56 protein-coding genes, 1 other RNA gene and 1 pseudogene (1 of these 58 only partly in view) are annotated in these 55614 nt (G+C 65.3%); 24 read left to right on the top strand and 34 right to left on the bottom strand.

Going from position 1 to position 55614, the window contains the following annotated elements; all coding sequences use genetic code 11:
• The 10 genes from DIZ22_RS00295 to mscL form a co-directional block, all read right to left on the bottom strand.
• Nucleotides 1-594: the 5' end (the start) of a hypothetical protein gene (locus tag DIZ22_RS00295; RefSeq protein WP_234415649.1), read on the bottom strand. It extends 1401 nt beyond the left edge of the window; only the first 594 of its 1995 coding nucleotides appear in the window; its start codon is at nt 592-594; its stop codon lies off the left edge, out of view.
• Nucleotides 595-649: 55 nt separating this feature from the next.
• Nucleotides 650-1035, bottom strand: an RNA gene (gene rnpB / locus DIZ22_RS00290) — RNase P RNA component class A.
• 29 nt (nt 1036-1064) lie between these two features.
• Nucleotides 1065-1763, bottom strand: coding sequence for an N-acetylmuramoyl-L-alanine amidase (locus DIZ22_RS00285; protein ID WP_010336705.1), 699 nt, complete (start codon nt 1761-1763; stop codon nt 1065-1067).
• A 137-nt stretch (nt 1764-1900) separates the two neighbouring features.
• On the bottom strand, nt 1901-2770 hold the full coding sequence (locus DIZ22_RS00280; RefSeq protein WP_170978445.1) for a protein-glutamate O-methyltransferase CheR: 870 nt from the start codon (nt 2768-2770) through the stop codon (nt 1901-1903).
• Nucleotides 2770-3864 carry a chemotaxis protein CheB gene (locus tag DIZ22_RS00275; protein ID WP_048938397.1) on the bottom strand — a complete coding sequence of 365 codons (1095 nt, stop codon included), beginning with the start codon at nt 3862-3864 and terminating at the stop codon, nt 2770-2772. Before DIZ22_RS00275 ends, DIZ22_RS00280 begins: the two co-directional genes overlap by 1 nt.
• 64 nt (nt 3865-3928) lie before the next feature.
• A complete protein-coding gene (locus DIZ22_RS00270) occupies nt 3929-4294 on the bottom strand; it encodes a response regulator (RefSeq protein WP_004210416.1) in 366 nt (121 codons plus the stop codon).
• Nucleotides 4295-4378: 84 nt separating this feature from the next.
• The gene (locus DIZ22_RS00265; protein ID WP_017500268.1) at nt 4379-4816 is read right to left on the bottom strand and encodes a chemotaxis protein CheW; all 438 of its coding nucleotides are present in this window, start codon (nt 4814-4816) and stop codon (nt 4379-4381) included.
• A gap of 11 nt (nt 4817-4827) precedes the next feature.
• Nucleotides 4828-7197: a chemotaxis protein CheA gene (locus tag DIZ22_RS00260; protein ID WP_122927850.1), complete on the bottom strand. Its 2370-nt coding sequence runs from the start codon at nt 7195-7197 to the stop codon at nt 4828-4830.
• Between the two features lie 136 nt (nt 7198-7333).
• Nucleotides 7334-7606, bottom strand: a complete 273-nt coding sequence (locus tag DIZ22_RS00255; protein ID WP_004210413.1) for a hypothetical protein — start codon at nt 7604-7606, stop codon at nt 7334-7336.
• Between the two features lie 143 nt (nt 7607-7749).
• Entirely contained in the window at nt 7750-8184 is a 435-nt protein-coding gene (gene mscL, locus DIZ22_RS00250; protein ID WP_004210412.1) for a large conductance mechanosensitive channel protein MscL, read from the bottom strand.
• A 101-nt stretch (nt 8185-8285) separates the two neighbouring features.
• On the opposite strand from mscL, the gene DIZ22_RS00245 reads away from it, so the two are divergent.
• From DIZ22_RS00245 to DIZ22_RS00230, 4 genes are read left to right on the top strand one after another with little or no spacing between them, the layout of a single operon-like run.
• Complete coding sequence (locus DIZ22_RS00245) at nt 8286-8888, top strand: LemA family protein (protein ID WP_004210411.1); 603 nt, start codon at nt 8286-8288, stop codon at nt 8886-8888.
• A gap of 10 nt (nt 8889-8898) precedes the next feature.
• Nucleotides 8899-9699, top strand: coding sequence for a TPM domain-containing protein (locus DIZ22_RS00240; RefSeq protein WP_048938400.1), 801 nt, complete (start codon nt 8899-8901; stop codon nt 9697-9699).
• A gap of 50 nt (nt 9700-9749) precedes the next feature.
• The gene (locus tag DIZ22_RS00235) at nt 9750-10376 is read left to right on the top strand and encodes a membrane protein (protein WP_048938408.1); all 627 of its coding nucleotides are present in this window, start codon (nt 9750-9752) and stop codon (nt 10374-10376) included.
• Nucleotides 10373-10915, top strand: coding sequence for an NUDIX hydrolase (locus DIZ22_RS00230; protein WP_048938401.1), 543 nt, complete (start codon nt 10373-10375; stop codon nt 10913-10915). Before DIZ22_RS00235 ends, DIZ22_RS00230 begins: the two co-directional genes overlap by 4 nt.
• Nucleotides 10916-11027: 112 nt before the next feature.
• Here the strand turns inward: DIZ22_RS00230 and DIZ22_RS00225 are convergent, their stop codons facing one another.
• The gene (locus tag DIZ22_RS00225; protein WP_048938402.1) at nt 11028-11486 is read right to left on the bottom strand and encodes a DUF6456 domain-containing protein; all 459 of its coding nucleotides are present in this window, start codon (nt 11484-11486) and stop codon (nt 11028-11030) included.
• Between the two features lie 100 nt (nt 11487-11586).
• Here DIZ22_RS00225 and DIZ22_RS00220 point away from each other — a divergent pair, with 100 nt between their 5' ends.
• Nucleotides 11587-12150, top strand: a complete 564-nt coding sequence (locus DIZ22_RS00220) for a helix-turn-helix transcriptional regulator (RefSeq protein ID WP_048938403.1) — start codon at nt 11587-11589, stop codon at nt 12148-12150.
• 57 nt (nt 12151-12207) lie between these two features.
• Nucleotides 12208-13377: a glycosyltransferase gene (locus DIZ22_RS00215; RefSeq protein ID WP_048938404.1), complete on the top strand. Its 1170-nt coding sequence runs from the start codon at nt 12208-12210 to the stop codon at nt 13375-13377.
• Between the two features lie 779 nt (nt 13378-14156).
• Here DIZ22_RS00215 and DIZ22_RS00205 read toward each other — a convergent pair.
• Nucleotides 14157-15794, bottom strand: a complete 1638-nt coding sequence (locus DIZ22_RS00205; protein ID WP_048936432.1) for a molybdopterin-dependent oxidoreductase — start codon at nt 15792-15794, stop codon at nt 14157-14159.
• Nucleotides 15795-15937: 143 nt separating this feature from the next.
• Here DIZ22_RS00205 and modA point away from each other — a divergent pair, with 143 nt between their 5' ends.
• Nucleotides 15938-16723, top strand: a complete 786-nt coding sequence (modA, locus tag DIZ22_RS00200) for a molybdate ABC transporter substrate-binding protein (RefSeq protein ID WP_122927848.1) — start codon at nt 15938-15940, stop codon at nt 16721-16723.
• 39 nt (nt 16724-16762) lie between these two features.
• On the opposite strand, the gene DIZ22_RS00195 is transcribed toward modA, so the two are convergent.
• From DIZ22_RS00195 to DIZ22_RS00155, 9 genes are all read right to left on the bottom strand, one after another.
• Nucleotides 16763-17410 carry an ATP-binding cassette domain-containing protein gene (locus DIZ22_RS00195; protein WP_048936430.1) on the bottom strand — a complete coding sequence of 216 codons (648 nt, stop codon included), beginning with the start codon at nt 17408-17410 and terminating at the stop codon, nt 16763-16765.
• Entirely contained in the window at nt 17400-18101 is a 702-nt protein-coding gene (modB, locus tag DIZ22_RS00190) for a molybdate ABC transporter permease subunit (RefSeq protein ID WP_037506164.1), read from the bottom strand. Before modB ends, DIZ22_RS00195 begins: the two co-directional genes overlap by 11 nt.
• A 70-nt stretch (nt 18102-18171) precedes the next feature.
• Nucleotides 18172-19458, bottom strand: coding sequence for a capsular biosynthesis protein (locus DIZ22_RS00185; protein ID WP_048936429.1), 1287 nt, complete (start codon nt 19456-19458; stop codon nt 18172-18174).
• Nucleotides 19451-21136, bottom strand: coding sequence for a beta-3-deoxy-D-manno-oct-2-ulosonic acid transferase (locus DIZ22_RS00180; protein WP_164488840.1), 1686 nt, complete (start codon nt 21134-21136; stop codon nt 19451-19453). The genes DIZ22_RS00185 and DIZ22_RS00180 overlap by 8 nt, the downstream gene beginning before the upstream one ends.
• 93 nt (nt 21137-21229) lie before the next feature.
• Nucleotides 21230-22525, bottom strand: a complete 1296-nt coding sequence (locus tag DIZ22_RS00175) for a glycosyltransferase family 1 protein (protein WP_048936428.1) — start codon at nt 22523-22525, stop codon at nt 21230-21232.
• A 1-nt stretch (nt 22526) separates the two neighbouring features.
• Nucleotides 22527-22967, bottom strand: a complete 441-nt coding sequence (locus tag DIZ22_RS00170) for an HIT family protein (protein ID WP_004210376.1) — start codon at nt 22965-22967, stop codon at nt 22527-22529.
• 9 nt (nt 22968-22976) lie between these two features.
• Nucleotides 22977-23612 (bottom strand): CoA transferase subunit B, encoded by a 636-nt coding sequence (locus DIZ22_RS00165; RefSeq protein ID WP_048936427.1) that lies wholly within the window; start codon nt 23610-23612, stop codon nt 22977-22979.
• A 2-nt stretch (nt 23613-23614) separates the two neighbouring features.
• Nucleotides 23615-24511 (bottom strand): HAD family acid phosphatase, encoded by an 897-nt coding sequence (locus DIZ22_RS00160; protein ID WP_048936426.1) that lies wholly within the window; start codon nt 24509-24511, stop codon nt 23615-23617.
• Entirely contained in the window at nt 24511-25221 is a 711-nt protein-coding gene (locus DIZ22_RS00155; protein ID WP_048936425.1) for a CoA transferase subunit A, read from the bottom strand. Before DIZ22_RS00155 ends, DIZ22_RS00160 begins: the two co-directional genes overlap by 1 nt.
• Nucleotides 25222-25309: 88 nt before the next feature.
• Here DIZ22_RS00155 and DIZ22_RS00150 point away from each other — a divergent pair, with 88 nt between their 5' ends.
• Complete coding sequence (locus DIZ22_RS00150; RefSeq protein WP_048936424.1) at nt 25310-26194, top strand: LysR family transcriptional regulator; 885 nt, start codon at nt 25310-25312, stop codon at nt 26192-26194.
• A 463-nt stretch (nt 26195-26657) separates the two neighbouring features.
• Here DIZ22_RS00150 and thiS read toward each other — a convergent pair whose 3' ends face one another.
• Nucleotides 26658-27659, bottom strand: coding sequence for a sulfur carrier protein ThiS (thiS, locus tag DIZ22_RS00145; protein ID WP_122927846.1), 1002 nt, complete (start codon nt 27657-27659; stop codon nt 26658-26660).
• A gap of 131 nt (nt 27660-27790) precedes the next feature.
• Between thiS and aroQ the strand changes: the two genes are divergently transcribed.
• The 5 genes from aroQ to DIZ22_RS00120 all read left to right on the top strand — a co-directional run bounded on the left by aroQ (nt 27791) and on the right by DIZ22_RS00120 (nt 31430).
• Nucleotides 27791-28231 (top strand): type II 3-dehydroquinate dehydratase, encoded by a 441-nt coding sequence (aroQ, locus tag DIZ22_RS00140; protein WP_004210356.1) that lies wholly within the window; start codon nt 27791-27793, stop codon nt 28229-28231.
• Nucleotides 28232-28314: 83 nt separating this feature from the next.
• Nucleotides 28315-28803 carry an acetyl-CoA carboxylase biotin carboxyl carrier protein gene (gene accB, locus DIZ22_RS00135; RefSeq protein WP_004210355.1) on the top strand — a complete coding sequence of 163 codons (489 nt, stop codon included), beginning with the start codon at nt 28315-28317 and terminating at the stop codon, nt 28801-28803.
• A 12-nt stretch (nt 28804-28815) separates the two neighbouring features.
• On the top strand, nt 28816-30168 hold the full coding sequence (gene accC / locus DIZ22_RS00130) for an acetyl-CoA carboxylase biotin carboxylase subunit (RefSeq protein WP_004210354.1): 1353 nt from the start codon (nt 28816-28818) through the stop codon (nt 30166-30168).
• A complete protein-coding gene (locus DIZ22_RS00125) occupies nt 30165-30509 on the top strand; it encodes an arsenate reductase family protein (RefSeq protein WP_048936423.1) in 345 nt (114 codons plus the stop codon). Before accC ends, DIZ22_RS00125 begins: the two co-directional genes overlap by 4 nt.
• Before the next feature lie 84 nt (nt 30510-30593).
• Nucleotides 30594-31430, top strand: a complete 837-nt coding sequence (locus DIZ22_RS00120; RefSeq protein WP_240626788.1) for a ParA family protein — start codon at nt 30594-30596, stop codon at nt 31428-31430.
• Here DIZ22_RS00120 and DIZ22_RS00115 read toward each other — a convergent pair.
• Together DIZ22_RS00115 and DIZ22_RS00110 are read right to left on the bottom strand one after the other, a co-directional pair.
• Complete coding sequence (locus tag DIZ22_RS00115) at nt 31352-33655, bottom strand: EAL domain-containing protein (protein ID WP_122927845.1); 2304 nt, start codon at nt 33653-33655, stop codon at nt 31352-31354. The two genes, DIZ22_RS00120 and DIZ22_RS00115, sit on opposite strands and share 79 nt — an antisense overlap.
• 108 nt (nt 33656-33763) lie before the next feature.
• Entirely contained in the window at nt 33764-35524 is a 1761-nt protein-coding gene (locus tag DIZ22_RS00110) for a fatty acyl-AMP ligase (protein ID WP_048936421.1), read from the bottom strand.
• Between the two features lie 163 nt (nt 35525-35687).
• Between DIZ22_RS00110 and DIZ22_RS00105 the strand changes: the two genes are divergently transcribed.
• The 4 genes and pseudogenes from DIZ22_RS00105 to DIZ22_RS22425 form a co-directional block, all read left to right on the top strand.
• Nucleotides 35688-36212, top strand: a complete 525-nt coding sequence (locus DIZ22_RS00105; protein WP_048936466.1) for a RecX family transcriptional regulator — start codon at nt 35688-35690, stop codon at nt 36210-36212.
• 48 nt (nt 36213-36260) lie between these two features.
• The gene (locus DIZ22_RS00100; protein WP_048936420.1) at nt 36261-36806 is read left to right on the top strand and encodes a DUF192 domain-containing protein; all 546 of its coding nucleotides are present in this window, start codon (nt 36261-36263) and stop codon (nt 36804-36806) included.
• A 50-nt stretch (nt 36807-36856) separates the two neighbouring features.
• On the top strand, nt 36857-37255 hold the full coding sequence (locus tag DIZ22_RS00095) for an NADH:ubiquinone oxidoreductase subunit NDUFA12 (protein ID WP_048936419.1): 399 nt from the start codon (nt 36857-36859) through the stop codon (nt 37253-37255).
• Nucleotides 37234-37668 (top strand): annotated as a pseudogene (locus DIZ22_RS22425) (DUF2155 domain-containing protein); the annotation flags it as partial. The gene DIZ22_RS00095 and the pseudogene DIZ22_RS22425, both read left to right, overlap by 22 nt.
• Nucleotides 37669-37703: 35 nt before the next feature.
• On the opposite strand, the gene aat reads toward DIZ22_RS22425, so the two are convergent.
• Nucleotides 37704-38456, bottom strand: coding sequence for a leucyl/phenylalanyl-tRNA--protein transferase (aat, locus tag DIZ22_RS22090; protein WP_048936417.1), 753 nt, complete (start codon nt 38454-38456; stop codon nt 37704-37706).
• 81 nt (nt 38457-38537) lie between these two features.
• Here aat and DIZ22_RS00080 point away from each other — a divergent pair, with 81 nt between their 5' ends.
• Nucleotides 38538-39839 (top strand): dipeptidase, encoded by a 1302-nt coding sequence (locus DIZ22_RS00080; RefSeq protein WP_048936416.1) that lies wholly within the window; start codon nt 38538-38540, stop codon nt 39837-39839.
• 58 nt (nt 39840-39897) lie between these two features.
• Here DIZ22_RS00080 and DIZ22_RS00075 read toward each other — a convergent pair whose 3' ends face one another.
• Together DIZ22_RS00075 and DIZ22_RS00070 are read right to left on the bottom strand one after the other, a co-directional pair.
• Entirely contained in the window at nt 39898-40935 is a 1038-nt protein-coding gene (locus DIZ22_RS00075) for an LD-carboxypeptidase (protein WP_170978398.1), read from the bottom strand.
• On the bottom strand, nt 40932-41378 hold the full coding sequence (locus DIZ22_RS00070) for a cupin domain-containing protein (RefSeq protein WP_048936415.1): 447 nt from the start codon (nt 41376-41378) through the stop codon (nt 40932-40934). The genes DIZ22_RS00075 and DIZ22_RS00070 overlap by 4 nt, the downstream gene beginning before the upstream one ends.
• Nucleotides 41379-41431: 53 nt before the next feature.
• Here DIZ22_RS00070 and dapE point away from each other — a divergent pair, with 53 nt between their 5' ends.
• Nucleotides 41432-42574, top strand: a complete 1143-nt coding sequence (gene dapE / locus DIZ22_RS00065; protein WP_048936414.1) for a succinyl-diaminopimelate desuccinylase — start codon at nt 41432-41434, stop codon at nt 42572-42574.
• 442 nt (nt 42575-43016) lie between these two features.
• Here the strand turns inward: dapE and DIZ22_RS00060 are convergent, their stop codons facing one another.
• Nucleotides 43017-44258 (bottom strand): cation:dicarboxylase symporter family transporter, encoded by a 1242-nt coding sequence (locus DIZ22_RS00060; protein WP_048936413.1) that lies wholly within the window; start codon nt 44256-44258, stop codon nt 43017-43019.
• A 136-nt stretch (nt 44259-44394) separates the two neighbouring features.
• Nucleotides 44395-45042 (bottom strand): DUF4136 domain-containing protein, encoded by a 648-nt coding sequence (locus DIZ22_RS00055; RefSeq protein WP_004210337.1) that lies wholly within the window; start codon nt 45040-45042, stop codon nt 44395-44397.
• 195 nt (nt 45043-45237) lie between these two features.
• Here DIZ22_RS00055 and DIZ22_RS00050 point away from each other — a divergent pair, with 195 nt between their 5' ends.
• Entirely contained in the window at nt 45238-45825 is a 588-nt protein-coding gene (locus tag DIZ22_RS00050) for an energy transducer TonB (RefSeq protein ID WP_159078649.1), read from the top strand.
• 33 nt (nt 45826-45858) lie between these two features.
• On the opposite strand, the gene trpS is transcribed toward DIZ22_RS00050, so the two are convergent.
• The 3 genes from trpS to secB form a co-directional block, all read right to left on the bottom strand.
• Complete coding sequence (gene trpS / locus DIZ22_RS00045; protein ID WP_122927844.1) at nt 45859-46863, bottom strand: tryptophan--tRNA ligase; 1005 nt, start codon at nt 46861-46863, stop codon at nt 45859-45861.
• Between the two features lie 21 nt (nt 46864-46884).
• Nucleotides 46885-48459: a murein biosynthesis integral membrane protein MurJ gene (murJ, locus tag DIZ22_RS00040; protein ID WP_048936463.1), complete on the bottom strand. Its 1575-nt coding sequence runs from the start codon at nt 48457-48459 to the stop codon at nt 46885-46887.
• A gap of 69 nt (nt 48460-48528) precedes the next feature.
• Nucleotides 48529-49032, bottom strand: a complete 504-nt coding sequence (secB, locus tag DIZ22_RS00035; protein ID WP_048936411.1) for a protein-export chaperone SecB — start codon at nt 49030-49032, stop codon at nt 48529-48531.
• Between the two features lie 221 nt (nt 49033-49253).
• On the opposite strand from secB, the gene DIZ22_RS00030 reads away from it, so the two are divergent.
• The 4 genes from DIZ22_RS00030 (at nt 49254) to DIZ22_RS00015 (ending at nt 53512) form a co-directional block, all read left to right on the top strand.
• Nucleotides 49254-49910 (top strand): Tim44/TimA family putative adaptor protein, encoded by a 657-nt coding sequence (locus DIZ22_RS00030; RefSeq protein WP_048936462.1) that lies wholly within the window; start codon nt 49254-49256, stop codon nt 49908-49910.
• Nucleotides 49907-51172, top strand: a complete 1266-nt coding sequence (locus DIZ22_RS00025) for a murein transglycosylase A (protein WP_048936410.1) — start codon at nt 49907-49909, stop codon at nt 51170-51172. The genes DIZ22_RS00030 and DIZ22_RS00025 overlap by 4 nt, the downstream gene beginning before the upstream one ends.
• Nucleotides 51173-51181: 9 nt before the next feature.
• Complete coding sequence (locus tag DIZ22_RS00020; protein WP_048936409.1) at nt 51182-51715, top strand: Smr/MutS family protein; 534 nt, start codon at nt 51182-51184, stop codon at nt 51713-51715.
• A gap of 102 nt (nt 51716-51817) precedes the next feature.
• Nucleotides 51818-53512, top strand: coding sequence for an EAL domain-containing protein (locus DIZ22_RS00015; protein ID WP_048936408.1), 1695 nt, complete (start codon nt 51818-51820; stop codon nt 53510-53512).
• A 10-nt stretch (nt 53513-53522) separates the two neighbouring features.
• Here the strand turns inward: DIZ22_RS00015 and DIZ22_RS00010 are convergent, their stop codons facing one another.
• On the bottom strand, nt 53523-54128 hold the full coding sequence (locus DIZ22_RS00010; protein WP_048936407.1) for a peptidylprolyl isomerase: 606 nt from the start codon (nt 54126-54128) through the stop codon (nt 53523-53525).
• A 67-nt stretch (nt 54129-54195) separates the two neighbouring features.
• Complete coding sequence (gene dnaA, locus DIZ22_RS00005; protein WP_004210320.1) at nt 54196-55614, bottom strand: chromosomal replication initiator protein DnaA; 1419 nt, start codon at nt 55612-55614, stop codon at nt 54196-54198.

Below are 55614 nucleotides of genomic sequence, written 5' to 3'. Positions count from 1 at the left end.
CGCCAGCGACGCCTTGTCGAACATCTTGGGGTCCGCCACCGCAATGGCATTGGCCGCTTCGGCGGCCTTCACCGCTTCGGCCGGATCGACGAACGTACCGGCCTGCGCCTGCCCCAGCAGCGCCTGGATGCGCGCCGCCGGCCCCTCCGCTTCGGCCAGCGCCGCGCTGAAATGGGCCAGCGCGCCGACATAGTCGAGGTCGCCCATCGACACGCGCCCCAGCGTGTAGGCGGCACGATAGCGGTCGGTCGACAGGCTGGTATCATCCCTGGGCAGGGCCGGCGCCGCCTGGTTCAGCAGGTCGCGCGCCTCGGCCCAGCGCGACAGTTCCGCCAGTACCATCGCCTTGCGCACCCGCACGATCGCCAGGCTGCGCGGATTGCGCACCACCCGACCTTCGAGCGCGGTGAGGATTTCAAGCGCGCGGGGATAATCCGCCGCCTCGGTGGCTTGCGTCGATTGCTCGAACAATTGCTGGATCGTGCCAGTTGCGGGCGCGGGGGCAGGCGCTGCCGGCGCCGCATCCTGCATCGCATGGCCGATAGCGGGCATGGCGGCCATCGCCATCAGCAAGGCCAAATATCTGTTACGCAAACCGAATCCCCCCAAGACCGCGGACCGGTTATTGCGATAACCTCGCAACAGGGGAAATGCCAGAGGGCCTGTAAGCCGGGTTCTGTCCACCCCCAAAGGGGGATAGGCGACCATTCCTCTAGGGGACGGATTGCTCCGTCCCTCAAGCAACCAACCCGAGCGGTCTCAGTCGAAACAGACCTAGCAGTCAAGCTGCGCGCCGCCCCTATTCGGTCTTGCTCCCGGTGGGGTTTACCGTGCCGTCTTGCGTTGCCGCAGACGCGGTGCGCTCTTACCGCACCCTTTCAATTTCACTGGGCCGAAGCCTTAGTGACCTGCTTTCTGTTGCACTGTCCCTTGGATCACTCCAGCCGGCCGTTAGCCGGCACCGTCATTTCGTGGAGCCCGGACTTTCCTCGCCGTGGAAGTTACCCGCCACGCCGCGGCCGCCCGGCCCTCTGGCACAGGCGCCTATAGGCGCAAAAATCGGGTCAGTCATCCCCTGTCGGCTTGGGTAGCAGCAGGGCGAGCAAAATCGCCCGGCATTCGCCATCGATGATGCCGTCGATCAGTTCGGGGCGAAAGCGCCGCTGGAAGGCGACGACCGCCGGCTCAGGCTCGGCAATGTCATAGCCGAAACGTTCGAGCGCCAGCATGAAGCCGCTGTCGGTCCAGTGCGGGTCCATCAGATTCTTGGTCGGTCGCGGCAGCGCCAGCCGCAACCGCGCCAGTTGCCCCCAGGGGAAAAGCTCGCCGGGATCCTGCTTGCGCGCGGGCGCGATGTCGCTGTGCCCGACGATATTGCCGCGCGTGATCCGGTGGCGCTGGACGATGTCATGCACCAGCGGGATCAGCGATCCCATCTGCGCCTCGGGGAAAGGCCGATAGCCCCATTCATGCCCCGGATTGACGATCTCGATGCCGATGCTGGCGCTGTTCACATCGTCGATGCCGCGCCAGTGCGACCGGCCGGCATGCCAGGCGCGCTTGTCCTCGGCCACCATGCGGATGATCTGGCCATCCTCGGTCACGACATAATGGGCCGACACCTTGGATTCGGCATTGGCCAGCCAGTTGATGGCGCTCGCCGCGTCCGGCATGCCGGTATAATGGAGCACCAGCATGGTGATCGGCAGGCTGCGCTCGTCATAATTGGGCGACGGCGTTTCGATCATGGGGATGTCGGTCATCGCAAAGGGCCCGTCACCACGAAAAGTCCAGTCTCACGCCCTGTTCCGCCCTGCGTCGCGCCGCGTCATGCAGCCACAGGCGGAATCATGGCCGAGACCGGCGCGGCAATCAAGCGTGGTAAATGGTCTCCGGGCGATTAGCTCGCGCGCCGCGCCGAATTGCCGGCATCGGCCGATGCCCCCCGCCGCGCATAGCTGCCGCGAAATTCGGGATGCGGCACAAATTCCTCGCTCTGGCCGATCACCGTCTCGCCCGCGCCCAGCAGCAGCACCGACCGGTCATGGCTGTGCCGGGCCAGCAGGTCGAACACGCTCTGGCGCCGTTCGGGCGAGAAATAGAGCAGCACATTGCGGCAGAGCAGCAGGTCATAGGCACCGCTCGGCACCCGCGCGGCGAACAGATTATCCTGACGGAAATCGATCATCCGCCGCAGTTCCGGGTTCGCCCGCCAGTCATCGCCCGCCGGCTCGAACCATTTGATCAGATCGCCGATCGGCAGGCCGCGCTGTACGTCCATCTGCGAAAAAATGCCGCTGCGCGCCTGGTCGATCGCCGCGCTCGAAATATCGGTCGCCAATATCTCGATCCGCCAGCCCGCCCAGCGCGCCGCCTCGTTGCAGAAGCGGATCGCCAGCGAATAGGCTTCCTGCCCGGTCGAACAGCCCGCGCTCCAGATCCGCAGCACCCGGTCGCCCCGCGCCTCCTGGATACGCGGCAATATCTGCCGGTGAATGAGGTCGAAAATCTGCAGATCGCGGAAGAAGCTGCTTTCGTTGTTCAGCAGTGCGTTCACCACATCCTCGTCCAGCCGCGGATTGCGGCTGCGCAGCAGCTTGCCGGCCAGTTCGTCGATATCCTGCAGACCATGGTCGCGCAGCACAGGCTTCAGCGCCGTCTCCATGCGCCAGGCCCGCCCCTCGGACAGAACCTGGCCGGTCCGCGCTTCCAGCAGACCTGTCAAAATCCGGGCAGCGCCCGATCCCATCCTGGAAGGGGGCAAGGCCATCAGTCGTTCATCTTTCCGCGTCGTGCGACAAAATCCATGATCGCATGGGGTTCCATCAGGGCGCAGGTCAGCCCTGCCCCCGCGACCGATCCCGGCATCCCCCATACCACGCTACTCGTTTCATCCTGGGCGACGATCCAGCCGCCCGCTGCCACGATATCCCGCGCCCCGGCCGTGCCGTCGCGGCCCATGCCGGTCAGCACGATCCCCGCCGCGCCCGCGCCATAGACATCGGCCATGGCGGTGAACATCGGGTCGACACCCGGCAGATTGCCCGACGGCGTCCGTTCCGGGTCCAGCACCACGCTCACTCGGCCATGCAGCCCGCGCCGCAGCAGCAGGTTGGCGTCGCCCGGCGCGACATAGACGGTGTCGGGCGCCAGCAGGTCGCCGGCCTCCGCCACCTTGACCCGCAGGCTGGTCATGCGCGCCAGTTGCTGCGCAAAATAGACGGTGAAGCTGACCGGCAGATGCTGGGTCAGCAGGATCGGCACGCCCAGCGGCGCGGTCAGGCCGCCGAACAACTGGCTGAGCGCATGGATGCCCCCGGTCGACGCCCCGATGCCCAGGCAGGCCAGGGGTTCGACCGCTGCGCTGGTCGCATGGGCGGACGGAACCAAGGTCGACCGCTGCGCCGGTGCCGTCGGCGCTTCGCCGCCGAACAGCCGGCCGAGCCGATCGATCAATGCCTGGGGAAATTGCTCGCCAAAGCTGCCACTGCCCGGCTTGGACAGGATATCGCTCGCGCCCAGCGCCAGTGCCTCGACCGCCGCCGCACTGCCCTCCTCGCAGCGGCCCGAGAGGATCGCCACCTTGCCCTGCGGGTTCGATCGCAGGATCGCGGGCAGCGCCGCCAGGCCGCTCTGCCCCGGCAGTTCGATGTCGAGCAGCACCAGGTCGACGCTATGTTCGGCCAGATAGCGCAGCGCATTTTCCGCGCTGTTGGTCTTGTGGACGACGGTAAAGCCGGGATCGGCGTTCAGGATGCGCTCGATCACCGTGCGCACCACCACCGAATCGTCAACCACCAGCGTGCGCACCGCGGGAGCGGTGTGGCTGTCGAGGCTGACCATGGTCGGCACGAAGACGGTCATTGACGGGCTTTCAGAACGAAGAGGCTGGGAAAGACGGCGATATCCTCGAAGGGAGGGACCGGGCCTAGATGACCCCGACGATCGCCAGCTTGCTCTCCAGCGTCTCGCGGTCGAACGGCTTCATCACATATTCGTCGGCACCGGCCTCGACCGCCGCCTTGATATGGCTGATGCCGTTTTCGGTGGTGCAGAAGATGATCTTGGGCCGGGCCTCCATCTTGGTGGCCGACAGCGCCTGCAGAAATTCCATCCCGCTCATCACCGGCATGTTCCAGTCGAGCAGCACCACGTCGGGCAGGCTGGCCTCGCACTGGGTCAGGGCATCCTGCCCGTCCACCGCTTCGGTCACGGTCAGGTCCAGCGATTCCAATATGTGGCGTGCCACTTTGCGGATGACCTTGGAATCATCGACGACCAGGCAGTTCTTCATGAAGCGTCCCTTTGATTTTTACGTGCCGGGAGGAGAGGCGTAAACGCGAAAGGCGAGGAAATGGTAAACGACGCGGCCAAGCGATCAGGCCGCCTGTGCCTGGGCACCGGCCTCGATGAAGCCGGCCAGCGACACCAGCAGATGGGGCACGCCCTCATGCTCCACCACGCCGCGCGCAAAGGGCATCCAGGCCGGGTCGAGCTGTCCGCGCAACGGCAATTCGCCCTCGGGCACGCGGCAGATATCCGACACGCCATCGACCATCAGGCCATAGCTATGGCCGCTGATATTGGCGATGATCGCCAGGTCGCGCTGGTCGGCCGGGGTCGCGCGCCCATGGATCAGCGCGGCGACATCGATGATCGTCAGCACCCGGCTGCGCAGCGCGGAAAGACCCGCGACATGCACGCCCATGCCGGGCACGGGCGATATCTCGGTCAGCTTGACCACCGCCTCGACCTCGCTGGCATCGACCGCGATGCGGGCACCGGCCAGCGTCGCCAACAGATAGAGTTGCTCCATCGCTCTTCCCCTTACCCGCGTGCGCCGGACAGCGCCGCCATCAGCGCGTCCTGGTCATAGCGGTAGATGCTGGCATCCATTGGCCCGGTGGCCCGTGGCGTGGCGCGCAGATGCACCACCCGGCATCCCATGATTTCGGCCACCTGGCCGACATCGCCGGCCGAATAGAGCACGATATCCTGCGCATCGACGGCGTCGCCCGGCAGCCCCAGCACCACCTCATGCCCGGCCTGGCGCAGCAGCGGCGCCAATATCTCGCGGGTCCAGCCATCCTCCGCATCGGCCAGCAGGCAACGGCCCCGGCTGTGCGGCGCAATCGGTTCCTGCGGCAGCGCGGCGAACAGGGCGAAGGGGTTGATGACCTCCAGATGCTCGCCATCGACCACCGCGACACCGCTCAGCATGCCGTGCATCGCCACCATGTCCGGCACCAGCGGCATCTGGACGATGTCCAGCACCGCCGCGACCGGGTAACAGGCTTCCAGGCTGCCATCGCGCAGGCGCAGCGCGCAGACCTTGTCCTCGGCAAAGGCATGGCGGCCGTTCACCACCGGCACCAGCCGCTCGTCCAGCCGGACGAAGGCCTGGCCGCCGGACCGGCCGAACAGGCTGGCGTCGATATCCTCGACCCGCTCGATCAGCGACAGGCGCAGCAGGCGCCGTTCGCCCGACAATTCCTCGAAGCGCAGCGCCGCCACCATTTCGACGCCGGGCTCCTGCGCGGCGGCATCCGCCACTGCGCCATGGGCGCGATCGTCGATCAGGTTCGGCAGGCGCGCCGCATTGGCCAAGCCCGCCGCATCCAGCAGCAGCATCGGCTTGCCATTGTCGGGCAAGGTCATGCCGGCATAGACGCCGCTCGCCATCACCAGCGGCGATGCGGGACGGATCACCAGTTCCTCATGATTCTCGACTGCGGACACGCCCATGGCAAAGGGCACGCCGGTCGCCGATCGCACCACCATCACGGCGCGCGGTCCGATCTGCTGTGGCTTGTCCATGCCCAGCACATCTTCCAGGTCGATCATCGAATGGCGGATCGACCGGATCGTCGCGATCTTGGCACCGCCGACATCGGCAATCTGCATCATCTCGTTATTGTCGTGCAGTATCTCGACCACCGCCGCGCGCGGGATCGCGAAATGCAGGCCGCCGGCGCGCACGATCAGGCCCGGAATGATGGTCAGCGTCAGCGGCACGCGCAGCGTGATGCGCAGCCCCTGCCCCGGATGATTGTCCAGCGCGATGACGCCGCCGATCCGTTCAATATTGGCGCGCACCACGTCCATGCCGACACCGCGCCCCGACACCGCCGTCACCTTGGCGGCCGTCGTCAGCCCCGGCTGGAAGATCAGGTCCAGCTTGTCCTGCTCGGTCATCCGCGCTGCCGCATCGGGCGTCAGCCGCCCGGCGGCGATCGCCTTTTCCACCAGCCGCGCGGTGTTGATGCCGGCGCCGTCATCGCTGATCTCGATCACGATCTGGTTGCCCGACTGGCGCGCCTCCAGCCGCAACCGGCCGGCCTCCGGCTTGCCCGCCGCACGCCGCCGCTCGGGCGTCTCGATGCCATGGTCGATGCTGTTGCGCACGATATGGGTGAGCGGGTCGACGACCATCTCCACCATCTCGCGGTCCATCTCGACGTCGCCGCCTTCCAGGCTCAGCTCGATCCGCTTGTCGAGATCGCGGCTCAGGTCGCGCACCATGCGCGGCATCGCCGCGAACAGGCGCTCGACCCGCTGCATGCGGGTCTTGGAAATCACGTCGCGCATGTCCGCGACACAGGTGGACAGCCGCTCGAACGCGCTGTCCAGTTCAGGATCGGCCGACCGGTCGCGCAGCTTGCGCGACAATTCATTGCGCGCCAGCACCATGTCCGACACGCCGTTCATCAACTGGTCGATCAGCGACAGCGGCAGGCGAATGGTGCGCAGCGCCTGGCCCTGGCGCACCGCCGCGACCGGGGCCGCCGGCTCTTCGGGTTCCGCTTCCTCGGCGGGCGCGGCCGGCGCCTCCACCTGCGTCAGCGCGCCGATCAGATATTCGTCATTCTCGTTGGGCAATGCCGCGCCGCGCGCCACCGCCTCGGCCAGTTCGCCGATCCGGTCCATGATCGCCAGCACCGCGCTGACGGTCGCGGGATCGGGCTTGCGGTTGCCGGCGCGAATCTCCGACAACACGTCCTCGGCCGCATGGCTCAATTTCTCGAAACGCGGCAGATTGAGGAAGCCGCAGCTGCCCTTCACCGTATGGAAGAAGCGGAAAATGGCGTCCAGCCGCTGGCTATCGCCCGGATTGGCCTCCCAGGCGACGACTTCGCCCGCCAGAGCCTCCAGCGTTTCCTGCGTTTCGGATATGAATTCCTGAAGTAACTCGTCCATTCCCACGACCTTTGGATGCGCGCGAGGGCACCATGGCCGGCCGTGGTTAAGGGGCCGTTAAAGGCGAGAGCCGGCAAAGAAAAAGGGCGCCGCAAGCGCGACGCCCCTTTGGCCCGATGCTCGGTGCCGCAGCAGATCAGTGCTGCTTCTTCTCCACCGCGTCGGCGGCAGCCTCGCCCGCCTCGCGGGTGGCGTCGGCCTTGTTCTCCAGCGCGTCGGCCGCATTTTCGGCTGCATTTTCGGCGTTGCCCGACAGGTTGTCGGCCATCGCTTCCATGTTCGCGGCCTGGTTGTCGAGAGCGTCCGCCTGATTCTCGTAGGCATTCTCGACCTTGTTTTCCTGCTTGGAATCGCACGCGGCGAGCGAGACCATGCTGGCAAGGCCAAGGATTGCGACGAAGCTTTTCACAGCGTTTTCTCCTGTTGCGCCCCCTCAGGGCTGACATGTTCGACACGAGGTTCGGGACGGTCCTTGCCATCCCGAACCCTGACGCCGATCAACCGGCCGCGTCCCCAATGGTTCCCATCAGGGCCTCGGTTTGTCGCAATCGCTTATTTTTTCAGCGAGTCGCGAATCTCGCGCAGCAGCACGATATCCTCGGGCGTGACGGCCGGTGCCGGCGCTTCCTCCGGCTTGGCCAGAACCTTGTTCACCAGCTTCACCAGCAGGAAGATGATGAAGGCCAGGATGATGAAATTGACCAGCACGGTCAGGAACTGGCCCCAGCCGAACATGGCGACACCGGCCGCCTTCAGGTCGGCATAGCTGTTGGGGTTGCCCTTGAACCCCTCGGGCAGGTCGCCCAGGCGCAGGAAGTAGCCCGAAAAGTCAGCGCCACCGAAAAGATAGCCGACCACCGGCATGATCAGGTCATCGGTCAGCGACTTGGTGATGGTGGCGAACGCGCCACCGATGATGACACCAACCGCCAGGTCCATGACATTGCCGCGATTGATGAACGTCTTGAATTCCGAAATCAGCCCCATGATGAACCTCTTGTCTCGCCTTCGATAAACTCTGCATGGCCCGTTGCACGCCATCCGACAACGCCCTATTTCCGTCAGCGAAACAGAGCCGAGGATGTTCCATGCTTTTCCCGCGTCGCCTCTCCCGCCTTTTGCTGCCGGTCATGGGCGCGCTTGCGCTGTCCGCCTGCGGCATCAACAGCGTCCCCACTGCCGAGGAAAATGCCAAGGCCAAATGGGCTGACGTCCAGGCGCAATATCAGCGCCGCGCCAACCTGACCGGCAACCTCGTCGCCACGGTCAAGGCGGCGGGCAAGCAGGAACAGGCGACGCTGACCGCCGTGACCGAGGCCCGCGCCAAGGCGACGTCGATCCAGATCAACGCCGCCGACCTGTCCGATCCGGCCAAGGTCGCGCAATATCAGGCCGCCCAGGCACAGCTGAGCCAGGGCCTTGGCCGCCTGCTCGCCTCGGTCGAGGCCTATCCCGACCTCAAGACCAACGAGAATTTCCTGCAGCTCCAGTCGCAGCTGGAGGGCACGGAAAACCGCATCGCCGTCTCGATCCGCGATTATAATGAAGCGGTCCAGGCCTATAATACCCGCATCCGCACCTTCCCCGACGCGATCGGCGCCAAGCTGATCCATGGCGCAAAGCCCATGGCCCCGTTCCAGGCGGTCACGCCCGGCGCGGAAGAAGCGCCCAAGGTCGACTTCGGCAACTGAGCCGATAACGATGATGCGGCGCCTGCTACTGGTCCTTGCGCTGCTGGTCTTCATACCGGCGGCGCAGGCACAGACATTCCCCAAGCTGACCGGCCAGGTGGTCGATGCCGCCAACCTGCTCTCGCCGCAGCAGGAGCAGGCGCTGACCGCCAAGCTGGCCGCGCTCGACAAGCAGAGTGGGCGACAGGTGGTGGTCGCCACCGTCCCCGACCTCCAGGGCTACGAGATTGGCGACTATGCCTATCAGCTCGGCCGCAGCTGGGGTATCGGCAGCAAGGAAAAGGACGACGGCACGATCCTGCTGGTCGCCCCGAACGAGCGCAAAGTGTGGATCGCCACCGGCTATGGTGTCGAGGGTATCGTCACCGACGCGCTCGCCTCGCGCATCTATCGCACCGCCATCATCCCGCGCTTCAAGGCGGGCGACTTTCCCGGCGGCATCGACGCTGGCGTCAACGAACTCGCCACCCTGCTGACCCTGCCGCCCGAGGAGGCAAAGGCGCGCGCCGCCGCAGCCGAGGCGGAAGAGCGCAAGGGCGACAATGGCGGCGGCGCCGTGATGCTGGTCTTCTGGGTCATCGTGATCGTCATCGTCGGCATATCGATGTTCGCCAGCCGCGGCGGTCGCGGTCGCCGCTATCGCGGCGGTGCCGGCCCGGTCATCATCTGGGGCCCGTCCGACAGCGGCTGGGGCAGCGGCGGTGGTTCGGGCTGGGGCAGTGGCGGCGGTGGCTGGGGCGGCGGCGATGGCGGCGGCTTTTCCGGCGGTGGCGGCAGCTTCGGCGGCGGCGGTGCGGGAGGCAGCTGGTGAAGCCGGTACAGTTCAGCGAACGCGATCATGACCTTGTCTCGGCCGCCGTGATGGAGGCCGAAAAGCAGACATCGGGCGAGATCGTGCCGATCGTCGCGCGCCGGTCCGACGCCTATCATGATGTCGGCCTGCACTGGGCGATCGGCACCGTGTTCGTCGCCCTCGCCTTTTTCGCCTTCTTCCCGGACTATCTGCGCGACCTGGCCGGCCGGCTGCTGGGCGATTGGGACCATCAGGTCGCCGACTGGAAGATGTTGACCATCCTGCTGGGCGACCTGATCCTCGACTTCCTGGTGGTGCGCTACCTCCTCGCGATCATGCCACTGCGCATGGCGCTCACCCCGCGCGCGACCAAGGCCCGCCGGGTGCGCCGCCGCGCCATATTGCTGTTCCGCGCCGCTGCCGAGGCCCGCACCGCCGGCCGCACCGGCGTGCTCATCTATCTCTCGCTCGACGAGCATCGCGCCGAAATCGTCGCCGACAAGGCGATCAACGATCGCGTCACGCCGGAAGCCTGGGGCGAGGCGATGGCGCTGCTGATCGACGCGGTGCGCGACGACCGGCCGGGCGAAGGCCTTGCCCTCGCCATCGGCCGGGTCGGCGCGATTCTGGCGCCGCACTTCCCCCGCGCCGCCGACGACATCAACGAACTGCCGGACAGACTGATCGAATTATGAGCGATAATGACTGGAATGCGCCCGAGGAAACCATGTGGACCGGGCGCTTCATCACCGCCAAGAAGCGCGGCAAATGGGAATATGTCGGCCGCGCCCGCGGCATCCGCGCCGCCGTCATCCTGGCGATCGACGAGGACGCCGACGGCCGCCATGTCCTGCTGGTCGACCAGTATCGCGTGCCGCTTGGCAAGCGCTGCATCGAACTGCCCGCCGGCCTCGTCGGCGATCATGACGCCGGCGAGGACGCCAGCCTCGCCGCCAGCCGCGAACTGGAGGAAGAGACCGGCTATCTCCCCGGTCGCCTCGAATCGCTCGGCGAATTTTTCAGCTCCCCCGGCATGGTCTCGGAAAGCTTCACCCTGTTCCGCGCCCATGATCTGGTGAAGACCGGCGAGGGCGGCGGCGTCGACAGCGAGGATATCCGCGTCCACCGCGTCCCCCTCGCCACCCTGCCGGACCAGATCGCCGCCTGGCGCGACCAGGGCTTCGCCATGGACGTGAAGCTGCTCCTGCTCCTCGGCGCAGGATTCATGGTCTGAATATCAATATATCTCGCCCCTCCCTTCCAGGGAGGGGTTGGGGTGGGTAGCGAGCGCAGCGAGCTTCTGCCCCATCGACGTAGACCGCCGCTTGCGCGGCACACCCAACCCCTCACCCCACCCGATACCAGTCCGCCACCCGGTCGAGCGCCAGTCCCAGCACCAGCTTGCCCGCGCGACTGGGCCAGCCCAGCGCCCGTTCCGCCGGCCCCAGCCCCTCGCCCGCGCACACCACCCGCCACAATATGTCGGCCAGCCCCGGCCCCGCCGCCCGCACCGCACCATCGAACCGCTCGCGCGCCGAGAATTGCGCGGCGCTCGGATCGGGCATCGCCGCTGCGCCGCCCCGTCGCCGCTCCGCCGGCGCCCCGTCCCAGCGCATCGTCACCCGCGCGCCCAGTCCCGCCTGCTCCCAGTCGCGGCGCAGCCGCTCGCCTGCCGCCAGCTGCCGGTCGCTCACATGACCCCGCGCATGCAGCCAGCCGATCGGAGATTCCCCCAGATGCAGCTTCACCGCCTGCATCTTTCCGGCAGGGTCTTCGATCATACGGTCGACAAACTGGGCGGCCATGGCGGCATCTCCTGACAGGGTGGGATAGGCCAGGGGCTTGCCACGGCGGATAATCTGTAGGAAAGAGAAAACCAAATAGGTTATCAACCCGAGGACAGCCATGATCACCCGCATCCGCGAGGTCCGCAAGGCCAAGGGCCTGACGCTCGAACAGGTGGGCTTGCTCTGCGTGCCGCCGACCACCGCCCAGACCATCGGCCGGCTCGAAACCGGCACCCGCACCGTCTCGGTCAAATGGCTGAACCGCATCGCCGACGCGCTCGGCGTCACCAGCGCGGAACTGGTCGCCCTGCCCGGCCAGAGCGAAGTGCCCGTCGCCGCCCTGCTCGGGCCGGAGGGCGCGCGCGCACCGGTCCGCGCCCTGTCCTTCCCGCCGCCCGTGCCCGCCGACGGCATGATCGGCATCCAGGTCAATGCCAGCATAGGCGACTATCGCAGCGGCGACGCCATCTGGTGCCGCCGCATCGCCCCGGCCGATTTCGCCAGCGCCTTGAACCGCGACGTCCTCTTTCCCCGCCCCGCTGGCCGCTTCCTGTTCGGCCGCCTCATCGGCCGCGAGGGCGACCGGCTCCAGATATTGCCGCTCGGCCATGGCGCCCGGCAACAGGTACTGACCGACCCACCCTGGGGCGCAGTGGCGGTGCAACTCGTCCGACGGCTATAGCCAAGCGCCCCCGCCACGCCTAAGCCTCGCTTAACCGACATGCAGTAGGGAGGGCCCATGACACTCAACGTCCTCACGCTTTCCACGCTCTTCCCGGACATGAGCCGGCCCAATTTCGGCGTTTTCGTGGAGCGACAGGCGCGCGAACTGGCGAGCCGCCCCGACGTCAGCGTCACCGTCGTCGCCCCGATCGGCATGCCGCCCTGGCCGCTCTCGCGCGCCGGCCGCTATGCCCCGCTGCGCGCCCTGCCACCCAAGGAAAGGTGGAAGGATCTGACCGTCTATCGGCCGACCTTCCCGATCATCCCGAAATTCGGCGGCCGCACCAATGTCCTCACCATGACCCGCGCCATCCTGCCGCTGGTCAAGCGGCTGCACGCCCAGACCCCGTTCGACGTGATCGACGCCAGCTTCTTCTTCCCCGACGGCCCGGTGGCCCAGCGTCTGTCGAAGGCGCTCGGCATCCCCTATTCGGTCAAGGCGCGCGGCGCCGACATTCATCATTGGGGCACCCAGCGCGGCACGAAGAAGATGGTGAAGCGCGCCGCCGACGGCGCCGCCGGCCTGCTCGCCGTCTCGGCCGCGATGCGGCGCTCCATGGGCCGAATGGGCATCGATGCCGACAAGATTCGGGTCCATTATACCGGGGTCGACCTTGATCGCTTCGAAATCGCCGACCGCGATCAGGCCAAGGCCGCGCTCGGCTTCGAAGGGCCGCTGATCCTCTGCGTCGGCGCGCTCATCCCGCGCAAGGGGCAGGATATTCTGGTCCGCGCCCTGCCCCAGCTGCCCGGCACCACCCTGCTGCTCGCGGGTCAGGGCCAGTATCGCCGGATGCTCGAAAATCTCGCGCAGGAACTGGGCGTCGAACGGCGCATCGGCTTCCTCGGCTCGGTGCCGCACGATCGCTTGCCGCGCCTCTATGCCGCTGCCGACGTGATGGCGCTGCCATCGGAATCCGAAGGGCTGGCCAATGCCTGGGTGGAATCGCTCGCCTGCGGTACGCCGATCGTCATCACCGACGTCGGCGGCGCCCGCGAACTGCTCGATCGCCCCGAAGCCGGCAGGATCGTCGATCGCGAACCCGAAGCCCTGGCCGAAGCCATCGCCGACATATTGGCCGACCCGCCCGAGCGCGACGCCGTCCGCGCCGCCGCCCTGCGCTTCACCTGGACCGCCAATGGCGACGCCCTGCTCGATCATCTCACGGGCATAACGCGAGGCTGAACCGGTCTAGAATATACCCCGGCCCTCCGCTGGGGTGGCAAAGTTGGGTGGTTGGCGGAAAGTCCGCTTATGGACGCGATCTGTGCAAAGCTGCCCGCATTGATCTACGTATCAAGCGCATAAGAAATATGGGCCAAGTGAGCGCACTCACGCCCCAGACGGCCATGAATGGATACACCAATATGGGCGCATTCATGGAATGACCGAATTGAAGCATCGCAAAACAGCACGCGGCAAACGTCGTAGCTGAAACAGCGAGCCACATCGCGAGTGCTTTGATCCCCATGGGGACCGCTTGTGGGTGACAGACCATATCCAGTCAACTTCCGCCTTTGGTCGTTTTCAGACCATCCTCCCCTGCAAGGGGAGGTGGCTGGCCGAAGGCCAGACGGAGGGGTATCTCCCTCTCGATAGGGCGACACCCCTCCACCACTTCGTGGTCCCCCTCCCCTTGCAGGGGAGGATTTTACAGCCGCATTTGGTCGGTAGCAGCCCCATCGCTTTCCTACTCTCGCCCTTTCTGTTCCACATGCTTCGATGGAACGCCGCGCCCTTTCCCGCCTCCACTGCCGCCGCCCACGCGACACTGTCGCGTCGCTGTCCTTTCCCTGTCGCCTCGCTGTCGCGTCGCAGGCGCGGCAACGGCGCCTGATCGTCGCGCGGCCATCCCCCCGCACCGACCTGGCGCAAATCCGCCAAAAGCCGCGCCACCATAGGCCGCACAACGGTGTGAACTTTCTACTGTCGCGTCGGCGCCCCATCGCCCGGCGATCTACCGCCTAGGACAGGGGCAGCAGGCGGGCCTTGCCGTCCGGTGTCGGGAACCTCCCCTCGTCGAACGGCAGTTCGCCCCAGCGCCAGGGGGTCAGCTCGTCATAGGCGGGGTTGGAAATCGGGGCATGACGGCGCAGGTTGAGCAGCCGCGCGCCGTCATTGCCATAGGCGGTCAGGCGCACATGCTCGCGGTAGATTTCCGCCGCCCATTCATAATGAAAGGCCGCCTGCCAGCCCATGGCGCGGGCGACCTGGGTGACGATCCACCAGTCGGGCTTCGCATCGCCGGGCAGCGGGAACAGCCGGCGCTGGCGGCTGATCAGCCGGTCCGCCCCGGTCAGCGTGCCGTCCTTCTCGACCCAGCTCGCCGATGGCAGCAGGATGCCGCGCCCGTCCCGCTCGGGATCGGCCCAGGGGGTGGAGCGGATCGCCAGCGGCACCGTGTCCAGCGCTGCGCGCAGCCAGGCCGGATCGATGCCGTCGCCGCTTATGCTCCACAGCGCGCGGATGCGCCCGCTCCGCACCGCGTCGGCTAGTTCCGCGCCGTCCAGTCCCGGCCCTGTTGCCATCGCCTCGGCCGACCAGAAACGGGCTATTTCTGCCATAGCCGATGCCGTGAAGCCACGATGCGCCGCAAGCCCCGTCGCATTGCAGCCGACCTCGCGCCCGCCCATGCCATTGGCCGCGGCCGTCATGGCAAAGGGCGCCGCCCCCGGCCTGCCGATCCGCCCCGTCGCCAGATGGAAATCGATCACCGCCCGCGCCAGCCCCTCGTCCGCGCCGCCAAACAGCGTCACGATCCGCGGCACGGCGGCGATCCGGTCATAGAGCGCACGCAGCTCCACCGGCGACAGGCCGCAACTGCGCGCCACCGACCACAGATCATGGCGGGTCCGCAGTTGCGCCCAGAAATCGTCGGGCACGCTGACACTGCGCGCCAGATAGTCGCCATCGGTCGCGCCGACATCATGACAATGGCGCAGCAGTCCGGCGATCCAGGACGCCATGCCGTCGCGCGGCATTTCGATGCGCAGGTCGGCCTCGATGCTCGTCCCCTCGCCCGGCGCCGCCAGCAACAGCAGTTCGACGCCCTGCTCGGCCCGCGCCGCCGCGATCCGCGCGTTCAGCACCGGATGATCCTGCGCCAGATCCGCGCCGACCATCAGGATCAGTTCGGCCCGCTCGATATCCTCATAGGCGGCGGGCATCACATCCTCGCCATAGGCCGCGCGCTGCGCCAGCGCCGCGCCATCATTGGCGGCCCAGCCCGCATCGACATGGGCCGAACCGATGAAGCCCTTCATCAGCTTGTTGGCGACATAATAATCCTCGGTCAGCAGGCCGCCGCCGACATGCAGCGCCACGCTGTCCGGGCCATGCTGGGCGATCACCGCCGACAGCCGCCGCGCGACCTGTGCGATCGCCTTCTCCCAGCGTTGCGGCCGACCGTCTATCATCGGCTGGAGCAATCGCCCGTCCAGCCCGACCTCTTCCGCGATCTCCAGCCCGCGGATGCACAGCCGCCCGGCATTGGCCGGATGCATCCGGTCGCCCTCGACCATCAGGTCGCGATCCTCGCCGGTGATGGCGCGCAGGCCACAGCCGACGCCGCACCGGCCGCAAAGCGTGCGTATCACTGCCATGTCAAAGGGCTGCGCGGGTCCGGCCGGAACGGACGAAGGGGGGAAGGATCGGCGTCACCAGCGCCTGCTTAGCGGATCGGGCGCGGCGACAAAAGCATGTGCCGACAATTGCATGGCCCCGGCGCCGGGCGCACAAGGCGGTCATGCGCTTCTTCTCTCCGATTCCGCTCCTGCTGCGCGCGCTCGCGCTGCTGTCGCTTTTGCTGTCGCCATCCTGGGCCGCCGCGCAGGACAGGCGCGGGCCGCTGGTGCTTGCCGCCGCCAGCCTGCAGGAATCGATGAATGCCGCCGCCGATGCCTGGGCGCGGCAGGGCCATGCCCGCCCGGTCCTGTCCTTCGCCGCCTCCTCGGCGCTGGCCCGGCAGATCAAGGCCGGTTCCCCCGCCGACATGTTCGCCTCCGCCGACGAGGATTGGATGGACGATATCCAGAAGGCCGGCTTCGTCGCGCGCGGCAGCCGCGCCGACATGGCCGGCAACCGGCTGGTGCTGGTCGCCCCGGCCGGCAAGCCGGTGCGGCTGCGCATCGGCCGCAACATGCCTCTCGCCGCAGCGTTGAACGGCGGCCGCCTCGCCATGGCCGATCCCGACGCCGTGCCGGCGGGCAAATATGGCAAGGCGGCGCTCACCGCGCTCAATGTCTGGCCCTCGGTCGCGGACAAGGTCGCGCGCAGCGACAGCGTGCGCGCCGCCCTCGCCCTGGTCGAACGCGGCGCCACCACGTTCGGCATCGTCTATGCGACCGATGCCCGCGCCTCGAAATCGGTGCAGACGGTCGGCACCTTCCCGGCGAACAGCCATCCGCCGATCCGCTATCCGGTGGCGCGACTGACCGCCAGCCGCCACCGCGACGCGGAAGGCTTCCGCCGTTTCCTGCTGTCGGCGCAGGGCCGGGCGATCCTTGGCCGTTACGGCTTCAGCGCGCCCTGATCGCCGATTGTTTTTCTACGGATCGCGCACACCATCATCTCAAAGCCCCGCCCCATCTCCGGTTTTCAACGGACGGATCGAGACAAGGTCGGCTCCCAGCGCCTCCAATTCTGCACGATCGTGACTGACATAAAGAATCGGGATCGATGTGGCCGCGTGCAACTTGCGTATAAGCTCCAGTATCTGGTCCTTCAGGCCCTGGTCCAAGCCCGTCAATGGCTCATCCATCAACAAAAAATGAGGATTGGCTAGCAAGGCACGCCCAATCGCCACACGCTGCGCCTCCCCCCCGGAGAGAGAATGTGGCCGGCGCTCAAGCAGATCGCCGATGCCTAACATGTCGACGATAGCTGGCATATCAAGTGCGCTGCCCCTACTATGCCTTCGGCCATAAATAAGGTTCCGGCGCACGCTCATGTGCGGAAAGAGGCGCAGATCCTGAAAAATATAGCCGCAATGCCTCTGCGCGATGGGCAGGTCTACGCCGACGGCGCTGTCAAACAACGTGCCCCCGGCAATCGCGACACGACCTTCATCGGGACGTAATAGACCGGCCACCATGTTGAGCAGGCTGCTCTTGCCTGCCCCAGATGGACCAAATAGGCCGACGATCGCACTGGAACTGGCGATGTCTATGGCCAGATGATTGGCCCCCAGTCGGCGACGGACATGGATGTCAAAGGACATGGTCGCCCCTGCCCATGCGTCTCGCGAGCCATTCGGATGCCATCAGCGCGCCGAGCGACAGCGCAATCGAAATCAGTGCCAGCCGCAATACCGCATTTTCGCTGTCCGGCAGTTGCAGCGCGGAATAGATGGCGATCGGCAGTGTTCGGGTCTCCCCTGGTATATCGGATACAAAGGTAATGGTGGCGCCAAATTCCCCGATCGATCGAGCAAAACCCAGGATCATGCCAGCCAATATGCCCGGAACCGCGAGTGGCAACGAGATGGTGCAGAAGACCCGGATACGGCCGGCTCCGAGCGTCTGGGCGACAGCCTCCAATCGTCGATCGATTGTCTCAATAGACAGCCGGATAGCGCGCACCATCAGCGGCATCGCCATGATTGCTGCCGCGAGCGTTGCGCCCGTCCAGCGAAACAACAGACTGATGCCAAACCAGCTTTCCAGCCAATAACCAAAAACACCCTGCCGACCAAACAGAAGCAGCAGTAGCCAGCCGGTGACCACCGGTGGCACCACCAACGGCAAATGCACCAGTGCATCAAGCATCAGTTTGCCAGGAAAACGATAGCGCGCGAGCAACCATGCCAAGGCAAAAGCTATCGGCAGCATCGCGAAGACCGCTGTCAGACTGACCCGGAGCGAAAGCCCGATGATCGCCCATTCTTCAGCACTGATCGATGACAATAGCATGTAGTCACCGATTCACTTCGGCAAGATTGCGCATTCGCCGATCAATGGCGATGGTCACCAAAATTGTCCTTTAGCGTACTCCACGTAACGCCGTGCCCTTTTGCATTGTCCATCGTGGTGCGCGGCCTCGGTCTGGCCGGATAATCTGCGCAGGCGCCCGCAACAGCCGATCAACCGCGTTGCTGACGAGCATCTGCAGCCCTTCCTCGCTCAGAAGCCCTCCGCGAATGAGGCAGCGATCGACCAGAACTCGCCGAAACGCTGAATAGAGCGTCATGTCGGGCTGGCGCGGCGCCGACCAGAAATCATCAAGGCTCGACTGATGCACCACTCCTGGCACCTTGTAGACTGCGTGCCCCAGAACCACGACAGGCTTGCCGGCATTGAGCGCCAGCGTGCCTACAGTGCTGTTCACCGTCACCACGCCCAACGACTTGCCCACCACTTCGGCAATGTCCCAATCGGCCAGATAGACGACACGGTCCTTTACGCCATAATGAGCGGCCAGCCGGCGAGTCAGTCGGTCCCAGGCGACAAGACCGGGGTCCAGCGGATGGCGTTTCACCACAAGAGAGACATGATCAGGCGCATGCTGCGCAAAGCTCTTGATAGCGAAACGCAGCGCAGCGCGCATGTTGCCGAAGGGCGAATGAACGCGAATCTGATAGTCGGAGTTGAGTTGCAACGGGAGCGCGAAATAGGGCTTATCCTTGACCGTATCCCACGCCTTGAAAGACCGGCGCCCGTCACCGCGACGCATGACCAGCTTGCGACACCAGGCGACCGATTCCATCAGGAAACTATGCGGCCGGTGGGTTCGGTAGAATGGGAAATAGGGCCGCATGAATGCAGCGGCGAGGCCATTGCGCATCGTGTTGCGCGCACGGGCATTGAAGGTCGAGGGCACGGGCGGCAGATTATCGATATAGTCCGGCAGGCCCCGGACTAGGTCCAGGTACCATTGCGGGTCCAGCGGCAGAGTCGAATTGCCATTCACGCCATCATCTTGCAAGGTCAGGAAATCGGGGCGAATATACCCTTCCTCAACGACATGAACATGCACGTTGCGCAGCCGTGCCATGCCATGTGCCGAGGTATGGTAGGGACGGCAATCACCATAGAGAATCAGGTCCGTAACGCCATGATTGACGATAAAATCGTCAAAGAAGAGCGGCCAGTTACGAAATGTTCCACGATAATCGGTGGCCTCTCCTAGCCAATCGACCTTGTCGCCACCATTAATATTGATCCGCAGAGCAGAATGCCCGCGCTTGCGCAACGCATCCGCAAGCATCGAGAAATAGGGACCATGCGGCCCCTGCAGGAACAAGAATGTTTTGGACGTGGGTTCAGCCATGAAGGAACTCAGCGGACAATGTCATAAATCTTCGTAGCTTCCCCTGTAGCGCCCGCAACCGAATGAGCCATGTCATCGGCGGCGTCGATCCACTCGCCAGGCGGTCCACCATCAGTTCGGGACCACAAGGCAAGCGCGTCACGGGATCAATATAGCGAGGATAGAGAATGAGCGCGGCCGCGACAAGTCGATCCACGTCGAGTTGACGCCCTCTTCGCGGAGAGGATTTGGCCAGATCCCGAGTCACCCCCCAACCGGCATAGAAGGGCATGCCGTGAACCGTAACGGAGCAGCCCCGCATCAACGCCTCGAAGCCGGTCAGCGAAGACAGGACATGCACCTCGTCCACCGCCTGCACCAGTTCCATCAGGGGCGCGCCGCTGTCGATCGCGTCAGCATGTTCCAGCACGGCGGCGTCGCTCAAATGCCCCTTGCGATGTCCGGCCTGCACATCGGGATGGGGACGATAGATGATCCAGCCGTCCGGTTCTGCGCGGCGCACTCGCGCCAGAAAATCGAGATTACCATCGATCCCGGCCCCGCCCAGTTGCACCGACATGTCGTCATCGACCTGCCCCACCGCCAGCACCGTGCGCCGCCCCGGCGGCAGGTCGATCATCTGCCCCGCCTCGGCGCCATATTTGGTAACGCCGGCATCGCAGACGCGCGCGCGCAACTGCCGGGCGCGTTCGACCAGGTCCGGCGAAAATTCATGCGTGGCGAGCAAGCCTTCCAGATCGCTTGCGGCGCGCGCGTTATAATAGATGCCGCATCGATCGATCACCACCGATCCGGGCGGATGCAGCGCCGCGCCCAGCCCTCGTGAACGCAGGAATCCATCCTCTACCCGAGCCAGGGTAACACCAACGGCAGCCGCATCCGCTGTAATGGTCACGGGCACGCGCGATGGCCAGATCGCCAGCGCGCCCGCTTCCCGCCGTGCCCGCGCCAAGCCGCGTGCGGGTGGCAGGAAGGGCGGTGTGCGGACTCCATCCCACAGGAAATGACGCATCGCTTCCCGCTTCCAGAATGCCATGCCGCTTGCCGCCGCAATCCCTCTGTTGCCGTCCACATGCCGTCGCCAATCGGCCAGTTGCCCAATTGCATGGGCGGCATCGACCATCTCGCCACTGAAGCAATCGCGATAGCGGGCGCTGGCCAGCCGATAACGGGCAGCTTCCTTCAACTGCTCTGCAGAGAACGCCGCACCATCCGGCCCCAAGACCGCAATGCCCAACAAGCCGGCAACGATGGCCAGGTCATCGTCCACCTCGGCATGGACGGTCCGCGCGTCGGCCAGCAATACCCAGGGATCGCAGACCGAAGGCAGCCAATGCCCGATTGCTGGCGCTGCCCCACGCTTCGCGCTGACATCAGCGGGCATAATGCCAATCTGCCCAGCAACAAGACCGACACAGATGGAGGGATCGATGCGCACGCCTTCGCGCGCGACCAGCAGCAGACCTTTTGGCCGATGTCCCCAGAAATCGCCACCCACCCGTGCTAGCAGCAACGCATCCAGCAACGCGTCGGATATGGGCGCTAAGACGCTCTCCTGTTCCGCATAGCTGATGGCTGCAACCGCCGGATCGATGCCGGGGAAAGGCGGCGACCGCAGGAACGGAACACGGTCTGCGCGACGGCAGGCTCCGCCTCCCGCGTCGGCCATTTCCGCCATGTCCATATACCCCCGACGACGCCCTCCAAGCCGGCCAGCGTCAAGGAGGGGAATTGCATTCAACCCATTCCATGATCGCCTGAAAATTCCAGGTCAAGGAACAGTAGCAGTCACATCTTCCAATAGTTCCGCCACTATGTCGAAATAGTCACGCCAGGTCGGCGCATGCCATCCGCCGATCCGTGCAAGCTGCGCCGCCCGCTGCGGCGAATCCGCTGCGGCATAGGCGTGGATCATCCGCATCCAGCCCATACCATCGAGCGGATCGATATAATCGGGCGCATCGCCGCCGACTTCACGATGCGCCGAAATGTCGCTGCAGATCACCGGGACGCCAGCGCACAGCGCTTCGACCACCGGCATGCCGAACCCTTCGGCAAAGGACGGCATCAGCATCGCCCGCGCGCCCGCGACCAGATCCTGCATCTGGTTGTCGGGCAGCTCGCCCGCCTCGACCACATGGCCGCGCAGCGCCTCGCCCCGCTCCAGCATGTCGATGACATTCTCATTTTCCCAGCCGCGCCGGCCGATCAGCACCAGCATCGGCGCCGCATCGCCCAGTTCGTCCACCATCCGCCGCCAGATATTGAGCAGCAGCAGATGATTCTTCCGCGGCTCGATGGTCGACAGATAGACGAAATAGGGCCGCTCAGGGAGCGCCGTGCCCGACCCGCCAAACACATCGGGCGGATCGGCGCCGAAATGGGCGACGCATGTCTGGCGATCGGCCAGGCCGTTCGACAGATGCGGTTCCAGCGCGTCCAGCGTCGCCTGGCTGTTGCCGATGATCCCGGCGGCATAAAGGTCGATGCTGCGCAGCCGACGACGATGCTCGTCCGCGCCCTGCGGCCGGGCGAACTCGGGATGGCTCAGCGGAATGACGTCATGCACCAGCGTGACGAACTTCGCGCCCTCCGCGCGCAAAATCGCCCCTACCTGCGCCGCATCGTCCAGATGATGGGGCGACGCCTGCAGATAGATGCGCGGCCCCTTGGCCCTCGGCACCGGGCGCGGGCGGGTCGCGAACATGTGGCGGATCACCGCCGCCCGCTCCTTGCGCTCGTCGGGCGAATCCACATTACGCCATTTCGCCGCGGTGAAGGCCAGGAACTGGCGCACGGCAGCGTGATTCAAGCGCCCATAATAGCCGCCCGCCGGATGAACGGCGGCAAAGGCCAACCGATCGGGCATCCGCTCCAGCAATTCGCGGGCATAGACATATTCGACCCGGTCGATGCCGGTCGGCGTCGGGTGGAAAGCACGCGAGAGCAGCCGCGAGATGTCGAGGATCACCTCGGCCCCGCCCCGATCGCCGGTCAGATAGCTGTTCGCCGCCTTGGACCGCAGCGCCAGCCGCGCGCCCGGCGCCTTGAAGGGTTTGAGTGCCACGTCAGAACTGCGCGCGAATCTCTTCGGCCAGCGCCGCCAGCGCATCCTTGTCCGCCTGCGCACCGGCGCCATGGGCGGTGAAACCCTTGGGATCGCCCTCCCAGCGCGGCAGGATATGGACGTGCAGGTGGAAGATGGTCTGGCCCGCCGGCGCGCCGTTGAACTGGGCGATCTGGATGCCGTCGGGGTTCAGCGCCTTGCGGATGGCGGTGGCGACCTTCTTGGTGGTCGCCATCACCTCACCCAGCGCCTCATCCTCCATCTCCAGCAGGTTGCGCGCCTTGGACCATTTGGAAATGACCAGCGCATGGCCCCGCGTCTGCGGCATGATGTCGAGGAAGGCGAAGGTCTTCTCGTCCTCGTACAGCTTGGTCGACGGGATCTTGCCCTGCAGGATCAGGGCAAAGATATTGGCTTCGTCATAGGTGCCGTCGAGGCTCATGAAACGCCCTTAGCTGATATAATGGGCGGTCGTCTTAGCAGCGACTTCTTCGGCGGTCACGCCCGGCGCCAGTTCAACCAGCTTGAACGGGCTGTCATGGTCGAGACGCTGGAACACGCACAGGTCGGTGACGATCATGTCGACCACATTCTTGCCGGTCAGCGGCAGGGTGCAGGCCGGGATGAACTTGGGATCGCCATTTTTGGACGTATGCTCCATCACCACGATGATCTTCTTGACGCCCGCGACCAGGTCCATCGCGCCGCCCATGCCCTTGATCATCTTGCCGGGGATCATCCAGTTGGCGATGTCGCCATTCTCGGCCACTTCCATCGCGCCAAGGACGGTCAGGTCGATATGCCCGCCGCGGATCATCGCGAAACTGTCGGACGAACTGAAATAGGCCGATTGCGGCAGCTCGCTGATCGTCTGCTTGCCGGCATTGATCAGGTCCGCATCCTCATCCCCCTCATAGGGGAAGGGACCGATGCCCAGCATGCCATTTTCCGACTGCAGCGTCACTTCGACGCCATCGGGAATATGGTTCGCCACCAGCGTCGGGATGCCGATGCCCAGATTCACATAGAAGCCGTCCTCCAGCTCCTTCGCCGCACGCGCGGCCATCTCGTCACGGGTCCAGGCCATTATCACTTCTCCCCTTGGGCGGGCGGCGCCCATCTTTTGTCGGCAGGAAAAACATCGTCGAAGCCGCCCTTGAGGCCGCTGCCATAAACCGGGTTGGGCAGGACGAACCAGCCCGCGCCCCAGAGTTGCGCGATTGCCGGGCCTTGCGTCGCGGCGCGCCGCGCCGGCACGCTCTGCCCGACATTGAACAGGTCCGTGAAATCGCCAAGCTGATCGCCGCCCAGTGCAATCACGCAATAGCTGCGCGAAATCGTCCAGCGCCGGCCATCCTTGCGCGATCCCATCGTATCGTCGCCGGCCAGATACAGCGTCTGGCCATGCACCGCCTCGCCCAGCCCCGCCGCCTTGATCGCGCGCGCGGTCGCGTCGGCATTGGCGGCCGAACGGTTGGTGTTGAAGATCACCGTCACGCCCATCGCCCGCAGCGCGTTGAGGCCGCTGTCAGCGCCCGGCACCGGGCCGACCGCGCCTTCGCCGGTCTTTTCCCACGCGTCCCAGTCGGCGGCATCATAGCCCTTGCCGGTCTTCGCATCATGATATTCGAAGCCGGTGTTCAGCATCACCGTCTCATCGACGTCGAACACGGCGGCGAAGGGCCGGTTGCCGCACGGCACATATTTGGGCGCATCCAGGCTCGCGCCTTCCGCCAGCACGACAGAATCTGCCGGCCGCGCCTTCACGACGGTCGCGGCATGGGCGACCAGCGCGGTCCAGGCCTGGCGCGACAAGGCTGCCGCCTCGCCCGATCCATAAAGATATTGCATGCCCGCCGGCGGCACCGCTGGTCCGGTCGGCGTCACCGGCGCCGGGCCGGTCGCGCTCGTCGTCTCGGTCGTCGTTGCACAGGCCGCCAGCGGCGCCAGCAACAGCGCCGGCGCAAGCCGCATCATCGTCGCCATCAGGCCGCGTCCCTCTGGCGCACGGTGCGGAACTCGATCTTCTTGTCATAGGGCGCGCCGACGATCATCCGCTTGACGTAGATGCCGGGCAGATGGATCGCATCGGGGTCCAGGCTGCCGACCGGCACCACTTCCTCCACCTCGGCGATACAGATCTTCGCCGCGGTCGCCATCGGCGCGTTGAAATTGCGCGCGGTCTTGCGGAAGATCAGGTTGCCGCTCTCGTCCGCCTTCCAGCCCTTGATGATCGCGACATCGGCAAAGATGCCGCGTTCAAGGATATAGTCCTGGCCGTCGAAATTCTTGACTTCCTTGCCCTCGGCCACCGCGGTGCCGACGCCGGTCTTGGTGTAGAAGCCGGGAATGCCCGCCCCGCCCGCGCGGCAGCGCTCGGCCAGCGTCCCCTGCGGGCAGAATTCCACCTCCAGCTCACCGGCCAAATATTGCCGCTCGAACTCCTTGTTCTCGCCGACATAGGAGGAGATCATCTTCTTGACCTGGCGCGTGCGCAGCAGCTTGCCCAGCCCTTCGCCGTCGATGCCGGCATTGTTGCTGGCGATGGTCAGGTCCTTCACCCCCGAATCGCGGATCGCGTCGATCAGCCGCTCGGGGATGCCGCACAGGCCAAAGCCGCCCGCGCACAGATGCATGCCGTCGAACAGCAGCCCTTCCAGCGCGGCGGCGGCATCGGGGTAGAGCTTCTTGGCCATCGGCATCCATCCTTTTGAAATTTCGGCGCAGACTAGGCAGGCAAACCGATCAATACCAATGATTTGTTTTTTCGGTTAAACCCAAACAATGTCTATCAATCGCATCGCCTTCTACCATCTCGAAACCCTGCTGTGGATCGCGCGGCTGGGCACCTTCGCGGCGGCGGCGGCGCGCCTCAACACCACCCAACCGGCGATTTCCGCGCGGGTGCGCGAACTGGAAAGCCATCTGGGGACTGCCCTCTTCCGGCGCGAGGGGCGGACGATGGCGCTCACCCCCGCCGGGCGCGAGCTGGTGCGGGAGAGCGAGCCGCTCTGGGCGCGCTTCCAGGGCGTGCTGATGGGGTGCAGCGACATATCCGGCGCGACCGGCATCGTGCGCATCGGCGCGGGCGAGATCGCGGCGGCCAGCTGCCTGCCCGGCTTCGTCGCCCAGCTCGGCCGCGACCTGCCCCATGTCAGCCTGGAGGTCGACATCGCGCTCACCGCCGACCTCATCCAGCAGCTCGCCTCGGGCCATGCCGACCTCGCCTTCGCCGCCGGCCGCATCGCCCATCCGATGCTGCGCACCGCGCCGATCGGCAGCGTCGACCTGCTCTGGCTCGCCAGTCCCGCAACCGTCGCGACGATGGCAGACGTCCGCCCGCCGATCTGGTCGCTCACCAACCTGTCGCCGCTCTACCGCATCATGAAGGATGCGATCGCCGCGTCGGACCTGGCCGACTGCCCGCTCAACCTGTGCAACAATGTCCGCACCATGATCGACATCGTGCTGGAAGGCGGCGGCATCGGCATCTTTCCCCGGCCGATGGCGCGCCAGCAACTGGCCGAAGGGCGCCTGGTCCCGGTGCCCGGCGCCCCGCTCATGCCCCCGGTCGATTTCCACGTCGCCGTCCGCGCCGCCGAAGCCGACCCGCTGGTGCTCGCAATCTTCGACCGGGCCAGCCGGCTGGAGTTACGGGGTGAAGAGTGAAGAACGAGGGATAGGATTACGGTCAACCTGATCGGTTAAATGATGGGCTTCCGGCCCGCCCTCACAACGTCATGCTGAACTTGTTTCAGCATCCATCCAGCCCAGTAGTCCATTGGCCTGCTGGGACAAATGGACCCTGAAACAAGTTCAGGGTGACGATGCTGTTAGCGACAGCTTCCGCCCCTCAACCGCGCTGTCCTACACGCGCCTCTTCTGATTTACTTGGGGGATGGGACATCCGCCCCCAAGCAACCGCCCACCTGCAACACAGGCGTCGCTTCCCTGTCGCCCCAGTGTCGCCTCCGTGTCGCGTCGAACGCGCGCGATCGTGCCCCGATTGTCGCGCGATTGTCGCTTCGCTGTCGCGTCGCGGGCGCGTTCCCGGCGCATTGGCCCGGAATCACCCCCACGACACTGTGAACTTCGGCTGTCGCGTCGAATCTCGCGCCGCGACGCCCTGGAATCAGATCAGGCCAGCGAGCGGACTCGACGGGTCGGCATACATGCGCTTGCCCATGCGGCCGGCGCGATAGGCCATGCGGCCGGCCTCGACGCCCGCCTTCATCGCCGCCGCCATCAGCACCGGGTCCTTCGCCTCGGCAATGGCAGTGTTCATCAGCACGCCGGTGCAGCCCAGCTCCATCGCCTGCGCCGCTTCCGACGCGGTGCCCACGCCCGCATCGACCAGCACGGGCAGCTTGGTGCCTTCCACGATCAGGCGGATCGTCACCTTGTTCTGGATGCCCAGACCCGACCCGATCGGCGCGCCCAGCGGCATGATCGCGACCGCGCCGGCATCCTCCAGCCGCTTGGCCGCGATCGGATCGTCGACGCAATAGACCATCGGCTTGAAGCCTTCCTTGGCCAGCACCTCGGTCGCGCGCAGCGTTTCGACCATATCCGGGTAGAGCGTCCGCGCCTCGCCCAGCACTTCCAGCTTCACCAGTTCCCAGCCGCCCGCCTCGCGCGCCAGGCGCAGGGTACGGATCGCCTCCTCGCCGGTAAAGCAGCCGGCGGTGTTGGGCAGATAGGTGACCTTCTTCGGGTCGATATAGTCGGTCAGCATCGGGGCGTTCGGATCGGACACATTGACGCGGCGCACGGCCACGGTGACGATCTCAGCGCCCGACGCGACCAGCGCGGCGGCATTCTGCTCGAAATTCTTGTACTTGCCGGTGCCCACGATCAGGCGCGAGCGGAAGGTCTTGCCCGCTACCGTCCAGCTATCGTCATCCACCGGGGACATATCGCCGCCGCCAACGAAATGCACGATCTCCAGTTCGTCGCCATCCTCGACCTTCACATCGGCCAGGGTCGAACGCGGCACCACTTCCAGATTGCGCTCCACCGCCACCTTCTCCGGCGCGAAGCCCAGCTCGCTCGCCAGCTCGGCCAGGGTCAGGCCGTCGCGGATGCGGCGATGCTCGCCATTGATATGGATGGAGATGGTGCCGTCGATGCTCACTACATTATCCCGTTCGTGGCTGGAAACGTGTCTCGACTTGGCGCGACACGAAGGGCTAAAGATCAGCGCGCATATAGGGGCGGCGACGCCGCGCCCGCAACAGACAAGTCTCGACCGAATGGGGGATCGCCATGGCGGACACACGCAAAATCTATGTTCTTAACGGCCCGAACCTCAACATGCTCGGCACCCGCGAACCGGAAATCTACGGCTATGACACGCTGGACGACATTGCCGAGCGGATGGAGGACGCCGCCCACCGCGCCCATGTCGAGATCGATTTCCGCCAGTCCAATCATGAAGGCCACCTGGTCGACTGGGTGCAGGAGGCGCATCGCGAGGGCGCCCATGCCATCATCATGAATCCCGGCGCCTATACCCACACCTCCATCGCGCTGCATGATGCGATCAAGAGCATCACCGTGCCGGTGATCGAGATCCACCTGTCCAACCCGCACACGCGCGAGGCCTTCCGCCACAAATCCTATGTCGGCATGGCCGCCAAGGGCACGATCGCAGGCTTTGGCGCCATGTCCTACATGCTGGCGCTCGAAGCAGCCCTGGAACTGTAGAACGCACAAAAGTTGCGCTTTGGCGCAAATGAGCATAGGCGCTGGCCGCCAGAACGCATTTTGAAAGACGACAAGGGTCAAGCATGAACGACAAGCATGACAAGGGCGCGATGCAGGTGGACGTCACCCTGGTGCGCGAACTGGCAGCTTTGCTGGACGACACCAACCTGACCGAGATCGAGGTTGAAGACGGCGACCGCAAGATTCGCGTGGCGCGCAAGATCGGTGGCGGCGCCCCCATCTTCGCAGCGCCCGCTGCCGTAGCGGCACCCGTCGCTGCCCCGGCTGCGGCACCGGCCGCTGCTCCCGCCGCGGCGGCCGAGCCTGCCCTGCCCGCCGGCAATGTGGTGAAGTCGCCGATCGTCGGCACCGCCTATCTCTCGGCCGAGCCGGGCGCCGCGCCCTTCGCGCGCGTCGGTGCACAGGTAAAGGCCGGCGAAACCGTGCTGATCGTCGAGGCCATGAAGGTGATGAACGCGATTACCGCGCCCGTCGCCGGCACCGTCAAGGCCGTGCTGGTCGATAACGGCCAGCCGGTCGAATATGACCAGCCGCTGATCGTCATCGAATAAGGCCGCGATCCCATGGCCATCGAAAAACTGCTGATCGCCAACCGGGGCGAAATCGCGCTGCGCATCCACCGCGCCTGCCATGAAATGGGTATCAAGACGGTGGCGGTCCATTCGACCGCCGACGCCGACGCCATGCATGTGCGCCTCGCCGACGAGGCGATCTGCATCGGGCCGCCCGCCGCCAAGGACAGCTATCTCAACATCGCCGCGATCATCTCTGCGGCCGAGATCAGCGGCGCCGACGCGATCCATCCGGGCTATGGCTTCCTCAGCGAAAACGCCAAGTTCGCCGAAATCGTCGAGGCTCATGGTCTCGCCTTTGTCGGTCCCAAGCCCGAACATATCCGCACCATGGGCGACAAGATTGAGGCGAAGCGTACCGCTGGCGCGCTCGGCCTGCCGCTGGTGCCGGGTTCGGACGGCGCGGTCAGCGATGTCGAGGAAGCGCGCGCGATTGCCGATGCTGCCGGCTATCCGGTGATCATCAAGGCCGCGTCTGGCGGCGGCGGTCGCGGCATGAAGGTCTGCACCTCGCCCGACCAGCTCGAAACGCTGATGCAGCAGGCCGGTTCGGAAGCGAAGGCCGCGTTCGGCGACGCCACCGTCTATATCGAGAAATATCTCGGCAATCCGCGCCACATCGAAATCCAGGTGTTCGGCGACGGCAATGGCAATGCCATCCATCTGGGCGAACGCGATTGCTCGCTGCAGCGTCGCCACCAGAAGGTGCTGGAAGAAGCGCCCTCGCCCGTCCTGAGCCAGGCCGAGCGTGAACGGATCGGCGGCATCTGTGCCAAGGCGATGGCCGACATGGGCTATCGCGGCGCGGGCACCATCGAGTTCCTGTGGGAAAATGGCGAATTCTACTTCATCGAGATGAACACCCGCCTGCAGGTGGAGCATCCGGTGACCGAGATGATCACCGGCCTCGACCTGGTGCGCGAACAGATCCGCGTTGCCGAAGGCAAGCCGCTGTCGGTGAACCAGGAAGATATCCGCTTCACCGGCCATGCGATCGAATGCCGCATCAACGCGGAAGATCCCAAGACCTTCGCGCCCTCGCCGGGCACCGTCACCAGCTATCATGTTCCGGGCGGCATGCATGTCCGCGTCGATAGCGGCCTGTATCAGGGTTATAAGGTGCCGCCTTACTACGACTCCATGATCGGCAAGCTGATCGTCTATGGCCGCACCCGCGAGGGCGCGATCATGCGTCTGCGCCGCGCGCTGGAGGAATATGTGATCGAAGGGATGAAGACCACCATCCCGCTGCACCAGGCGCTGCTGAAGGATCCCGAATTCCTCAACGGCGACTATACGATCAAGTGGCTGGAAGAATGGCTTGCCCGTGAGGATGGCCAGTGAAGGCCACCATCTGGCACAATCCCAAATGCGGCACGTCGCGCAAGACGCTGGCGATCCTTGAGGAAACGCCAGGCGTCGAGGTGGAGGTGGTCGAATATTTGAAGACCCCCTTCACCCACGACAAGCTGGCCCAGCTGTTCGCCGACGCCGGGATGACCCCGGCCGAAGCGATCCGCAAGATGGGCACCGATGCCGAGGAACGCGGCCTGTCGGACATGACGGCGGATGCGATCCTGGACGAGATGGCGGCCAATCCGGCCTATGTGAACCGCCCCTTCGTCGAAACCGAAAAGGGCGTGCGCTTCTGCCGCCCCCAGGACAAGGTTCTGGAAATCCTCTGAATATCAGCCGCTTGTCACGCCCATGTAACAAGCGGCTGATTTGAGCCCTTGCTTTGACGGGGGGAAGCCGTAGCTTCCTCTCCCATGGCAAAGGAACCGGCATTGGCGACCATCGCCGTCTACAGCCTCAAGGGGGGCGTTGGCAAAACCACCTTTTCGGTCAACCTCGCCTGGGCGTCGGCGAGCATATCGAAACGGCGCACCCTGCTTTGGGATCTCGACCCGCAGGCCGCGTCGAGCTGGCTCCTCTCCACCGATCTTGAAAGCCGCGATGCGGCCCAGGCCATCTTCAGCAAGGATGTCGAGGTCCGCAAGCTGATCCAGCCCACCACCGTGCCGGGCCTGGACCTGATCGCCGCCGACACCTCGCTGCGCAGCCTAGACCATCTGTTCCGCGAGATGGACAAGAAGAAGCGGCTGGCCAAGCTGATCGACAGCCTGGGCAAGGATTATGACCGCATCATCCTCGATTGCCCGCCGGGCCTCACCGAAACCAGCGAGCAGGTGCTGCGCGCCGCCGACCTGATCGTCATCCCGGTCATCCCCTCTCCCCTGTCACAGCGCGCGATGGGCGAGGTGGCGCGCTATCTGGTCCAGCGCGGCGGCAATCATGCGCCGATCCTGCCGGTCTATTCGATGGTCGACCGCCGCCGCAGCCTGCATCGCAAGGCACTGGACGAACAGCCCGGCTGGGGCGCGATCCCCATGGCCAGCACGATCGAGCAGATGACGGTCCGCCGCAAGCCGCTGGGTGCGTTCGCCCCCGCCTCCCCCCCGGCCCAGGCCTTCGGCGCGCTATGGACGATGGTCGAGCGGCAGGTTCAGCAGGCTGAGACCCTGCCTCAGCCAACGGCGCAGGCATGCGCCGGCGGATCGGGGAACAGGCGCGCCGCATCCTGCGGCAGCATCGGCCGGCCATAATAATAGCCCTGCACCTTCTTACAGCCCAGCCGGCGCACCATGTCCAGTTCGGTCGCGGTTTCCACCCCTTCCGCCGTGGTCGACATGCCCAGGCTTTCCGCCAGCGTCACCACCGCCCGGATGATCGCCAGATTCTCTGGCGTGTTATGCGCCGCCCCGACGACGAAGCTGCGGTCGATCTTGATCGTGTTGAAACGGGTGCGGCTGAGATAACCGAGCGAGGAATAGCCGGTGCCGAAATCGTCGAGCGACAATTGTATGCCCATCGACTGCAACTGATCCAGTACGCGCAGCGCGCCGTCATCCTCATGCATGAACACGCTTTCGGTGACCTCCAGCTCCAGCCGCCGCGCATCGAGCCCGCTCTGGGCCAGCGCATTGATCACCGCGGAGATGAAGTTGGACTGGTGCAGTTGCTCCGCCGACACGTTGACGGCAACCCTTATATGCGCGGGCCAGCGCATCGCCTCGCGGCAGGCGGTGCGCAGCACCCATTCGCCGATCGGCCCGATCAGCCGCGCTTCTTCGGCCACCGGCACGAATTTCGACGGCGGGATCGGCCCCAGTTCGGGATGGGTCCAGCGCGCCAGCGCCTCGAACCCGGTGATCACGCCGGACGTCGCATCCACGACCGGCTGATAGAGAAGATGGAGCTGATCCTTCTCCAGCGCCTCGCGCAGCGCCTGCTCCAGCCGCTGCCGTTCCTCCGCCTTGGCATGCAACTGCGGCTCATAGGGGCAATGGACACCGCCGCCTTCGTCCTTGGCGCGATAAAGCGCCAGATCGGCGCTGCGGATGATCGATTCGGACTGATGCCCATCGATAGGCGAGACGGCCGAGCCGACCGACGCCCCGACATGCAGCACATGCTGATCGATCTGATAGGGGGCCGACAGGGCGTCGATGATCGCGATCGACAGGCGCGCCACCGCCCGGTCGTCGTCGATCCGCGCAATCACCACGCCAAATTCGTCGCCACCGATGCGACCGCAAAATCCGGCACCGCCACAGACATGGCGCAGACGCTGCGCCACCTGGCTGAGCAGCTGGTCGCCGACCTGATGGCCCAGGCTGTCATTGATCGCCTTGAACCGGTCGAGATCGAGCATCAGGAACGCGCAGCCGGGCCGGCGATTGCCGGTGTCTGCCATCGCCTGATCCAGCGCATCGCGCAGATGGGCGCGGTTGGGCAGGCCGGTAAGCGTGTCGAACCGCGCCAACTGGGCGATCTTGTCGGCCGATTCCCGCTGGATGGTGATGTCCGACCCGACACCGCGAAAGCCCTGGAAATTGCCATTGTCATCATAGCGGGGCGAGGCCGACAGTTCGAGCCAGCGCGTGCGCCCCTGCACATCGACGGGCAACGCCAGATTGCTGAAGCTTTCCCGCCGCTTGAGATGATCCGCCAGGCTATGCAGGCTGGAGGCGAAGCGGCCGCTTTCCCATCCGGCGCCGGCCAGAACCTGGACCAGCGGCGCCCCTTCCAGCGCCTGCGGCGTCATGCCGACGCTTTCGGCGAAACGCTGGGATACGCCGCTGATCCGGCGCAGCGCATCGGTCTGCCACAGCCAGTCGGATGCGCCCTGCTCATATTCGCGCAGCAACAGGCTGACGACTTCGGTCTGCTCGGCCAGCTGGACCGTGGTGCTGTGCTGGCGCGCGAAGGTGCGGGCATAGATGAGGCAACCGACCAGCAGCGACAGTGCATAGCTGGTGGCGAGCGCCCGCAGCGGTAACAGGGTTTCGCCGTCGAACATCGCCGACAGGCCGACGATGCAGGGCACCAGGAAAGCGATCGCGGCCAGCGGCGTCGCCGCATAGCTGATTGCGCCGCACACCATGATGCAGCTGATGAGGGTCCAGAGCGCCACGAGATGCTCAGCCCCCTCTCCCCTCGAAAAAAGCGTCATGCAGGCCGCCCAGACCAGGCCGTGCAGCAGGCCGGTCAGGGCATGGCGGCGCAGGTCGCGCGCCTGCGGCACGCCGCCGGCACCGATCTTCCGGCGATGGATCAACAGGGCACTGATAGCAACGGCACCGATCAGCGCGACGCTCCAGCCGATCATGACGGTCGCCGAAACATGGCTGCCAAACACGCGCCAGAGGAACAGCAGGCCGAACACGTTCATCGCCAGACGCAGCAGCGCGACGCTATCTGCCGACTGCAACTGGGCAGTCAGGACGCGCATATCGGCTTCATCGACGAGGCGTGCGAGCCCCATCATCGCCCTTAGCGAGCCCCGTCCCTGTCGGTCGGTTTCGGATTGCCCTTGCTCGATACCCACATGCCCGGCCTAGCAGGCAATGGTTATCAATCGGTATGCGTCGCCCGATCAGGCAGCGATATCGTAAGGACGGATCTCGCCGGTCAGATAGAGGTTGCGTGCCTTGGACCGGCTGAGCTTGCCGGAGCTGGTGCGCGGCAGGGTGCGCGGCGGCACCAGTTCGACGACGCAGTTCATGCCGGTGATGGCGCGAACCCGCTCGCGAATCTGGTCGCGCAGACGCGAACGCTCCTCATTGTCGGAGGTGCGGCAATGGACCAGCACCGCCGGCGCTTCCTCGCCGCCCGGCGTGGTGATCGCGAAGGCGGCAATATCGCCCTGCTTGAAGCCCGGCAGCTGCTCCACGGCCCATTCGATATCCTGGGGCCAGTGATTTTTGCCGTTGATGATGATCATGTCCTTGGCGCGACCGACAATGTAGAGATAGCCATCGGACAGATAGCCCATGTCGCCCGTGTCCAGCCAGCCATCCGCCATGCAGGCCTCGGTCGCTTCGGGATCCCGGAAATAGCCGACCATCAGCGAGGGGCCGGTGGTCCAGACCTTGCCGATCTGGCGCTCGTTCATCAGGCCGCCATCCTCGTCGCGGATCTCGACGATCATGTCCTTGGCGGGCTTGCCGCAATTGACGATCGAGCGGAAACGTTGCGGACGGCCTTCCGGTGCGGCACCGCCCGACAGGTCGGTTTCCTCCACCAGTTCGACGATGATGCCTTCGCCCGGCGGCATGATAGTGACCGCCAGGGTCGCTTCGGCCAGGCCATAGCTCGGCAGGAACGCCTTGGGGCTGAAGCCGGCATCGCCAAACGCATCGACGAAGCTCTGCATCACGTCGGGGCGAATCATGTCAGCGCCATTGCCGGCCAGGCGCCAGCGCGACAGGTCGAAACGGTCAGCAGCCTTGGTCTGGCTCGACATGCGACGCGCGCAGATGTCGTAGCCGAAGGTCGGCGAATAGCTGATCGAGGTGCCTTCATTGCGGCTGATCAGGTCCAGCCAGGCCAACGGACGACGGGCGAAATCCTCGGTCTTCATATAGTCGGTCGACACCTGATTGGCGACGACCGACAGGAAGCAGCCGACCAGGCCCATGTCATGATACCAGGGCAGCCAGCTGATGCAGCGATCGCTTTCCTGCACTTCCATGCCATGGCTGTGCGCCGACAGGTTGGACAGCAGCGCATGGTGCGTCACGGCGACGCCATGGGGGAAGCGGGTCGAACCGCTCGAATATTGCAGATAGGCGATTTCCTCGCCCTTGGCCTGCGGCAGGTCGCAGGCGATCGCTTCGCGGGCGATGAAATCCTCGAAGGCGATGCTCTCGACCGACTTCTGCCGACCGGATTCGCCCGCCATGTCCTCCAGTTCCTTGGGGAAGAGGAACAGCATCGGGTCACAGCTCGACAACTGGACATTGAGCTGGTCGATATAGCTTTCCTTGCCGCCAAAGCTGGTCGGCAGCGGCAGCGGCACAGGCCAGGCGCCGGCATAGACGATGCCGAAGAACAGCATGGCGAAGTCGGCGCCGGTTTCAGCGACCAGGGCGACGCGGTCCTCGGGCTTCACGCCATGGGCGATCAGGCGATGGGCACAGGCGATCGCGTCCTCGCGCAGTTCGCTGAACGGATAGGGCCGCGCCAGATTGCCGCGCGCATCATGGAAATTGAGACCGCGCTTGCCCTGCGCCGCATAATCCAACGCTTCGCCCAACGTCTCGAAATCGGAGAAGCGGCGCGGAAGAACATCGTTGGTCGGCGTAGGTGCCATCATAATCTGCGAACCCGTCATATTGGTGTCACCCAATGTCATATCTGTCATATTCCGGCGGCCGCTATCAGTTTTGACGTCGACTTGCACCGGATAGTTTCAATCCAGCCTGTGCTTCTAGACCATAAGGCGCGGTAAAATTCCGGCCCGACTGTGGCATAAAGATGGCGCTTAGCGCATGATGGCGCACAATGCACGACCGGTCATGACCAGCAAACGCCCGCCCCGCCCCCTGGACGAAGACGCCTTGCGCGAATTGGCGCTGCGCTATGTCGGCCGGTTCGCGACCAGCCGCGGCAAGCTGCTCGCCTATCTTGCGCGCAAATTGCGCGAGCGCGGATGGGGCGGGGAAGCGCCGGCCGATCCCGAAGCGCTGGTCGCCCGCTTTGCAGAACTGGGCTATGTCGACGACAGCAGCTTTGCCCTGATGAAGAGCGCCGCCCTTGGCCGGCGCGGCTATGGCGCCCGCCGCGTCACCGAAACGCTGCGCGCCGCCGGCATAGAGGAGGCCGATCGTGGTGCCGCCGATGCCCAGGCACAGGCTGATCGCTGGGCGGCTGCCGACCGATTCGCCCGACGCAAGCGGATCGGCCCCTATGCAATGCAGGCGCCCGATCCCAAGGGACGGGAAAAGGCGATCGCCGCCTTCCTGCGCGCCGGCCATGATTATGCCCTGGCCCGGCGCTGGGTCGATGCAGCACCCGGCGACTTCCCCGACGCGGAGGATTGAGGGTTAATTCTCTCCCGCACCTCCCCGAAACCCGCTAGGCAGGATCGCATGCCCCTTACCCGACTGCTTTTCGCCGCCGCCCTGCCCGCGCTGCTCCTGGCCTGTTCTGCCAAGCCCGATGCCGCAAATGACAGCGGCAATGTCCAGGCCGCCGCGCCACAGGGCGCGCTGCTCCCCCTCGTCATCCACACGGCGAAGGGCGCGCATCGCTTCGACGTGGAAGTCGCCCGGACCGAAGCGGAGCAGGAACAGGGGCTGATGTTCCGCAAGGCGCTGGATGCCGACAAGGGCATGCTGTTCCCGATGGAGCCGCCGCGCACCGCCAGCTTCTGGATGAAGAACACGGTCATCCCGCTCGACATGCTGTTCATCCATACCGACGGCACGATCGCCTTCATCGGCGCCAATGTCGCCCCTTATTCGCGCGAGCCGGTGTCCGCCGGCGTGCCGGTGGTGGCGGTGCTGGAACTGCGCGGCGGCCGCGCCGCGGAACTGGGCATCAAGGAAGGCGACCGCCTATCCTGGGGCAAATGCGCAACAACCGAAGGCAAGAGCGCGATCGACCTCGATTTCTGCCCGACAACCGCCCGTTAGGGCCATATCGTCCTTGCCCACGTCAATCCCAGCGGCTAAGCGCATCGGCCATGGGTATCCTGGCAAACATCTTCACCTGGTGGAATGGCGCCACCTTCGGCACCTGGCTCTTCACGGCTCGCAAGGGCACGAAAGTGGGCGAGGACCATCAGGGCAATGTCTATTATGAAGGCGGCATCGATCCGAACGGCCTGACGCGCCGCTGGGTGATGTATAACGGCGCCAATGATTCGAGCCGCGTGCCGGCCGAATGGCATGGCTGGCTGCACCACTCGATCGAGGGCACGCCCGAAAGTTTCCTGCCGCCACCGCGCATCTGGGAAAAGGAATTCACCCCCAACGCGACCGGCACCGCCAACGCCTACCGTCCCTCAGGCGCGCTCGAAAAGGGCGGCCAGCGCCAGAAGGCGACCGGCGATTACGAGGCATGGAGCCCCGACGCGGCATGATTCGGCGTCCGGCGGGGGGATTCCCGCCGATCCTGCTTGGCGCGCCGCTTCTGGGGTGCGCGCTGCTGGCGGCCTGCGGTCGCAATGATGCGCCAGAAGCGAATCAGAGCGGCCCGGTGAAGATCGAGGGCCAGCCTATCCGCAACGCGGACGAGGCCAGCCTGTCCGGCACGCCGATGGCCGAGCGCACCGCCGTGATCGGCCTGCTCAACAAGCGCAACGGCCTGACCCGCGACCTGACGATGAAGCCCGGCGAGGCGTTGCGCGTCGGCGACGCCATCGTCCGCCTGCAGGCATGCGAGACCACGGCCCCCTGGGAGAATGTGCAGGAAACCGGCGCCTTCGTGCAGCTGGACGTGCGCAGCAGTTCCGACGGCAAGTGGCGCCGCAATTTTTCCGGCTGGCTGTTCCGCGAACGGCCCGACCGCAATGTCGTCCAGCACCCGGTCTATGACGTCTGGGTCAAGAGCTGCACGATGGAATGGCCCGAAAGCGGTCCTGCCACGGTCAAGCTGGGCGACAAGGGCAAGGTGCCTGCCGCCGCATCGCCGGCCAGCGGTGCAAACGCCAGTTCGGCCGCCGAGCCCGAACCGGCCGACAGCACCGCGTCGCCCGCTCCCAGCGGCACGTCGCCGACGGCAACGCCCAACAACTGAAGATAGTCGCGCTGGCTGATTTCCTGCGCGCCCATGCTGCGCAGATGATCGGTCATGAACTGGCAGTCAAGCAGGCTGAAGCCGCCAAAACGCATCCGCGCCACCAGCCAGGCCAGCGCCACCTTTGACGCATCGGTGCGGCGCGACACCATGGACTCGCCGAAAAAGGCACCACCCAGCGCCACGCCATAGAGGCCGCCGACCAGTTCATCCCCGTCCCAGCATTCGATCGAATGGGCAAAACCCAGTTCGTGGAGATGGCGATAGGCGCGCTCGATCGGGCCATTGATCCAGGTCGATGGACGATCCGGCGCAGCTTCCGCACATAGGGCGACGATGCCGGCAAAGGCGCGGTTGGCGGTGACGCGAAACCTGTCCTGCCGGATCGTCTTTGACAGCGAACGTGACAGGTGAAGGCCATCGAGCGGCAGGATCGCCCGCCTTTTGGGCTCGACCCAATAGACATCGTCCGCCTGCCGGTCGTCGGACATCGGGAACACGCCGATGGCATAGGCCTGCAGCAGCAACAGCGGATCGATCGTCATCGATTCAAGGGTCTAGCCAATGTCGAACCCGCCCGCCAGCCGCGATTGACTTGATCCGTCGCCCTCCTAGTCTCCCGCGCCATGATATCCCTCCGCCTCGCAGCCCTGCCGCTGCTCCTCGCCACCGTCGCTCTCCCCTTCGCCGCCTCGGCCGCGCCCGCATCCGATCCCTATGCCGCGCGAATCGCCAAGGTGCTGAAGGCCACCCCGCTGATCGACGGCCATAATGACTGGCCCGAAGCGATGGCCGGCAAGGCCGGGGACGCCCGCTGGACCATGCCGCTCGACCGGCTCGACCCCAGCCAATATCATACCGACATCACCCGCCTGCGTGCCGGGCAGATGGGCGGGCAATTCTGGTCCGTCTGGGTGTCGGCCGACCTGCCCGAACTGCAGCAGGTGAAGGACACGGTCGAGCAGATCGAACTGGTCCACAGCCTCGCCCGCCGCTACCCGCAGGACTTCACCCTCGCCACCACCGCTGCCGAGGTTCGCGCCGCGCACAAGTCCGGGCGGATCGCGTCGATGATCGGGGTCGAGGGCGGCGGCCAGATCGACGGCAGCCTGGCCGTGCTGCGCGCCTATCATGACCTTGGCGCCGGCTATCTGACGCTGACCCACAGCCGGACCATCGCCTGGGCCGACAGCGCCACCGACAATCCGCAGCATGACGGCCTCACCCCGTTCGGCGAGGCGGTGGTGCATGAACTCAACCGCCTGGGCATGCTGGTCGACCTCGCCCATGTCAGCGAAGGCGTGATGCTGGACGCACTGAAGATCAGCAAGGCACCGGTCATCTTCTCCCATTCCAGCGCGCGCGCGCTGTGCAACACGCCGCGCAACGTGTCCGACGCGATCCTGCAGCAGGTCGCGGCCAATGGCGGCGTGGTCATGGTCAATTTCGCGCCGCAATATGTGTCGGAGGCCCGCCGGGTCTGGAGCGCGGCGCGCAGCGCGGAAATGGCCCGCTATAACGCTCCGCCCTTTGGCGGCCTTTATATCGGTGATCCCGAGGGCGCGAAGAAGGCGCTGGCGGAATGGGAAAAGGCCAATCCCGAACCGGTAGTCACCCTGTCGATGGTCGCCGACCATATCGACCATATCGCCAAGGTTGCGGGCGTCGACCATGTCGGCATCGGCAGCGATTTCGACGGCGTGGGATCGCTGCCCCAGGGGCTGGGCAGCGTCGCCACCTATCCCGCGCTGCTGGCCGAACTGATGCGCCGCGGCTGGAGCGATGCCGACATCGCCAAGCTGGCCGGCGAGAATGTGCTGCGCGTCATGGCGGCGGCCGAGAAGGTTGCAGAGGGGATGAAAGGCGAGCCGATCGGCAATGGCACCGTCGCCTCGCTGGACGGCGCCAAGCCCGCAACAAAGGAATAGAGCCTGATTCACGCCATCGCTGGAAGCGCGGAGCGCTTCCAGCTCAAACGATCAGGCTCTAACTGACCGCCGGCTCCAGCAACCGGATCGTGCCCGCGTCCGCATCGATTTCGGCGCGGGCGCCGACCGGCAGGCTGAACTGGTTGGCGATATGACCGAACAGCGCGCCCTGGAAAGCAGGAATGCCGAGCGGCGCCAGATGCTGCTGCAGCACTTCCGACAGGGTGAAGCCGCCATAGGACACGCCGGTGGCCGTGCAGCTGGTGCATTGGCCGAAAACGAAGCCGGCAAGCTTTGGCAATATGCCCGCCAGCGACAATTGGGTCAGCATCCGGTCAATGCGATATTCCGCCTCGTTGGTTTCCTCCACGAACAGGATCGCGCCGGTGAAATCGGGCAACCAGGGCGTGCCCATCAGCGCCGTCAGCACGGTGAGATTGCCACCCAGCAGCCGCCCGTTCGCCTTGCCGCCGCCAAAGGTACGGATGCGGCCGCTGCGCGGCACCAGCCGATCCTCCGTCCCCACCGGATTGACATAGGTCGGCGTTGCCCCGTCAAACGCCACCGCGCGGAAGCTGTCCCAGCTGAGCTTGCCCCAGCCGCTGGCGGCATTGGGGCCGTGGATGGTGGTGAAGCCGGCGCGGGCCGCAAAGGCCAGGTGCAGCGCCGTGATATCGGAAAAACCGGTCAACAGCTTGGGATTGGCGCGGATCGTCTTGAAGTCGAGATAGGGCAGCATGCGCGCGCAGCCCCAGCCGCCGCGCACCGCAAACACCGCCTTCACCTCCGGGTCGGCATACATGGCGTTGATGTCGGCGGCGCGGTCGGCATCCTTGCCCGCCAGATAGCCATAGCGCTCGACCAGATGCGGCGCGGCCTTGGGCTTGAGCCCCATCGCCCGGATCGTCTCCTTGACCAGGTCCAGGTCGAAGGCGTCATCGGTAAAGCCCGCCGGCTCCACTAGGCCGACCACATCCCCTTCACGCAGGCGCGGCGGCCGGATCAGCCCGCCCGGCGCCGCTGCCGAAACCGAGGGCATGCCCGCCGCGACCACAGCACCACTTATGCCGGCCAGCAACCCACGACGATCCATCATGCAAAAACGCTCCCATCCTTGTGGCGATAGACCCCACCGGACAGGTGCAGATCGATATCGGGATAATGGCAATCACTGACAGACGGACGGCCAAAGGCAAGGAAGACGCAATCCGTATCGCTTTCATTGAGCAGATGATGGCCATCCGCCACGCCCTTGGGGAAGGCCGCCATGTCGCCCGGTGCCATCGGCGTGCGCCCGCCCTCCTCGACCAGCACCGCCTCGCCCGACAGCAGGACGACAAATTCGTCCTCGCCCTCATGCCAGTGGCGTTGCGATGAGGCTGCGCCGGGTTTCAGCACGACATGGCTGACGCCGAAATCGCCAAGACCCGTCGCCGGGGCCAGCCGGCGATAGTAACGACCGGCCACCGCCAGCGCATGATCGCCCGGATAGCCGGTGGCATTGCTTTGTGGAATGGCGGCAAGATCGATCTTCGGCATGGCCCCTCTCCTCTGCGCTGGTCAAGAAAGTCGGCTTTCGCTAACGCTGCCCCATGACCAAGACCAGCACCAATCACGACGCCCTGGCCCTGGCCGAGCGCCTGCTCGCCTGCCCCTCCGTCACCCCGGCCGTCGGCGATGTCTTCGCCGAGCTGGAAGCGATGCTGGTTCCGCTGGGCTTCACCGTAGACCGTTTCGTCAGCGGCGTCGCACCCGACGGCCCGGTCGAAAATCTGCTCGCCTGGCGCACCACCGGCGCCGGCCCGCATTTCGCCTTTGCCGGCCATCTCGACGTCGTTCCGCCCGGCCATGGCTGGGCCAGCGATCCTTTCACCCCGGTGGTGCGCGGCGACCTGCTCTATGGCCGCGGCGCAGTCGACATGAAGGGCGCGATCGCCGCCTTCGTCGCGGCGCTGCACGAATTGCCCGACAGCCTGCCCGGCACGATCAGCCTGATCATCACCGGTGACGAGGAAGGCCCGGCCACCTATGGCACGCTGGCGCTGATGGACCGAATGGTCGCCCATGGCCTGCACCCGGACATGTGCCTGGTTGGCGAACCGACCTCCTCGGCCCGGCTGGGCGACGTGGTGAAGATCGGCCGGCGCGGGTCGGTCAACATGTGGATCAAGGTGGCGGGCACGCAGGGCCATGTCGCCTATCCGCACCTGGCCGACAATCCGATCCCGGCGCTAGTCCGCATCCTCGCCAAAGTGGATGCCGAAGTGCTGGACGAGGGCACCGACTGGTTCCAGCCCAGCAATATCGAGATCACCGACCTGGAAGTCGGCAACCCGGCCCATAATGTCATCCCGGCGGCGGCAACGGCGCGCATCTCGATCCGCTTCAACGACCAGCATAGCGGCGCGTCGCTGATCGATCGGATCAGCGCGATCGCGGCGAGCGAGGGCGGCAGCGTGGAGGCCAAGATCAGCGGCGAGCCCTTCCTGACGCAGCCGGGCACGCTGTCCACCCTGATCAGCGATGCGATCCGCGACGTGACGGGCCTCGACACCGAATTGTCGACCACCGGCGGCACGTCGGACGCGCGCTTCCTCTCGCGCCTCTGCCCGGTCGCCGAATTCGGCCTCAACAATGCGACGATGCACAAGCTGGACGAGGCCGTCGCGATCGCCGACCTGCACGACCTGACCCGCATTTACCGGCTGATCACGGAGCGGGCGTTGCGCGGCTGAAACCGGTTTACGACGCGACAGTCCGAAGTTCACAGTGTCGTGAGGCTGTTTTGGGCCATTTGCGCCTGAAACGCCACGCCAACGCGTCTGTGACGCGACAGTTGAGCGCCACGGACGCGACACCAGGGTCATGCTGACGCACCATTGACGCTACGATGAAACGACAGTGAAGCGACAGCCACGCGCCAGCGGCGCATCGGCCGATGCCGGATCAGGAAGCGTTGGCCTCTGCATCCGACAGGATAGATCATAAAAGCCCGCAGTAGGACAATCTGTCCGATGTCATGATGGGGTGGTTTCCTGCCATTCCACTAACGTCATGCTGAACTTGTTTCAGCATCTATCAGGCCCAACAAGCCATTGGTCTGCTGGGAGGAATGGACCCTGAAACAAGTTCAGGGTGACGATGATGGTGAGGGCGGCTTATGGTCGTTAGCAGCCATCAATCCCTGATGCCCGTTCCGCTTCCCAAGCGATCTATGATATGGGTGACGCCCATGTCGGCGGTGACATTGCCGACGGTGCGGAAAATGTCCGGCACGGTTTCGACAGCCAGCAGCAGCGGCAGCGCCTCGACCGGGACGCCCATGGCGAGGCAGATCGGGCCGGTGGTGGTGAAGAAGGTGATCTGGCTCGGCAGGCCGACGGCCGCCAGACTGACGATCGCGGCGACCACAACGCCCAGCATGATCTGCACCGGGCCGAGCGCTACCCCGTTCATCGCCGCCACATAGAGGGCAACGCCGAGATTGGCCGGCGGGCTGGTGATACGGAACAGCGAGATGGCGAGCGGCAGGACGATCGACCGGGTGCTTTCGCGTATTTCGAGCGGCCCGTCGCTGGCCGCAATCATCGCCGGCAACGAGGCGATCGAGCTTTGCGTCGAAAAGGCGATGAGTTGGGCCGGCAAGGCCGCACGGGCGAAGCGGCCGGGCGCAATCCGGCCAAGCAGGATCACCAACGGATAGACCAGCGCCGTCACAGCCAGACAAATGAGGACGATGAAGCCGATATAGTGGAGCAGCGCACCGGCAGTCGCGAGACCGGAGCGGCTGCCCGCGACCAGCGCCAGCGCAAAGACGCCGACCGGCGCGAGCCAGAGCACCCAGCCGACCATGACCAGCAATGTGTCCACCAGCGCGGCGAGAAAGCCGCTCAGGGCGATACGCCGATCCTCTGCTACACGGGTCACGGCAAAACCGAAAACCAGGGCGAACAGGACGACGGCGACCACCTGCCCTTCCGCCGCACTATGGATCGGGTTGGCCGGGATGAAACCGAGCAGCCATTCGGCCGAGGGGCGTATGCCGGGCACGTCCGTCGCCGGGCCGGCACCAGCGAGCGCGCCAACGGCGCCGGCCGGGACCGGCCAGAGCTGGAGCAGCAGAGGGCCAAGCAATGCGGCGACGCTGGCCGAGCCAAGCAGCAGCAGGGCGAAGAGAAGGAGGGTGCGTGCCGCCGTGCCGCTGGTCCGCGCGGTGGTCGCGGCAGAGGCCACGCCCGTGACCAACAGGGCGAAGATCAGCGGGATGAGCGGCATCTGAAGCCCGTTCAGCCAGGCCTTGCCGACCGGCTGCGCGATATCAACCACCGCCGCGTCGAGCTCGCCGCCATATTCGGACAAGGCGATACCCGCCACCAGCCCCGCGACCAGCGCGATCAATATCCGTATCGTCAACGACATGCCCGTCCCCCGCATCTTGACGGCATCGCTCCCCTTCCTGCCAGCCTAAGATGTTGCAGGCAAAAAGAAAGCCCGGCGATCGCAGGGATCGCCGGGCAATTTTGGTCTGGCTGGGAGCCGACCGTATCTTGACTGCTCAGCCCTTCTTTTCGGGCGGCAGGGTGATCTTCACATCCTCGCCATTCTGGCCGGGGAAATTGGTGAACATCGCGTCGATCAGATTGGGCACCAGATAGGTCAGCTTGTTGGACAACGACTGGGCGCTGGCCTTGCCCTCGAACAGGCGCAGATTGTCGGCCGCACGATCGATCTTCATGCTGAGATCGCTGGTGTAGACGGTGTAGCTCGACACGTCGTTGAAGCCAGCACCGCCGAACAGCCAGGGATCATAGAAGCCATAGCCCCAGGGGCGACCCCAGCGGCCATAGCCCCAGCCACCACCGAAATAGGGGCTCGGGCCGAAACCACCGGTCGAGCGCACACGCTCACGGCCATTGTCGACATCATAGGCGACACGCACGATGAGGTCGGCCTTGGCCGGATCGCCAGCGGCGACATAGCCGGTCTGGGTCAGGCGTTGCCCGACCATCTGGGCATAATGGGAAAATTCGAGCCCACCGGCGAGCTTGGGATCGTCGGCAACGATCGTGTAGCTCTGCCCTGCGGGTGCGGGGAGCTGCTGGAAACGGGCGACGTCCGCCTTGAACGACGTGGCGCAGCCGGACAGGGCCACCAACGCCAGCGCGGGCGCTGCGAAAAGGCCGATCTTGCTGAAAGCTTTCATTTTTTCGCGTCCTGAATCAGGCGGATGCCTGTTAGTCTTCTTGCGCCCTGCTCTAGCAAAACGCAACTGAACATCGTTTGAACGCACCAACCCGTCGATTGGACGCAAGCCATGTCCGCACATCCATGACGCCATGTCGCAGAACGATCCGTCAAACCACTGGAAAAGAGTGACAGACTGTTGCAGGAAAGCCGCATGAAGCATGCCTTTCTCACCCTGCCGCTGTTCGCTCCCTTGCTGATAGCAGCCGCGTCTTCGCCCACGCCAACCGGAAATCCGGGCGACTGGGTCACGTCCGAAGATTATCCGGCAACGGCACTGCGCGAGGGACAGGAGGGAGTTACTGCCTTTTTGCTGGACATCGACAAGAATGGCGTGCCGGTAAAATGCACGATCAGTTCCAGCAGCGGCGCCGCCACACTGGATCAGGCCACCTGCGACCTACTCATAGCTCGCGCCCGTTTTACGCCTGCGCGCGACACGAACGGCAAGCCCCTAGTCGGAAGCTACAGCAACAAGATCAACTGGCGGATACCGGAGTCCGATGGCAGCTTCCGACTACCCCCGTTGCCGTTCCGGCAGGTCACGACCTTCACGATCAACACCGATGGCAGCGCATCGGACTGCGTCGCGACGATCAACGACAAGCCGATGCCGGAACAACATTGCGCAACGCAAATTCTCAGTCGGCGTTATCCGATCCAGCGGGACAGCGCCGGCAATCCCGTGCGCAAGAAGATGCGCATGGCGATGACATTCGAAACGATCGAAGAAGGTAAGTGACGGGCGCAGTTCGCGCCCGTCCTTCCAGTTGGCTCAGCGCATCAGACCCATGGCATCATAGGCGGCGCGCAGGGTCGGTTCGGCCGCCGCCGCCGCCTTGGCCGCGCCCTTGTCGAGGATCGCATCAAGCGCGGCATCGTCGGTGCGCAGTTCCACGAAACGCTCGCGCATCGGCCGCAGCGTTTCGACCAGCAACTCGCCCAGCGCCGGCTTGAACGCGCCAAAGCCCTTGCCCGCGAACTGCGCGCAGACTGCGTCAGGCGTGCTGTTCGACAGGGTGGCGTAAATGCCGACCAGGTTGGTCGCTTCCGGACGACCGGCCAGACCCTCCGCCGTTTCGGGCAGCGGCTCGGGATCGGTCTTGGCCTTCTTCACCTTGGTCATGATCGCATCATCCTCGTCGGTTAGGTTGATGCGGCTCATATCCGAAGGATCGGACTTGGACATTTTCGCCGTGCCGTCGCGCAGCGACATGATGCGCGCAGATTCCTTGGGGATGATCGGCGCCGGCAGGGTGAAGACATCGACGCCGAAATCGGTGTTGAACTTGGTGGCGATATCGCGCGACAGCTCGAGATGCTGCTTCTGGTCCTCGCCCACGGGAACATGGGTCGCCTGATAGAGCAGGATGTCGGCCGCCTGCAGCACCGGATAGACGAACAGGCCGACCGACGCACCCTCGCGATCCTTGCCCGCCTTGTCCTTGAACTGGGTCATCCGGTTGAGCCAGCCAATCCGCGCGGTGCCATTCAAGAGCCAGGCGAGTTCGGCATGGGCCGGTACGCGCGCCTGGTTGAAGAGGACCGAGCGATCGGGATCGATGCCCGAGGCAACCAGGGCGGCGGCCATGTCGCGCACGTTGCGGATGCGCTGCTCGCGCCCTTCATGCACGGTGATCGAGTGCATGTCGGCGAGGAAGAAGAAGCACTGGCTGCCTTCATCCATCTCGTCCTGCATCTTCACCCAGTTGCGGATCGCGCCAAGGTAGTTGCCAAGGTGCAGATTGCCGGTGGGCTGGATGCCGGAAAGGACGCGCATTACTCTAATCCATTCTGTTGATTATGTGGTGCCTCGCCGCCGCATCAGCGCCTTGAGGTCGGATAGGCGATAGGCGCCGGTGACGAAGCATGCCAGCCCGTACAGCGCGACGCCCGCGCCGACAAGCAGGGCAAGGCCGATATAGCGGCTGACCATCGTGCCCGAGAGCATCGGATCGAGCAGATCCTCTCCCGCCCAGAGCGCAACGCCCATGACGACCGCCGCCACGGCGAGGCGCGGGATGCGGCGGCGCAGTTGCGGGTCTGCCGTAAAATGCCCACGCGCGACCAAGGTGCGATAGAGCATCGCGACATTGACGGTGGAGGAGAGCGCGGTGGCGAGCGGCGGGCCGATATGGCCAAGCGTGGGGATCATCGCGAGATTGCCGACGATATTGATGGCGATCGACAACATCGCATAGCGCACCGGCGTCTTCGTATCGCCGCGCGCATAATAGCCCGGCGTCAGCACCTTCACGAGCACATAGCTGGGCAGGCCGATCGAGAAGGCGGAGAGTGCCCAGCCGCAGCGCATCGCATCCTCGGCGCTGAAGCGGCCATATTGGAACAGGCCGCGCACGATAGGTTCGGCCACGGTGATGAAGGCGACGGTCGCCGGCAGGGTCAGGAACAGGGCGAGTTCGATGCCCCGGTTCTGCGTCTCCATCGCCGCCTGATCCTCGCCCTTCGACAACATGCGCGAGATGGTGGGGAGGAGGATGGTGCCCAGACCGATGCCGATCAGGCCGAGCGGCAACTGATTCAACCGATCGGCATAATAGATATAGGTGATCGAGCCCGAGGCGAGCAGCCAGCCCGACAGGGCGGTGGAGATCAGCAGGTTGATCTGCGACGCGCCGGCGCCGGCAGCGGCCGGCACGATCAGGCGCAGCAGCTCGCGCACGTCGGCGTCGAGGCGCGGACGCTTCAATTTCATCGAGACGCCGGCCCGCTTGCAGGCCCAGATCAGCCAGAGCAGTTGCAGCGCGCCGCCAACCGTGACCGACATCGCCTGTACCCGTGCGGTTTCATATTCGTCGGCGCCGTGGAAGAACCACAGGCCGGCGATCATCGCGACGTTGAGCAGGATCGGTGCGGCCGCATTGACCCAGAATTTGTCGAGCGAGTTCAAGATGCCGCCCAGCAAAGAGGCCAGGCTGATCAGCGCCAGATAGGGAATGGTGATGCGCGACAAAGTGACGGCGAAGGCGAACTGATCCGGCGTCGGATTCTGGCGCGAGAAGCCGCCCGACAACGCCCAGGTGATCGGCCAGGCGGCCGCCAGCAGGACGATCGTGAACAGGATCAGGACCGGCAGCAGCACCGCCAGCGCACGCTCGGCAAAATGATAGCCGTCGGCCATGCCGCCCGGCCCGGCCGCCTTTTTGTTGAACAGCGGGATGAAGGCGGCGGAAAAGGCGCCTTCGGCAAAGAGGGCGCGGAACATGTTGGGCAGGCGGAAGGCGACGCCGTTGAAAGCATCCGACGCGAAGCCGGCGCCGACATAACGGGCCGCGAGCGAATCGCGCACCAGCGCGAGCACCCGGCTGGCGAGCGTCAGCCCGCCGACCGAGCCAAGGGCCTTCACCAATTTCATGCGGCGGCTCTCCATGCCGTTCGGGCTTCGACAGGCTCAGCCCGAACGGGAATCAGGAGCATGATGCAATCAGGCGTGGCCGGCGGGTTCGCCCGTGGTTACCTGCATCTGTTCGGCCTGCTGCAGATAGAGCGCACCGAAATCGATCGGATCGAGCAGCAGCGGCGGGAAGCCGCCGTCGCGGATCGCGTCGGCCAGTACGCGGCGCGCGAAGGGGAAGACGAGGCGCGGCGCTTCGGCCAGCATGAAGGGCTGAATCTGGTCCTCGGGCACGTTGCGCATGCCGAACAGGGCCGCATAGACCAGTTCGACGGCAAAGGCGGTGCCCTGCGGCGCGACAGCCTTGACCTCGATCTTCAGGGCGATTTCCAGCACTTCGTCACCGACGCGGTCGGCGCCGATGTTGAACTGGACGTCGATCTGGGGCTGGTCCTGCCACTGATAGACGGCCGGAGCGTTCGGATTTTCGAACGACAGATCCTTCACATATTGGCTGATCAGCGCGATCTGCGGCGCGGTGTCGGCGCCATTGCCGGTCACGTTGGTCTGGATGGTGTCGGCTTCGTCGGCCATTGTCCTCAAATCCTTGCTGATCGTTCGTTGCTCGAAGGGCCGGAACAGCCCGCCATATCGATCCGCGCGCTTAGCAGTGGCGAAAGATCAGGGCAATGCCGCCCGACAGGAAGCAACGTCGGCCAATTGCTGCGCATTACAGGGCAAGCCGATATTTGAAGTATCGTGCAAACATGCCTATGTTGATGGAACATCATCCCGAACAAAGGGTATTTGCCTCCGTGTACGTGATCGTCATCCTCGCCATGATTGCCGGCTTCCTGGCACTGCGGCTCTATTCCGTTCTTGGAAAGCGGACGGGCCATGAGCAGGAGCCTGCGCTGCGTCCGGCGGAGGAACGCGCCAAGGTGGGCGGCTTGCAGCCCCGCCCGATGCCGGAAGCGACGGGCGATTCGGTTCGCCTGGCCGAAGGCCTCATTACCCCGGCAGGCGAAGCCGGCGTGCGCGCGCTGATCAGTGCCGATCGCAGCTTCGACGTGCCGCAGTTCGTCGAGGGCGCCAAGAGCGCCTACAAGATGGTGCTGGAAGCCTTCTGGCGCGGTGATCGCGACGAACTGGCCTGGCTGTGCGATGCCGATGTTCTCGGCTCCTTCGAGGAAGCGATCGCGGCGCGCGAAGCGGAAGGCCATTTGCTCGACAACCGCCTGGTACGGATCGAGAAGGCACAGATCGTCGATGCCAGCGTCAATGGCCGCATCGCTGAAGTCTCGCTGCGGTTCGAGGCAGACATTGCCGCCGTCACCCGCGACAAGGACGGCAATGTCATCGCCGGGTCGCTGACCGACGCTGTCGGCACCAACGATATCTGGACCTTCACCCGCGACATCCGCAGCGCGGATCCCAACTGGAAGCTCAGCGAAACCGACGAGGCAGCGTGAGCCTGCGTCATTCGGGGGGGGCGCTGCTTGCGGCGCTGATGCTGTCCGCCTGCGCGGGCGGCGTAATTCCGCCATCGGCCAGCGGCCCTGCACCAAGCCGGCCGAACGGTAGCGGCGAAGGCGCGACCCGGCCGGTTCCTGCCACGCCCCGCCCCACCCTGCCGCCCAAATTGCCGACCGTATCGCCGAGCGACCTGTCCACGGAGCAGGCCAATGCCGCCGGCCTGGGCGTCACGCCCGGCCCCGACATTGCCAGCCTGATCCCGTCCGGCGAGCGCGCCCGCGCCGCTCTCCAGGCCTTTCGCATTTCCTGTCCGACGCTGATGAAGCGCACCGACCAGAGCGGCCTCACGCGCGGATCGGACTGGAACAGCGCATGCAGCGCGGCGTCGAGCTGGCCCGAAGCGACCGCCGCCGAATTTTTCTCCCGCTATTTCGAGGCGGTGCAGGTGGGCGAGGGCAAGGCCTTCGTCACCGGCTATTATGAGCCGGAAATCGCCGGGTCGCGCACCCGCCAGCCCGGCTATCAGGTGCCGATCTATCGCCGCCCGGCGGAACTGATCGACGTCAACCTCGGCCTGTTCAGCGACAGCCTGAAGGGCCGCACCATCCGCGGCAAGGTGCAGGGCAGCAATTTCGTGCCGTTCGACGAGCGATCGCAGATCGTCGACGGATCGCTCGCCGGGCGCGGGCTGGAGCTGGCCTGGGCCGCCGACCCGGTCGAATTCTTCTTCCTGCAGGTCCAGGGCAGCGGCCGGCTGACCCTGCCCAACGGCGGCGTGATGCGCATCGGCTATGATGGGCAGAATGGGCGCGACTATACCGGCATCGGCAAGCTGATGAAGGATCGCGGCCTGATTCAGGCCGGGTCGATGCAGGACATCATGCAATATCTGCGCGCCCACCCCGCTGAGGGCGCGGCGATCATGAACGAGAATAAGAGCTTCGTCTTCTTCCGTGAATTGACCGGCGCGGGACCGATCGGCGCGCTGGGCGTACCGGTTACGGCCGAGGCGACGGTGGCGGCCGATCCCAAATATATTCCACTGGGCGCCCCTGTCCTGCTGTCGCTGGACCGGGCCGAACCCAATGGCATCTGGATCGCCCAGGATACCGGCGGCGCGATCAAGGGCGCCAATCGGTTCGACAGTTTCTGGGGGGCAGGCGACCGCGCGCGCGGCATTGCCGGCGGCATGTCCGCTCGGGGCAGCGCACTGATATTGCTGCCGATCGGGTCCGCCGCACGGCTGGCGCGCCCGTGATCGCGCGCCATGCGACGCCGGACCCTATCTTCTGAAGAGCAGGCGCTCTGGGGCGCATTGACGCGCTCGGTCCGGCCGCTGCGGCCGGGGCTGATCCGTCCGCCCCTGCCCGTTGTCGCCCCGGTGCCGATCCCGGAAACAAGGTTAACGCCGCAGCCTGCCAAGGCGGTGCCGATCACCCCCGCCCGCACGCCAGCGGCCGTACTCGACACTGGCTGGGAAAAGCGAATCCGTAGCGGCAACATCGCCCCCGACATGTCGATCGATCTGCACGGCCATAATCTGGCCGGTGCCCATGTCAGGCTTAATCAGGCGCTGGCGGCAGCGATTGCCCGTGATGTCCGGGTGCTGCTGGTCGTGACCGGCAAGCCGCCAAAAGCCAGCAGCCACGGGGATTCGAGCCGGCGCGGCGCGATCCGGGGCGAGATCGGCCACTGGCTGGAGACCAGCCCCTATGCCGATCGCATCGCCAGCGTGCGCATCGCCCATCCCCGTCATGGCGGCGACGGCGCCATCTACCTGATCCTGCGCCGCAAAAAATGACGCAATTTGCGCAGCCACTGACCTTTTCTTAACCACTGTCCTTCATATCCGCCTGATCCAGCAGCACCGATTATCGGGGGCTTTGAGCAGGCAGGGAGGCACATGCAGGGCGTGACAGTGAAAAGCCGCGCTGCTGCCTTTGCCTGTGCGGCCGGCGCGCTCGTCTTCATCCTGTCGCTGCTATTGGGCCATGGTGCGGCCGACGATCTGGTCGATGTCGGCCGATCCCTGATCATCGCGATCCTGTGCGGCACGATGAGTTGGGCATCGGCCCAGCGCACCATCGCCGCCACCGCAAGCGCCATCGATACCGCGACGGAGCGGCTGCTGGCCGCCGCTCATGGCGATCTTCATTCCCATGTCCCCGCCGAGATCGGACTGGAACTGCCCGACCTGTCGGTGGCGATGGAAAGCCTGTTCAGCCAGGTCCGCACCAATCTGGACCATGTCCAGACGCTGGCGCTGTTCGACCAGGTGACCGGCCTTGCCAACCGCACCAGCTTCTGCCGGCAGGTCGAACGCCTGCTCGTCGAGCGTGACGGTGCGGGACCGGCCGCCTTGTTCTTCATCGACCTGGACGGATTCAAGGCGGTCAACGATACGCTGGGCCATGCGGCCGGCGACCAGTTGCTGGCGCGCGTAGCAGGTCGCCTGCGCGAAGTGGTGATGGCCCAGGTCAGCGCAGGCCTGGGCGACGCCGTGATCGGCCGCTTGGCCGGCGACGAGTTCACCATGTTCTTCCCTACCCTGCCCAATCGCGATGCGGCTTCACGCATCGCGCGTGCCATCCAGTTCGCGCTGGGCGAACGATTCGAACTGGGCAGCCAGCATGTCGATCTGGGCGCGTCGATCGGTATCGCCTGCTACCCCGACCATGGCGACAGCCTGTCCGCGCTGCTGCGATCGGCCGACATCGCCATGTATCATGCCAAGCATGAAGGCCGGGGTCGCGCCGAGATGTTCACCGCCGAACTGGCGCTGGAAGCGGCGGACCGGGCCGAACTGGAACGCGACCTGTTGCTGGGGCTGGAGCGCGACGAATTCCTGCTGGAATTTCAGCCACAGATCGAAATGAGCCATGGCGGCGTGGCCCATGCGGTCACGGCCGAGGCGCTGGTGCGCTGGGTCCATCCCGAACGCGCGCTCATCATGCCCGGCGCCTTCGTGCCGGTTGCCGAGGAAAGCGGCATGATCGTCGCGCTGGGCGACTGGGTCATGAGCCGGGTATGCGAGACCGCTGCGCGCTGGGCGCGATCGGGCGTGCATCAGCGAATCGCGATCAATATTTCGACTCGTGAACTGGCGCAGGCCGATTTCTTCCTGCGCCTGCGCCACGCCATGGCGACGCACCAGACCCCACCGCCCATGCTGGAGCTGGAGATCACCGAATCGCTGGCAATGGACATGGACGAGCGCGTGTTGGGACAGCTCAGCGCGCTGCGACAGGATGGAGTGCGAATCGCCATCGACGATTTCGGCACCGGCTATTCCAATCTGGCCCGGCTGCGTGAATTGCCGGTCGACCGGGTGAAGATAGACCGCAGCCTGGTGCGCGACATCGCGACCTCCGCAGAGGCGCGGACGATCTGCAGCGCGGTCGTCGGTCTGATTCAGGGCCTTGGCATGGAAGTGGTGATCGAAGGGGTCGAGACGCAGGCGCAGATGGACATGCTGCGCGTCATCGGCTGCACCCTGTTCCAAGGCTATCACCTCGCCAGGCCGATGGGCGAGGCGCAATATCTGGATCGATATGCCGCCGCGCCCACCGTCGAACCGACGGAACGACGCAGCCTCTAAGCCGGACGATTCAGGGCAGGCGTCGGGCCGACAGGATCTTCACCACCGGCTCCAGCATCTGCCCCTTCATCACGCCATTGCCGGCGGTGGGCGATTTCGGACCGGCCTGGATGGCCTTCACGATATCCAGCCCCTCGACCACATGCGCGAAAACGGCAAAGCCCTGATTGTCGCCGGCCGATTCGGGATGCGCGTCCATCGCCGGCATCTTGCCCAGCACGATGAAGAAATCCCCGGTCGCGCTGCCCGGTGCATAGCGCGCCATCGACAGCGCGCCATCATCATGGGTGAGGCCCGTCTGGCTCGTCGGCTCATGCTTGATCGGCGGCAGGACGCGCTTGGGGTCATTCTGTGTCCCGCCCTGGATGAAGCCGTAATCCGGGCCGCCGACGGCCCGATAGAAGACGGTGCCGTCGAACCGCTTCTGGTCGACATAGCGCAGGAAATTACCGGCCGTGACCGGTGCCTTATCGGGATGCAGCGCCACCACGATGCGTCCGGCACTCGTATCGAGCGCCACCCGCACATCGCTTGACGCAACGGGCGTTGGAGACTGGGCCAGCAGCGGACCGGAGGCCAGCGCGGCAAGGAGGAACAGGGCCAGGGTGCGGATCATGGCATCAAGCCTAGTCCAACCACCCTGCCCTGTCAGCCCATGGAGTCAGCCATGGTTGAGGCTGCTGTCAGCCTTCCAGCTGGCGCATCAGGGCGCGGACGTCGGCGTCCATGTCCGGATGGCTTTCGCGCAGCTTCTCGATCGTGCGCACCGCGTGAATCACCGTGCTATGATCACGACCGCCAAAGGTGCGGCCGATTTCCGGCAGCGAGCGCGGCGTCATCTTCTTCGAGATATACATCGCCACCTGACGCGGCCGCGCGACGGCGCGCGCACGGCGCTTCGACTTCATTTCCGACAGGTCGATCTTGAAATGCGCGGCACAGGCCTTCTGGATCTCGTCGATGGTCAGGCGACGCACATTGGCGCGCACTGCATCGGCGAGCATGGTCTGGGCAAATTCCAGATCGATCGAGCGACCGGTCAGCTGGCCATAGGCCACCAGCTTGTTGAAGGCGCCTTCCAGTTCGCGCACGTTCGAGCGGATCGAACGGGCAAGGAAGTCAATCACCGCATCGGGCACCGGCGGATCGCCGGCATGGGCGCGGCGCGCCTCCAGAATCGCAAGGCGCAGGTCGAGCCCCGCCGGACGGATATCGGCGACCAGGCCGCCTGCCAGACGCGACAGGATGCGCGGATCAATGCCGTCCAGCATCTGCGGCGCGCGGTCGGCGGTCACGACGATCCGGGCACCGGTATCGATCAGGTCGTTGATCGTGTGGAGGAATTCTTCCTGGGTCGAGCCCTTGCCGGCGATGAACTGGATATCGTCGATCAGCAGCAGGCGCGCGGCGCGCAGGCGGGCCTTGAACGCCATCGTCTCGTTCGAGCGCATCGCATTGACGAACTCGACCATGAAGCGTTCGGCCGACATGTAGAGCACCGGTGCGCTCGGCGAATGGGCCGAGAAGGCCCGTGCGATCGAGTGCAGCAGGTGCGTCTTGCCCTGACCGGTACCGCCATGGATGAAGAGCGGCGTGAAGCGGGGCTCCGCCTCCCCCGCCATCGCCAGCGCCGCCGAATAGGCGAGCTGGTTGGTTTCACCCGGAACGAACTGGTCGAAGGCGTGGCGCGGCTGGAAATTGCAGGCGACGGTCGGCGCAGCGGCAACGATCGCCGGCGCCGTCACGGCTGCGGCCACGTCGCGCTTCACCTCCAGCAGGCGCGGACCCGACGAATCGGGCGCACGGCGCAGGCGCACTTCACGCACGCCAGCGCCCGAGCAGCGCCAGGCCATGCGCAGGCGATCGCCAAACTGGCCGGAAACAAAATTCGCGCTGAAATCCGACGCAAAATGGAGATCCAGCGTCTGCGAATCGGGGCAATAGTCACCCAGGCGCGCAGGCTTCAACCATTGGTCGAACATGCGCGCGCCGATGTCGCGGCGCAGACCGGTGCGGATGGTCGTCCAGGCGGATTCCAGGCGGGCCATATCTGCCGCTGCCTCTCCGTCCTGAATTCCAAGCACCGCCGCATTATCCTTCAT

Origin of the sequence: Sphingobium sp. LF-16, assembly GCF_003711185.1 — a bacterium.
Taxonomy (GTDB): Bacteria; Pseudomonadota; Alphaproteobacteria; order Sphingomonadales; family Sphingomonadaceae; genus Sphingobium; species Sphingobium yanoikuyae_A.
This window is presented reverse-complemented; position numbering and strand designations above follow the sequence as displayed.

Excerpts from the sequence above, each read along its gene's own strand:
- DIZ22_RS00240 (WP_048938400.1), top strand. The coding sequence starts at position 8,899 with ATGATGCGGCGCCTGCTACTGGTCCTTGCGCTGCTGGTCTTCATACCG.
- DIZ22_RS00070 (WP_048936415.1), bottom strand. The coding sequence starts at position 41,378 with ATGCCGAAGATCGATCTTGCCGCCATTCCACAAAGCAATGCCACCGGC.
- DIZ22_RS00165 (WP_048936427.1), bottom strand. The coding sequence starts at position 23,612 with ATGGCCTGGACCCGTGACGAGATGGCCGCGCGTGCGGCGAAGGAGCTG.
- DIZ22_RS00180 (WP_164488840.1), bottom strand. The coding sequence starts at position 21,136 with ATGGCGGAAATGGCCGACGCGGGAGGCGGAGCCTGCCGTCGCGCAGAC.
- DIZ22_RS00265 (WP_017500268.1), bottom strand. The coding sequence starts at position 4,816 with ATGGAGCAACTCTATCTGTTGGCGACGCTGGCCGGTGCCCGCATCGCG.
- DIZ22_RS00120 (WP_240626788.1), top strand. The coding sequence starts at position 30,594 with ATGGCAAAGGAACCGGCATTGGCGACCATCGCCGTCTACAGCCTCAAG.
- accB (WP_004210355.1), top strand. The coding sequence starts at position 28,315 with ATGAACGACAAGCATGACAAGGGCGCGATGCAGGTGGACGTCACCCTG.
- DIZ22_RS00205 (WP_048936432.1), bottom strand. The coding sequence starts at position 15,794 with ATGGCAGTGATACGCACGCTTTGCGGCCGGTGCGGCGTCGGCTGTGGC.
- DIZ22_RS00110 (WP_048936421.1), bottom strand. The coding sequence starts at position 35,524 with ATGACATTGGGTGACACCAATATGACGGGTTCGCAGATTATGATGGCA.
- DIZ22_RS00015 (WP_048936408.1), top strand. The coding sequence starts at position 51,818 with ATGCAGGGCGTGACAGTGAAAAGCCGCGCTGCTGCCTTTGCCTGTGCG.
- modB (WP_037506164.1), bottom strand. The coding sequence starts at position 18,101 with ATGCTATTGTCATCGATCAGTGCTGAAGAATGGGCGATCATCGGGCTT.
- DIZ22_RS00150 (WP_048936424.1), top strand. The coding sequence starts at position 25,310 with ATGTCTATCAATCGCATCGCCTTCTACCATCTCGAAACCCTGCTGTGG.
- DIZ22_RS00080 (WP_048936416.1), top strand. The coding sequence starts at position 38,538 with ATGATATCCCTCCGCCTCGCAGCCCTGCCGCTGCTCCTCGCCACCGTC.
- dnaA (WP_004210320.1), bottom strand. The coding sequence starts at position 55,614 with ATGAAGGATAATGCGGCGGTGCTTGGAATTCAGGACGGAGAGGCAGCG.
- modA (WP_122927848.1), top strand. The coding sequence starts at position 15,938 with ATGCGCTTCTTCTCTCCGATTCCGCTCCTGCTGCGCGCGCTCGCGCTG.
- DIZ22_RS00100 (WP_048936420.1), top strand. The coding sequence starts at position 36,261 with ATGCCCCTTACCCGACTGCTTTTCGCCGCCGCCCTGCCCGCGCTGCTC.
- DIZ22_RS00245 (WP_004210411.1), top strand. The coding sequence starts at position 8,286 with ATGCTTTTCCCGCGTCGCCTCTCCCGCCTTTTGCTGCCGGTCATGGGC.
- DIZ22_RS00105 (WP_048936466.1), top strand. The coding sequence starts at position 35,688 with ATGACCAGCAAACGCCCGCCCCGCCCCCTGGACGAAGACGCCTTGCGC.
- accC (WP_004210354.1), top strand. The coding sequence starts at position 28,816 with ATGGCCATCGAAAAACTGCTGATCGCCAACCGGGGCGAAATCGCGCTG.
- DIZ22_RS00095 (WP_048936419.1), top strand. The coding sequence starts at position 36,857 with ATGGGTATCCTGGCAAACATCTTCACCTGGTGGAATGGCGCCACCTTC.
- DIZ22_RS00155 (WP_048936425.1), bottom strand. The coding sequence starts at position 25,221 with ATGGCCAAGAAGCTCTACCCCGATGCCGCCGCCGCGCTGGAAGGGCTG.
- DIZ22_RS00285 (WP_010336705.1), bottom strand. The coding sequence starts at position 1,763 with ATGACCGACATCCCCATGATCGAAACGCCGTCGCCCAATTATGACGAG.
- dapE (WP_048936414.1), top strand. The coding sequence starts at position 41,432 with ATGACCAAGACCAGCACCAATCACGACGCCCTGGCCCTGGCCGAGCGC.
- DIZ22_RS00010 (WP_048936407.1), bottom strand. The coding sequence starts at position 54,128 with ATGATCCGCACCCTGGCCCTGTTCCTCCTTGCCGCGCTGGCCTCCGGT.
- DIZ22_RS00115 (WP_122927845.1), bottom strand. The coding sequence starts at position 33,655 with ATGATGGGGCTCGCACGCCTCGTCGATGAAGCCGATATGCGCGTCCTG.
- DIZ22_RS00020 (WP_048936409.1), top strand. The coding sequence starts at position 51,182 with ATGCGACGCCGGACCCTATCTTCTGAAGAGCAGGCGCTCTGGGGCGCA.
- DIZ22_RS00055 (WP_004210337.1), bottom strand. The coding sequence starts at position 45,042 with ATGAAAGCTTTCAGCAAGATCGGCCTTTTCGCAGCGCCCGCGCTGGCG.
- DIZ22_RS00060 (WP_048936413.1), bottom strand. The coding sequence starts at position 44,258 with ATGTCGTTGACGATACGGATATTGATCGCGCTGGTCGCGGGGCTGGTG.
- DIZ22_RS00275 (WP_048938397.1), bottom strand. The coding sequence starts at position 3,864 with ATGACCGTCTTCGTGCCGACCATGGTCAGCCTCGACAGCCACACCGCT.
- DIZ22_RS00195 (WP_048936430.1), bottom strand. The coding sequence starts at position 17,410 with ATGTCCTTTGACATCCATGTCCGTCGCCGACTGGGGGCCAATCATCTG.
- DIZ22_RS00160 (WP_048936426.1), bottom strand. The coding sequence starts at position 24,511 with ATGGCGACGATGATGCGGCTTGCGCCGGCGCTGTTGCTGGCGCCGCTG.
- DIZ22_RS00280 (WP_170978445.1), bottom strand. The coding sequence starts at position 2,770 with ATGGCCTTGCCCCCTTCCAGGATGGGATCGGGCGCTGCCCGGATTTTG.
- DIZ22_RS00075 (WP_170978398.1), bottom strand. The coding sequence starts at position 40,935 with ATGATGGATCGTCGTGGGTTGCTGGCCGGCATAAGTGGTGCTGTGGTC.
- murJ (WP_048936463.1), bottom strand. The coding sequence starts at position 48,459 with ATGAAATTGGTGAAGGCCCTTGGCTCGGTCGGCGGGCTGACGCTCGCC.
- DIZ22_RS00220 (WP_048938403.1), top strand. The coding sequence starts at position 11,587 with ATGATCACCCGCATCCGCGAGGTCCGCAAGGCCAAGGGCCTGACGCTC.
- DIZ22_RS00050 (WP_159078649.1), top strand. The coding sequence starts at position 45,238 with ATGAAGCATGCCTTTCTCACCCTGCCGCTGTTCGCTCCCTTGCTGATA.
- secB (WP_048936411.1), bottom strand. The coding sequence starts at position 49,032 with ATGGCCGACGAAGCCGACACCATCCAGACCAACGTGACCGGCAATGGC.
- DIZ22_RS00230 (WP_048938401.1), top strand. The coding sequence starts at position 10,373 with ATGAGCGATAATGACTGGAATGCGCCCGAGGAAACCATGTGGACCGGG.
- DIZ22_RS00215 (WP_048938404.1), top strand. The coding sequence starts at position 12,208 with ATGACACTCAACGTCCTCACGCTTTCCACGCTCTTCCCGGACATGAGC.
- DIZ22_RS00170 (WP_004210376.1), bottom strand. The coding sequence starts at position 22,967 with ATGAGCCTCGACGGCACCTATGACGAAGCCAATATCTTTGCCCTGATC.
- mscL (WP_004210412.1), bottom strand. The coding sequence starts at position 8,184 with ATGGGGCTGATTTCGGAATTCAAGACGTTCATCAATCGCGGCAATGTC.
- DIZ22_RS00270 (WP_004210416.1), bottom strand. The coding sequence starts at position 4,294 with ATGAAGAACTGCCTGGTCGTCGATGATTCCAAGGTCATCCGCAAAGTG.
- DIZ22_RS00225 (WP_048938402.1), bottom strand. The coding sequence starts at position 11,486 with ATGGCCGCCCAGTTTGTCGACCGTATGATCGAAGACCCTGCCGGAAAG.
- aat (WP_048936417.1), bottom strand. The coding sequence starts at position 38,456 with ATGACGATCGATCCGCTGTTGCTGCTGCAGGCCTATGCCATCGGCGTG.
- DIZ22_RS00185 (WP_048936429.1), bottom strand. The coding sequence starts at position 19,458 with ATGGCTGAACCCACGTCCAAAACATTCTTGTTCCTGCAGGGGCCGCAT.
- DIZ22_RS00235 (WP_048938408.1), top strand. The coding sequence starts at position 9,750 with ATGGAGGCCGAAAAGCAGACATCGGGCGAGATCGTGCCGATCGTCGCG.
- trpS (WP_122927844.1), bottom strand. The coding sequence starts at position 46,863 with ATGCGCGTCCTTTCCGGCATCCAGCCCACCGGCAATCTGCACCTTGGC.
- aroQ (WP_004210356.1), top strand. The coding sequence starts at position 27,791 with ATGGCGGACACACGCAAAATCTATGTTCTTAACGGCCCGAACCTCAAC.
- DIZ22_RS00260 (WP_122927850.1), bottom strand. The coding sequence starts at position 7,197 with ATGGACGAGTTACTTCAGGAATTCATATCCGAAACGCAGGAAACGCTG.